General features: G+C 67.9%; 50 protein-coding genes and 1 pseudogene (2 of these 51 cut by a window edge). 28 read left to right on the forward strand and 23 right to left on the reverse strand.

The annotated features are described in order from the left end of the window. The 3 genes from ACI3KU_RS02430 to ACI3KU_RS02440 all read left to right on the forward strand — a co-directional run. Window positions 1-948 carry the 3' portion of a hypothetical protein gene (locus ACI3KU_RS02430; protein WP_404920693.1) on the forward strand. The gene continues 411 nt to the left of window position 1, outside the view, so only the last 948 of its 1,359 coding nucleotides appear in the window; the start codon falls outside the window, past its left edge; it ends in the stop codon at window positions 946-948. A gap of 20 nt (window positions 949-968) precedes the next feature. Further along, complete coding sequence (locus tag ACI3KU_RS02435) at window positions 969-3,311, forward strand: glycoside hydrolase family 3 C-terminal domain-containing protein (RefSeq protein WP_404920694.1); 2,343 nt, start codon at window positions 969-971, stop codon at window positions 3,309-3,311. A gap of 597 nt (window positions 3,312-3,908) precedes the next feature. Beyond that, the gene (locus ACI3KU_RS02440; RefSeq protein WP_404920695.1) at window positions 3,909-4,817 is read left to right on the forward strand and encodes a LysR family transcriptional regulator; all 909 of its coding nucleotides are present in this window, start codon (window positions 3,909-3,911) and stop codon (window positions 4,815-4,817) included. Window positions 4,818-5,090: 273 nt separating this feature from the next. On the opposite strand, the gene ACI3KU_RS02445 is transcribed toward ACI3KU_RS02440, so the two are convergent. Further along, window positions 5,091-5,456, reverse strand: coding sequence for a VOC family protein (locus ACI3KU_RS02445; RefSeq protein ID WP_404920696.1), 366 nt, complete (start codon window positions 5,454-5,456; stop codon window positions 5,091-5,093). A gap of 52 nt (window positions 5,457-5,508) precedes the next feature. On the opposite strand from ACI3KU_RS02445, the gene ACI3KU_RS02450 reads away from it, so the two are divergent. After that, window positions 5,509-5,988, forward strand: a complete 480-nt coding sequence (locus ACI3KU_RS02450) for a MarR family winged helix-turn-helix transcriptional regulator (protein WP_404920697.1) — start codon at window positions 5,509-5,511, stop codon at window positions 5,986-5,988. Window positions 5,989-6,111: 123 nt separating this feature from the next. Here ACI3KU_RS02450 and ACI3KU_RS02455 read toward each other — a convergent pair whose 3' ends face one another. The 3 genes from ACI3KU_RS02455 to ACI3KU_RS02465 form a co-directional block, all read right to left on the reverse strand. Further along, complete coding sequence (locus ACI3KU_RS02455) at window positions 6,112-6,633, reverse strand: NUDIX domain-containing protein (RefSeq protein ID WP_404920698.1); 522 nt, start codon at window positions 6,631-6,633, stop codon at window positions 6,112-6,114. 264 nt (window positions 6,634-6,897) lie between these two features. After that, window positions 6,898-8,205: an ABC transporter permease gene (locus tag ACI3KU_RS02460; RefSeq protein WP_404920699.1), complete on the reverse strand. Its 1,308-nt coding sequence runs from the start codon at window positions 8,203-8,205 to the stop codon at window positions 6,898-6,900. Beyond that, entirely contained in the window at window positions 8,202-8,894 is a 693-nt protein-coding gene (locus ACI3KU_RS02465) for an ABC transporter ATP-binding protein (protein ID WP_404920700.1), read from the reverse strand. The genes ACI3KU_RS02460 and ACI3KU_RS02465 overlap by 4 nt, the downstream gene beginning before the upstream one ends. 479 nt (window positions 8,895-9,373) lie before the next feature. On the opposite strand from ACI3KU_RS02465, the pseudogene ACI3KU_RS02470 reads away from it, so the two are divergent. Beyond that, window positions 9,374-9,826: pseudogene (locus ACI3KU_RS02470) on the forward strand (histidine kinase); the annotation flags it as partial. Window positions 9,827-10,245: 419 nt separating this feature from the next. Further along, the gene (locus ACI3KU_RS02475; protein ID WP_404920701.1) at window positions 10,246-10,932 is read left to right on the forward strand and encodes a response regulator; all 687 of its coding nucleotides are present in this window, start codon (window positions 10,246-10,248) and stop codon (window positions 10,930-10,932) included. Between the two features lie 50 nt (window positions 10,933-10,982). Here the strand turns inward: ACI3KU_RS02475 and ACI3KU_RS02480 are convergent, their stop codons facing one another. Continuing rightward, window positions 10,983-11,681, reverse strand: coding sequence for a potassium channel family protein (locus tag ACI3KU_RS02480; RefSeq protein ID WP_404920702.1), 699 nt, complete (start codon window positions 11,679-11,681; stop codon window positions 10,983-10,985). Further along, the gene (locus ACI3KU_RS02485; RefSeq protein WP_404920777.1) at window positions 11,674-13,029 is read right to left on the reverse strand and encodes a TrkH family potassium uptake protein; all 1,356 of its coding nucleotides are present in this window, start codon (window positions 13,027-13,029) and stop codon (window positions 11,674-11,676) included. The genes ACI3KU_RS02480 and ACI3KU_RS02485 overlap by 8 nt, the downstream gene beginning before the upstream one ends. A 199-nt stretch (window positions 13,030-13,228) precedes the next feature. On the opposite strand from ACI3KU_RS02485, the gene ACI3KU_RS02490 reads away from it, so the two are divergent. The 3 genes from ACI3KU_RS02490 to ACI3KU_RS02500 are packed head-to-tail and all read left to right on the forward strand — an operon-like array spanning window position 13,229 to window position 15,872. Beyond that, window positions 13,229-13,978 (forward strand): 3-hydroxybutyrate dehydrogenase, encoded by a 750-nt coding sequence (locus tag ACI3KU_RS02490; RefSeq protein ID WP_404920703.1) that lies wholly within the window; start codon window positions 13,229-13,231, stop codon window positions 13,976-13,978. Beyond that, window positions 13,975-14,799: an alpha/beta fold hydrolase gene (locus ACI3KU_RS02495; RefSeq protein WP_404920704.1), complete on the forward strand. Its 825-nt coding sequence runs from the start codon at window positions 13,975-13,977 to the stop codon at window positions 14,797-14,799. Before ACI3KU_RS02490 ends, ACI3KU_RS02495 begins: the two co-directional genes overlap by 4 nt. 11 nt (window positions 14,800-14,810) lie before the next feature. After that, window positions 14,811-15,872, forward strand: a complete 1,062-nt coding sequence (locus ACI3KU_RS02500) for an alpha/beta fold hydrolase (protein ID WP_404920705.1) — start codon at window positions 14,811-14,813, stop codon at window positions 15,870-15,872. A gap of 203 nt (window positions 15,873-16,075) precedes the next feature. Here the strand turns inward: ACI3KU_RS02500 and ACI3KU_RS02505 are convergent, their stop codons facing one another. Continuing rightward, entirely contained in the window at window positions 16,076-16,471 is a 396-nt protein-coding gene (locus ACI3KU_RS02505) for an ester cyclase (RefSeq protein ID WP_404920706.1), read from the reverse strand. A 169-nt stretch (window positions 16,472-16,640) separates the two neighbouring features. Here ACI3KU_RS02505 and ACI3KU_RS02510 point away from each other — a divergent pair, with 169 nt between their 5' ends. Beyond that, window positions 16,641-17,300, forward strand: a complete 660-nt coding sequence (locus tag ACI3KU_RS02510) for a TetR family transcriptional regulator (protein ID WP_404920707.1) — start codon at window positions 16,641-16,643, stop codon at window positions 17,298-17,300. Between the two features lie 103 nt (window positions 17,301-17,403). On the opposite strand, the gene ACI3KU_RS02515 is transcribed toward ACI3KU_RS02510, so the two are convergent. Next, complete coding sequence (locus ACI3KU_RS02515; RefSeq protein WP_404920708.1) at window positions 17,404-17,694, reverse strand: hypothetical protein; 291 nt, start codon at window positions 17,692-17,694, stop codon at window positions 17,404-17,406. 186 nt (window positions 17,695-17,880) lie between these two features. Then, window positions 17,881-18,387: a GNAT family N-acetyltransferase gene (locus ACI3KU_RS02520; RefSeq protein ID WP_404920709.1), complete on the reverse strand. Its 507-nt coding sequence runs from the start codon at window positions 18,385-18,387 to the stop codon at window positions 17,881-17,883. Between ACI3KU_RS02520 and ACI3KU_RS02525 the strand changes: the two genes are divergently transcribed. Beyond that, window positions 18,386-19,762: a PLP-dependent aminotransferase family protein gene (locus tag ACI3KU_RS02525; protein WP_404920710.1), complete on the forward strand. Its 1,377-nt coding sequence runs from the start codon at window positions 18,386-18,388 to the stop codon at window positions 19,760-19,762. The two genes, ACI3KU_RS02520 and ACI3KU_RS02525, sit on opposite strands and share 2 nt — an antisense overlap. Window positions 19,763-19,891: 129 nt before the next feature. Further along, window positions 19,892-20,830, forward strand: coding sequence for an endonuclease/exonuclease/phosphatase family protein (locus tag ACI3KU_RS02530; RefSeq protein ID WP_404920711.1), 939 nt, complete (start codon window positions 19,892-19,894; stop codon window positions 20,828-20,830). 5 nt (window positions 20,831-20,835) lie between these two features. Here ACI3KU_RS02530 and ACI3KU_RS02535 read toward each other — a convergent pair whose 3' ends face one another. Together ACI3KU_RS02535 and ACI3KU_RS02540 are read right to left on the reverse strand one after the other, a co-directional pair. Beyond that, complete coding sequence (locus ACI3KU_RS02535) at window positions 20,836-21,198, reverse strand: Fe-S protein (protein ID WP_404920712.1); 363 nt, start codon at window positions 21,196-21,198, stop codon at window positions 20,836-20,838. Further along, window positions 21,195-21,899, reverse strand: a complete 705-nt coding sequence (locus ACI3KU_RS02540; RefSeq protein WP_404920713.1) for a hypothetical protein — start codon at window positions 21,897-21,899, stop codon at window positions 21,195-21,197. Before ACI3KU_RS02540 ends, ACI3KU_RS02535 begins: the two co-directional genes overlap by 4 nt. Before the next feature lie 54 nt (window positions 21,900-21,953). Here ACI3KU_RS02540 and ACI3KU_RS02545 point away from each other — a divergent pair, with 54 nt between their 5' ends. Continuing rightward, window positions 21,954-22,430, forward strand: a complete 477-nt coding sequence (locus ACI3KU_RS02545) for a MarR family winged helix-turn-helix transcriptional regulator (RefSeq protein WP_404920714.1) — start codon at window positions 21,954-21,956, stop codon at window positions 22,428-22,430. 28 nt (window positions 22,431-22,458) lie between these two features. Here the strand turns inward: ACI3KU_RS02545 and ACI3KU_RS02550 are convergent, their stop codons facing one another. The 3 genes from ACI3KU_RS02550 to ACI3KU_RS02560 form a co-directional block, all read right to left on the reverse strand. Then, on the reverse strand, window positions 22,459-25,299 hold the full coding sequence (locus tag ACI3KU_RS02550; RefSeq protein WP_404920715.1) for an AAA family ATPase: 2,841 nt from the start codon (window positions 25,297-25,299) through the stop codon (window positions 22,459-22,461). Window positions 25,300-25,343: 44 nt separating this feature from the next. Then, entirely contained in the window at window positions 25,344-25,556 is a 213-nt protein-coding gene (locus ACI3KU_RS02555; protein WP_404920716.1) for a hypothetical protein, read from the reverse strand. A gap of 121 nt (window positions 25,557-25,677) precedes the next feature. Continuing rightward, entirely contained in the window at window positions 25,678-26,643 is a 966-nt protein-coding gene (locus tag ACI3KU_RS02560) for a LacI family DNA-binding transcriptional regulator (RefSeq protein WP_404920717.1), read from the reverse strand. A gap of 145 nt (window positions 26,644-26,788) precedes the next feature. Between ACI3KU_RS02560 and ACI3KU_RS02565 the strand changes: the two genes are divergently transcribed. The 4 genes from ACI3KU_RS02565 (at window position 26,789) to manD (ending at window position 32,037) form a co-directional block, all read left to right on the forward strand. Beyond that, a complete protein-coding gene (locus ACI3KU_RS02565; protein ID WP_404920718.1) occupies window positions 26,789-28,306 on the forward strand; it encodes a mannitol dehydrogenase family protein in 1,518 nt (505 codons plus the stop codon). Further along, window positions 28,303-29,307, forward strand: a complete 1,005-nt coding sequence (locus ACI3KU_RS02570; protein ID WP_404920719.1) for an L-idonate 5-dehydrogenase — start codon at window positions 28,303-28,305, stop codon at window positions 29,305-29,307. Before ACI3KU_RS02565 ends, ACI3KU_RS02570 begins: the two co-directional genes overlap by 4 nt. Window positions 29,308-29,345: 38 nt before the next feature. Further along, window positions 29,346-30,737 carry an MFS transporter gene (locus ACI3KU_RS02575; RefSeq protein WP_404920720.1) on the forward strand — a complete coding sequence of 464 codons (1,392 nt, stop codon included), beginning with the start codon at window positions 29,346-29,348 and terminating at the stop codon, window positions 30,735-30,737. A 70-nt stretch (window positions 30,738-30,807) separates the two neighbouring features. Continuing rightward, window positions 30,808-32,037 carry a D-mannonate dehydratase ManD gene (manD, locus tag ACI3KU_RS02580; RefSeq protein ID WP_404920721.1) on the forward strand — a complete coding sequence of 410 codons (1,230 nt, stop codon included), beginning with the start codon at window positions 30,808-30,810 and terminating at the stop codon, window positions 32,035-32,037. A 136-nt stretch (window positions 32,038-32,173) separates the two neighbouring features. Here the strand turns inward: manD and ACI3KU_RS02585 are convergent, their stop codons facing one another. Continuing rightward, window positions 32,174-33,472, reverse strand: coding sequence for a glycoside hydrolase family 125 protein (locus ACI3KU_RS02585; RefSeq protein ID WP_404920722.1), 1,299 nt, complete (start codon window positions 33,470-33,472; stop codon window positions 32,174-32,176). A gap of 279 nt (window positions 33,473-33,751) precedes the next feature. Between ACI3KU_RS02585 and ACI3KU_RS02590 the strand changes: the two genes are divergently transcribed. The 6 genes from ACI3KU_RS02590 (at window position 33,752) to ACI3KU_RS02615 (ending at window position 40,226) form a co-directional block, all read left to right on the forward strand. Next, on the forward strand, window positions 33,752-34,531 hold the full coding sequence (locus tag ACI3KU_RS02590) for a hypothetical protein (RefSeq protein WP_404920723.1): 780 nt from the start codon (window positions 33,752-33,754) through the stop codon (window positions 34,529-34,531). 222 nt (window positions 34,532-34,753) lie between these two features. Then, entirely contained in the window at window positions 34,754-34,966 is a 213-nt protein-coding gene (locus ACI3KU_RS02595; protein WP_404920724.1) for a heavy-metal-associated domain-containing protein, read from the forward strand. After that, window positions 34,966-35,898, forward strand: a complete 933-nt coding sequence (locus tag ACI3KU_RS02600; protein ID WP_404920725.1) for a heavy-metal-associated domain-containing protein — start codon at window positions 34,966-34,968, stop codon at window positions 35,896-35,898. Before ACI3KU_RS02595 ends, ACI3KU_RS02600 begins: the two co-directional genes overlap by 1 nt. A 36-nt stretch (window positions 35,899-35,934) precedes the next feature. Beyond that, on the forward strand, window positions 35,935-38,181 hold the full coding sequence (locus ACI3KU_RS02605; protein ID WP_404920726.1) for a heavy metal translocating P-type ATPase: 2,247 nt from the start codon (window positions 35,935-35,937) through the stop codon (window positions 38,179-38,181). 12 nt (window positions 38,182-38,193) lie between these two features. Further along, window positions 38,194-38,448 carry a YHS domain-containing protein gene (locus ACI3KU_RS02610; RefSeq protein WP_404920727.1) on the forward strand — a complete coding sequence of 85 codons (255 nt, stop codon included), beginning with the start codon at window positions 38,194-38,196 and terminating at the stop codon, window positions 38,446-38,448. A 365-nt stretch (window positions 38,449-38,813) separates the two neighbouring features. Beyond that, window positions 38,814-40,226, forward strand: a complete 1,413-nt coding sequence (locus ACI3KU_RS02615) for an MFS transporter (RefSeq protein ID WP_404920728.1) — start codon at window positions 38,814-38,816, stop codon at window positions 40,224-40,226. 166 nt (window positions 40,227-40,392) lie between these two features. On the opposite strand, the gene ACI3KU_RS02620 is transcribed toward ACI3KU_RS02615, so the two are convergent. Genes ACI3KU_RS02620 through ACI3KU_RS02640 form a run of 5 tightly spaced genes read right to left on the reverse strand, consistent with a single transcriptional unit; the run spans window position 40,393 to window position 44,248 of the window. Then, complete coding sequence (locus tag ACI3KU_RS02620) at window positions 40,393-41,292, reverse strand: hypothetical protein (protein WP_404920729.1); 900 nt, start codon at window positions 41,290-41,292, stop codon at window positions 40,393-40,395. Between the two features lie 59 nt (window positions 41,293-41,351). Continuing rightward, entirely contained in the window at window positions 41,352-42,119 is a 768-nt protein-coding gene (locus ACI3KU_RS02625) for a PoNe immunity protein domain-containing protein (protein WP_404920730.1), read from the reverse strand. Window positions 42,120-42,144: 25 nt separating this feature from the next. Continuing rightward, window positions 42,145-43,509, reverse strand: coding sequence for a hypothetical protein (locus ACI3KU_RS02630; RefSeq protein WP_404920731.1), 1,365 nt, complete (start codon window positions 43,507-43,509; stop codon window positions 42,145-42,147). Then, window positions 43,506-43,859, reverse strand: a complete 354-nt coding sequence (locus tag ACI3KU_RS02635; protein ID WP_404920732.1) for a type VII secretion target — start codon at window positions 43,857-43,859, stop codon at window positions 43,506-43,508. Before ACI3KU_RS02635 ends, ACI3KU_RS02630 begins: the two co-directional genes overlap by 4 nt. Next, complete coding sequence (locus tag ACI3KU_RS02640; protein WP_404920733.1) at window positions 43,853-44,248, reverse strand: YbaB/EbfC family nucleoid-associated protein; 396 nt, start codon at window positions 44,246-44,248, stop codon at window positions 43,853-43,855. Before ACI3KU_RS02640 ends, ACI3KU_RS02635 begins: the two co-directional genes overlap by 7 nt. A gap of 261 nt (window positions 44,249-44,509) precedes the next feature. On the opposite strand from ACI3KU_RS02640, the gene ACI3KU_RS02645 reads away from it, so the two are divergent. Beyond that, complete coding sequence (locus ACI3KU_RS02645; RefSeq protein ID WP_404920734.1) at window positions 44,510-52,033, forward strand: DUF5979 domain-containing protein; 7,524 nt, start codon at window positions 44,510-44,512, stop codon at window positions 52,031-52,033. 206 nt (window positions 52,034-52,239) lie between these two features. On the opposite strand, the gene ACI3KU_RS02650 is transcribed toward ACI3KU_RS02645, so the two are convergent. Both ACI3KU_RS02650 and ACI3KU_RS02655 read right to left on the reverse strand, forming a co-directional pair. Beyond that, on the reverse strand, window positions 52,240-52,464 hold the full coding sequence (locus ACI3KU_RS02650; protein ID WP_404920735.1) for a hypothetical protein: 225 nt from the start codon (window positions 52,462-52,464) through the stop codon (window positions 52,240-52,242). A 23-nt stretch (window positions 52,465-52,487) separates the two neighbouring features. Continuing rightward, complete coding sequence (locus ACI3KU_RS02655) at window positions 52,488-53,057, reverse strand: helix-turn-helix domain-containing protein (protein ID WP_404920736.1); 570 nt, start codon at window positions 53,055-53,057, stop codon at window positions 52,488-52,490. Window positions 53,058-53,152: 95 nt separating this feature from the next. Here ACI3KU_RS02655 and ACI3KU_RS02660 point away from each other — a divergent pair, with 95 nt between their 5' ends. From ACI3KU_RS02660 to ACI3KU_RS02670, 3 genes are all read left to right on the forward strand, one after another. After that, a complete protein-coding gene (locus ACI3KU_RS02660) occupies window positions 53,153-53,425 on the forward strand; it encodes a hypothetical protein (RefSeq protein ID WP_404920737.1) in 273 nt (90 codons plus the stop codon). Window positions 53,426-53,563: 138 nt separating this feature from the next. Beyond that, window positions 53,564-55,015, forward strand: a complete 1,452-nt coding sequence (locus ACI3KU_RS02665) for an MFS transporter (RefSeq protein WP_404920738.1) — start codon at window positions 53,564-53,566, stop codon at window positions 55,013-55,015. Between the two features lie 10 nt (window positions 55,016-55,025). Next, a complete protein-coding gene (locus tag ACI3KU_RS02670) occupies window positions 55,026-55,565 on the forward strand; it encodes a TetR/AcrR family transcriptional regulator (protein ID WP_404920739.1) in 540 nt (179 codons plus the stop codon). 292 nt (window positions 55,566-55,857) lie between these two features. On the opposite strand, the gene ACI3KU_RS02675 is transcribed toward ACI3KU_RS02670, so the two are convergent. Then, entirely contained in the window at window positions 55,858-56,559 is a 702-nt protein-coding gene (locus ACI3KU_RS02675; protein WP_404920740.1) for an NRDE family protein, read from the reverse strand. Between the two features lie 54 nt (window positions 56,560-56,613). Here ACI3KU_RS02675 and coaBC point away from each other — a divergent pair, with 54 nt between their 5' ends. After that, a protein-coding gene (gene coaBC, locus ACI3KU_RS02680) for a bifunctional phosphopantothenoylcysteine decarboxylase/phosphopantothenate--cysteine ligase CoaBC (protein ID WP_404920741.1) crosses the window boundary here: on the forward strand, window positions 56,614-57,269 show its 5' portion. It continues 562 nt past the right edge of the window; 656 of the gene's 1,218 nt are visible here — the first part of the coding sequence; its start codon is at window positions 56,614-56,616; the stop codon falls past the right edge of the window.

A 57,269-nucleotide genomic window follows, 5' to 3' on the forward strand; every position in this document is an offset into this window, starting at 1 on the left:
GCTCCGGACGCGCTCTTCCTGAACTTCTCCAACCCGGAGCACAAGGTGTGCGAGGCCATCTCCCGCCTCACATCGGTGAAGGTCGTGGGCCTCTGCCACGGCTACTTCATGGGCGCTCGTCAGATCTCCGCGCTGCTGGACCGCCCGCGCGAGGAGCTGTACCTGCCCGCGGCCGGGATCAACCATTTCCAGTGGTTCCAGGAGGTGCGCGATCGTGCCACCGGCGAGGACCTCTACCCGCGGCTGCGGGAGATCGAACGCGAGGCGAACTGGGTGTCTGACTGGCACGAGATCGCCCTCTCGCGCATCCTGTTCCGTCGCTTCGGCCTCTGGCCGTCCCCGAGCGCCAACCACATCGGCGAGTACATCTCCTGGGCGGAGGACTACGTGCCCGCGCAGCTGCAGTACTTCCACGATCCGGCGGAGGGCTCGCCGTGGCGCGAGGGTGCAGTGACGCCCGAGTGGCACTACCACATCGGCCAGGTCGACACCGATCGTCCGTTCCACGGCGCCCGCACCGACGAGACGCTGATGTCGCTGGAGGCATCGCTGGAAGACCGACCGCTGGCATCGTCCGAGGAGCTGGCGATCCCGATCATCGAGTGGGTCGGCTGTGGCGTGGAGCGCGAGCTTCCCGCGGTCAACGTGCCCAACCGCGGCGCCATTCCGGGGCTGCCCGACGAGATGGTGGTGGAGGTGCCCGCTCGTGTCGAGAACGGCGAGCTCGTTCCGATGCAGATGCAGCCGCTTCCGGAGGGCGTGCTCGCGATGATTCAGCGCCAGGGCTCGATCCATCGCCTGCTGGTGGAGGCCTACCAGGAGCAGTCCAAGGACAAGCTGCTGCAGGCGATCCTGCTCGACCCGATCGTCGACTCGCACAACCGCGCCGTCGCGATGCTCGACGAGTTCCTGGAGCGCCAGCACGACGCGCTGCCGCCCCTCCGCTGAACCCCGATCCGAAGGCACCGATGACTCCGCCGTTTGACGTCGATACCGCTCTGAGTGAGCTCACCCTGGAGGAGAAGGCATCCCTGCTCTCGGGCGTCGATGACTGGTACACCCAGACCATCGATCGCCCCGGGCTCACTCGGCCGGTCCCGGCCATCGAAGTGGGCGACGGGCCACACGGGCTCCGCAAGGAGACCGGGGTGGACATGGTGTGGGTGCCCGCGACCGGCTTTCCCACCGCGTCGGCGATGGGGGCGACCTGGGACCGAGCGCTGATGCGACGGGTCGCCGCGGCGATCGGCGAGGAGGCGCGGGCGGAGGGCGTGCAGGTGGTGCTGGGCCCGGGCGTGAACATGAAGCGCTCGCCGCTGTGCGGTCGCAACTTCGAGTATTTCTCCGAGGATCCGCTCCACTCCGGCGAACTGGGGGTCGCGTATGTCGAGGGCCTGCAGTCCGTCGGCGTGGGTGCGTCATTGAAGCACTTTGCCGCCAACAACCAGGAGGTCGAGCGCACACGGATCTCCGTGGTGGCCGATGAGCGGACCCTGCGAGAGACCTATCTCGCGGCGTTCGAACGCGTCGTGACCCGCGCTGAACCCTGGACGGTGATGTGCTCGTACAACCGACTTCTCGGTGTGCACGCGTCGCAGAACCGTTGGCTGCTCACGGAGGTGCTGCGGGAGGACTGGGGTTTCACGGGCGCGGTGGTGTCGGACTGGGATGCGGTGCACGATCGGGTCGCGGCGCTGCGAGCGGGGCTCGACATCGAGATGCCGGGCACGGGCGGCGTGACCGATGCGGAGATCGTGGATGCCGTGCGCGATGGTGTGCTGGACCTCACCGTTGTGGATGACGCGGCGCGTCGGGTGCTGCAGCTCGTCGCCCGCGCCTACCCGGGGGCAGAGCACGTGCACGGCGCGGTGATGGATCTCGGTCATGTCGCCGGTGATCGTCTCAGTGCGAGGCAGCTGGAGCTGCTGCGCGCCGCGGAGCACCACGAGCTGGCGCGTGAGGCGGCCATCGCGGGGATCACGCTGCTGCGCAATTCTGGAAAGGCCCTGCCGCTGGCGGAGGATTCCGATGCGCGGATTGCCGTGATCGGCGCCTTCGCGGAACACCCGCGGATCCAGGGTGGCGGGTCGTCGGGTGTGGATCCCACACGCGTCGATGTGCCGCTGGATGCGATTCGCGAGATCGCGGGCGACCGGGTGCGCTACGCGCCCGGGTACGTCGCCGCCGTGCGCAATGCGTACCAGGACGACAACCTCGCTGTTCTCGCCGCGCACGGCATCTCGTCGGAAGCCGACCGTCCGCAGGTCGCTCGCCGGTCCGTCACCCTCTCTGCCGAACTGCAGCTGGCGGAATCGGTGCAGCGGATCAGCGCGCTCCCGCTGTCGGATGCCGCGCGTCGGCTGATCGAGGAGGCAGCGGTGGTCGCCGCGGACGCCGGTACGGTGGTGGTCTTCGCCGGGCTGCCGCTGTCGTACGAGCAGGAGGCGAACGATCGTCACACCCTCGCCCTGCCGGCGGATCAGAACGCGCTGCTCGTGCGGATGGCGGAGGTGTGCTCCGACACCGGCGCCGCCCTCATCGTGGTCCTCGCGAACGGATCGCCGGTGGTGATGGACCCGTGGCACGATCGCGCCGATGCCATCGTGGAAACCGGACTCGGCGGTCAGGCGGTCGGATCCGCGGTGGCGGAAGTGCTGTTCGGCCGCCGCGTGCCGTCGGGCAAGACGGCGGAGACCTATCCGCTGGCGATCGAGGACACTCCGGGATACCCCACGTGGCAGGGCGAGCGGGGGACGGTGCTCTACGGCGAGGGCGTCTTCATCGGCTATCGCTGGTACGACGCGCTGCGGCGGGAGGTGCGGTACCCGTTCGGACACGGGTTGTCGTACACCGAGTTCGCCTACGACGATGTGGTCGTCGAGATCCTCGACGCCGCCGCAGGACTCGTGACGGTGGCGTGCACGATCGTGAACACCGGCTCGCGAGCGGGTGACGAGGTGGTGCAGTTGTATGTCGGTGATCCCGACGCGGAGGTCGCGCGTCCGGTCCGCGAGCTGCGCGGGTTCGAGAAGGTGCGACTTCAGCCCGGAGAGTCGGTGCGGGTTCAGTTCGAGCTCGGAAGTCGTGATTTCGCCTACTGGGACTCCGCTGCCGAACGCGGTGATGGCAAGCACGGACTGTGGCGGCGCGAGGGCGGTGAGTTCCGCATCGAGGTGGCGGCATCCTCGCGGGACATTCGTCTCGCCACGACGATCGAGCTGCCGGATGACCCCACCATCCCGCCGCTGGTGCGGGATGCGCAGCTGCTCGACACCGCCACATCGCGTTTCGTGCAGGGGCACGCCGGCTGAGTCTGTGGTGCTGGTGGTGCTGGCGTTGGCGTTGGTGCTGGTGCGAACTTCGTCCGGCCGGAGCGCGGTCATGTCCCCAAACGAGGACATTTCACCCAAAGGAGGACGACAACGGCCGGCTCGTCCTCCTTTGGCGACATTGTCCTCGTTTGACAACACCGTCTCTCAGTTCAGTGGACGCGGGCCTCGGCACCGGAGCGTCACCGGTCACCGTCGAGGTGCTCCGCACTGGGTGCGAACTTCGTCCGCCCGGAGCGCGGTCATGTCCCCAATCGAGGACATTTCATCCAAAGGAGGACCACAGCGGCCGGCTCGTCCTCCTTTGGCGACATTGTCCTCCTTTGGCGACACCGTCTCTCGGTTCAGTGGACGCGGGCCTCGGCGCCGGAGTGTCACCGGTCACCATTGAGGTGCTCCCCACTGGGTGCGAACTTCGTGCGTCCTGAGCGCGGTCATGTCCCCAAACGAGGACATTTCTCCCAAAGGAGGATGAGAGCGGCTGCATCGTCCTAGCTGAGCGACATCGTCCTCGTTTGGCGCCCTCGTTCAACGGCGCGTGCCTCGCGTTCGCGATGGCGGAGTGACAGGATCGCGAGGGTGAGCCTCTCTGAGCGGTCCCGCCCCAGCGCCGATGATCTGCTGGTGTTCCTCGCGGTCGCGCGTACCGGCCGCTTCACCACGGCGGCTGCGGTGCTCGGCGTGAATCACACGACGGTGGCGCGACGTATTGACGCACTCGAAGCTGCGCTCGGCGGCCGCGTACTGACGCGCGGCACTGCGGGGTGGATCCTCACGTCGCTGGGGGAAAGCGTGTTGGAGGCCGCCGAGAACGTCGAGAAGTCGATCGTGGGACTGGGTGAGCGACCGGCATCGCTGAGCGGAATCGTGCGCCTGTCGGCGACGGACGGCTTCAGCGGTTTCATCGCGGCTCCAGCGATCGTCGCGCTCCGGCGCCAACATCCCGGCGCATCGCTGGAGATGGTGGCAGCCACGCGCCGGGCGGCCCAACAGCGAGCCGGGGCTGATTTGGAGGTGGTCGTCGGCAAGCCGCAGGTCAACCGTGCCGAGGCGACCCATCTCGCCGACTATGCGCTGGGTCTGTACGCCAGCCGGTCCTATCTGGCAGCGCACGGTGCGCCGACATCGACGGCCGAGCTGGCGGGCCGTCCGCTGGTCTATTTCATCGAGTCGATCCTCCAGGTGGATGCGCTTGATGACGCCCGAAGTGTGGTTCCCGAGATGATCGACGCGGTCTCCAGCACCAACGTCTACGTGCACATCGAGGCGACGCGGGCGGGCGCCGGCATCGGGCTGCTTCCCGCGTTCCTCGCCGATCGACATGACGACCTGGTGCCGGTGCTGGCGGACGAGATCCGCGTGACGCTGCCGTACTGGCTCGTGGTACACCCCGAGGCTCTGCGTCAGCCGCTGGTTCTCGCGTACATCACGGCACTCCGCGCCCGCGTCGAGCACGTGCGCGGGGCCTTGCTCGGTCACCGCGCCTGACGTCGCCCCCTGTGGGTGGGGCGAGCGGCTGCCCGTCTCTGGTTCCCGAGCGGGCGAAGGGAGACGAAGTGCGCCCACCAACCGAGAACGGGGCAGCCGAGCGATGTCGGCCCCTCGTCACCCGGTCGTGATCACGCGAGTGAGAGGCCGAGCCTGAGCGTGATCGCCGGTTGTCGCGATTGCATCCACGGGCGCCCGATCAATGACCAATCGGCCGCTTCGGCCGTTCATGCACCGCGTCTTCACGTGTTGGCGCGTGCTCCGGGGATCGCGTCAGGCGCGGTCGTGAAGAGTGATGCGGTAGCCGTCGGGGTCGGCGAAGGCGAACGTGCGACCGAACGGGCCGTCGAACGGTTCCGTCACGATGGTGTGTCCGTCGGTGGCGAGCGCGTCGTGGATCACCTGGACCTCCGTTGCGTGCAGCCAGAGTGCCGTGCCGATCCCGGGGTGGGCCGCGCCCGTGAGATCTGTTTCCGGGAGCAGATCGCGGAGCGCGAACGTGGGTGTGGTGTCGAACACGACGGCATGCGGCGGTCCAGCAGGCGAGCGAACCAGGCCGAGATAGCGCTCGTAGAACGCCTGCGATGCGGCGAGGTCGCGCACCTGAAGGGAGATGAAGTCGGGTCCGGTGACGGGCATGATGCTCCTTGATGTCAGTTAGTTGACATGCAGGATATGTCAGAATACTGACATGAGTCAAGCGGGCATCACCTTGGAGACATCGCTGGGGTACCTCCTGAAGGAAGCCGCCAGCGCTCTGCGCGCGGCGATGGAGGAGGTGCTCAAGCCGCTGGGCATGACCATCACCCACTACTCCTGCCTCGAACTGCTCGCGCAGCGTCCCGGATTGTCGAACTCGGAGCTCGCACGGGGCGCATTCGTCACGCGCCAGTCGATGAACGTGTTGCTGCAGGCATTGGAACGGGACGGCTACGTGACGCGCCCCGAGCGAGCGGACACGGGTCGGGCGCTCCCCACCCGGCTCACGGCTTCGGGCAGACGCAGCTTGGACGAGGCATCTCGGGCGGTACGCGAGGTCGAGCTTCGAATGCTCTCCGGCATGACCGAGACGCAACAGGCCGCTGCGCTCCACGCGCTGCGCAGTATGGTCAGCTCACTCAACGGGGGAGCCACCGGATCGCGGCGGTTCACCCAGGATTCCGCTCGGTAGTCCTGACTCGCCCCGACCTGACGCGCTCGTCGCGAATCCATGAACATGCGCCGAATTGATGACCATTCCACCGAACGCGTCATCGATTCAGTGCAGGTTCATGCGGTCGCGAACGCCGATGTCTCAGCGAGCGGCGCGCATCGTCGCCGTCGCGCCGGGCCAGAGCGCGGCGAGCCGTGCGGTCCAAGGCGGCGCCATGAGGCGCGCGTTCAGTCGGCGTTCCACCTCGTCCGGGGCGACCCATTCGGCACTCACGACCTCGCTCGCTTGGAGGTGCAGGGCAACAGGTGATCGGGCTTCGGCGAGGTAGAAGTCGACCAGCGCGGATTCCTCGGCGAAGCGGTTGACGAACGTCAGATCGTCCGGTGGCACGAAGAGGCCAGTCTCCTCGTGCAGTTCTCTGCTCGCGGCGACCCGGCTCGTCTCGCCCGCCAGAGCGCTGCCGCCGGGGAACTCCCACGTGTGCTCGAACTCTTTGCCCGATGCTCGCTGCGTCACGAGCACGCATCCGCCGGCACGGAGTACGCAGGTCGCGACAACGAGGTGGAGTCCCCCGGCCGGCCATCCTTCCGCGTCGCGCCGGTGTGTCTCTCCCGTCGGTACCCCGTCGCGATCAACCACGTCCCACCACTCGTCTGCGCTCACCAGACAAACATGCACCCCCGGCCCCGCGTGGTGTCGTGAATTCATGAACATGCGCCGAATTGATGACCAATCCGCCGAATGCGTCATCGATTCAGCGCAGGTTCATGCGTTCGCGGCCAGTCGGTGCCCGACCCACGGCGCAGGCCCGCCGTCCCGAGCGCCCGCGCCCAGCACAAACCCCGCACGTGAATCCATGAAGGTGCGCCGGGCGCATGACCGAATCCGCGAATCGGTCATGCGTCCGGCGCATGTTCTGCGTTGGCGCTACTCGTAGCGCAGGGCGTCGACGGGGTCCTTGCCCGCGGCGCGGGCGGCCGGGATCGTGCCGGCGAGGAACGCGACGAACATGATCAGCACGATCGTGAGCGCCACCGTCACCGGGTCGAACGCGACGAGCGTGAGGCCCGGCAGGTCGGAGAGGAACGATCCGGCGAGCACCGAGCTGATCGCACTTCCGGCGATCATCGCGATCACCACGCCTATGGCGCTGCCGAGGAAGCCGATGAAGGCGGCTTCGATGCTGAACAGCGCGAAGATGCGGCCGCTGCCCATCCCCATCGCCTTCATGAGTCCGATCTCCCGGGTGCGCTCCTGCACGCTCATCAACAGAGTGTTCACGATCCCGAACCCCGCCGCCAGAAGTGCGATCACGGCGAAGCCGTTGAGGATGAGAACGATGGCGTCGATGACCGTCGTGAACGCGCCGAGCTGGTCGGCCGTGGTCACGCCGGTGAATCCCGCATCGGTGAGGCGTGACTTGAGCGCGTCGATCTCAGCATCGGTGGCGTCCGTCGCGAAGAACACCGTCGCCTGGCTCCACCGGTTCTGCTGTTCTGCCGGGAGTCCGTTCTGCTGCGCGGCATACAGGTCGTCCGTGAGTGCCGTGTTCGGGATCAGGCTGCTGCCGCCCGGGCCGGCCAGAGTGGCCTCGGCGACCCCCACGATCTCGGCCGTCACCGTGTGCTGCGTGAACGCCGCGTCCGTGATGGCGAGGGAGACGGTGGCCCCGAGCGCATCGGCATCATCGGCGAACCCGAGGGGCGAGACGTAGTCGACCGGAATCGCGACCTCGTAGCTGCCGCTGTTCGCATCAGGTGCCCGTCCCGCCGCGAGCTGCAGGGTCTGGCCCGGAACGAGGGTGCCGACACCGGCCACCAGGCGTTTTCCCTCGCCAACCTGGACGTAGTCCACCCTCACGGACTTCACCGGCTCCACGCTCAGGACGCCGTCCACGCCGCGAAGGGCGGTGAGGTCGGCATCCGTCATCGCCGCCACGGTGGAGCCGGGGATGCTGTTCGCCCCAGCACTGACCGCGTCGGGGTCGTATTCGCGGGGCTCGCTTGCCGCACCCGGACCGCTGCTGCTCTCATCGGATTTCGTCACCGACATCACGTCGCTCGCGCCGATCGCCGACACGGTGTCATCGATGTACCGGTTGATGCCGGTGCCGATGCCGCTGGTCAGGGTGAGCGTGAACGCGCCGACGAAGATCGCCAGCACCGTGAGCGTGGTGCGGGCTCGCGCACGGAAGGTGTTTCCGATGGCCGTCCGGATCAGGTCGGGAGTCTTCATGCCGCCACCTCCTCGGAGACGATGAGACCGTCGCGCACGTGGACGCGGCGATCGCACCGCGCGGCCAGATCGTCATCGTGGGTGACGATCACGAGGGTGATTCCCTGCTCGCGGTTGAGGGTGAACAGGATGTCCTCCACCACCCGACCGGTCGCGGTGTCGAGGTTGCCCGTGGGCTCGTCCGCGAAGATGATGCGTGGGTCGCCCACCAGAGCACGGGCGATCACGACCCGCTGCTTCTGACCGCCCGACAGGTCCACGGCACGGTTCTTCGCCTTGTCGGCGATCTCCAGCTGCTCGAGCGCGGCAAGAGCCCGCTCGGTGCGCGCCCGCCGCCCCACTCCGGCGATCTTCAACGGCAGCATCACGTTCTCCAGCACGGTCTGGTTGGCCGTCAGGAAGAACTGCTGGAACACGAACCCGAACGTCTTGTTGCGCGCCCGGTTCAGCTGCGACGATCGCATCGCGGTGGCTTCCTGCCCGTCGAGCAGGATGCTGCCCTGGGTGGGCTCGTCCAGGAGCGCCATCAGGTGCATGAGGGTGGACTTGCCCGATCCGCTTCGCCCCACGATCGCCAAGCTCTCTCCTTCGCGTACCTCCAGATTCACGCCGCGCAGCGCGTCGAATCGCCCGTCACCGCGCCCATAAGTCTTGCGGACATCCCGCACGGTCAGTACTGCCTCGCTCATGTCTTCACTTTCGTCGGCCCCTTCGTCGCGTATCGGCGACGAAGGGGCATGGTGGAACCCACCTCCAGCATTCGCGGTGACCGGATCCGGGGCGTCCACCCGAGGGATGCATCTGCATCGTCCGCGGCGACTACACCCGGGGGAGTACGCGCATCCACCCGAGGGAGGTGTGCCCGCGCGCACACGACTGGGAGACTGAGGACGTGGATCCGGAGACACGGCGACAACCGCGCATACCCGGCTGGGTGCCGAGCGTGGTGCTCAGCGCGCTGATTCTGGTGCCCGCGTTGCTCCCGATGCCCCAGAGCATGGGGGAGCGTACCCCGCTGGGCGTGGTCGCGACGGCGCTTCCGGCGCTCCTGATCTGGGGCCGGCATCGCTGGCCGTTGGCGGTGCTCGCCGGCTGCGTCGTCTGCTTCTGCGTCGCCGTCTTCACCGCCCCGCTGAGCCCGCTCGCCGTGCTGGCGACGGCCACAGCGATGTATGCGCTCGCGGTGCAGTCTGATCGGCGCCGCACGCTGGCGGTGACGATCGCCGTGCTCGTGGTGATCCTTCCCGTGTGTCTTGTGGCGGTGTCGAACGGTGTGTTGGAGCCGTTGCCGGTAGCGGTGTCCGTGACGGTCTGCTTCGCCGCCGCTCTCGGTGATGGTGTTCGAACCCGTCGTGCCTACATCGCAGAGATCACTGATCGAGCCGTCCGTGCTGAGGCCAGCCGCGAGAGCGAGGCGGCTCGGCGGGTGTCCGAAGAACGCCTGCGCATTGCGCGGGATCTGCATGATGTGGTGGCGCACCAGATCACCGTGATCAGCCTGAACACGAGCCTCGCCTCGGCACATCTTCGGACGGAGCCGGACGAGGCCGAAGCGGCGCTTGTCACGGTGCGCACGGCGTCGCGCCGAGTGCTGGGAGACATCGGCAACCTGCTCGCGCTGCTGCGGGCAGGGGAGGAGCCGACCGACGCTCCGCAACCGGGGTTCGCCGACCTCGACAGCCTGATCGATGAGTTCCGCGCCTCCGGTCTCGACGTCACGGTGCGCCGGGAGCGCGCGACGATCGAGCTCTCCCCCGGCGCGCAGAACGTCATGCATCGCGTGATCCAGGAGTCATTGACCAACGCGCTACGGCACGGCAGCGAACCCCGTGCCCACGTCCTCATCACCGGCGATGACGACGCGATGCGGGTGATCGTGACCAACCCGGTCGATGTGGCGGCACTGCGTCCCGCGACTCCGGGAGGGTACGGGCTGCAAGGCCTGCGAGAGCGGGTGGCGTCGGTGGGAGGAGCGTTCTCCGCTGAACTTCGGGGCGGCCTGTTCCGCGTGGAAGCGACGTTCCCCGGGAAGGAGGAGACATGATCTCCCTGCTCATCGTCGATGACCAACCGCTCATTCGCACCGCCGTGCGCGGTCTGCTGCGGGTGAGCGGAGACATCGAGGTCGTCGCGGAGGGAGCCGATGGCGTCGAGGCGGTCAACCTCGCGCACGAGCATCGGCCGAACGTCGTCCTGATGGACATCCGAATGCCGCACCTGGGCGGGATCGAGGCCACCGAGCAGATCTGCGCCGACCCGGAGCTTGCCGCCACGCGTGTTCTCATCCTCACCACGTTCGAGGAGGACGAATACGTCCTCGCCGCGTTGCGCGCCGGGGCCAGCGGATTCATCGGGAAGGCGGCGGAACCTGATGAGATCGTCCGCGCGGTGCGGGCTATCAGCGCTGGAGAATCCTTGCTCTCGCCGGCTGCCACGCGAGCGCTGATCGAGCGTCACCTCCGCGTCGACTCGATCGCCACCCTCCCCGCAACGGAGACCGCGGATCTGCGGATCCTCACGCTGCGGGAACGAGAGGTGCTGCAGCTCATCGGGCATGGTCTGAGCAACCAGCAGATCGCCGATCGGTTCGTGATCTCCCCGCTCACCGTGAAGACCCACATCAATCGCATCATGTCGAAACTCGACGCCCGCGATCGTGCGCAGCTGGTGATTCGCGCCTACGAGTCCGGGCTCGTGGTGCCCGGAAGCGATGGCCTGCACCGATAGCGCATCCGAGCGTGACGAGGGGTGTTCGGGATGGACTCGTGAGGACCGCCTCAGCGCAGAAGAGCGAACTGCTCCGCCTTGTGCGTCGGCCCGACGATGAGCACGGTGTCGCCCGCGGTCAGCACCGTCGCGTTGTCCGCGTTCTGCCAGGGTGCGTCGCCGTGCTGGAAGGCGGCGATGGTGATCCCGTGGGACGTGCGGATCCCCGTGGTGCCGAGCGGCTTGTCATGCAGGACCGCGGGCGCAGGGGTCTTCACGAGCGCGTATCCGGGGGCCACCTCGATGAAATCAAGGGCGGCACCGCGCACCAGGTGAGCCACACGACGCCCCATGTCCTTCTCGGGATAGATCACGTGGTGCACGCCGAGCTGCTCGAGGATGAGCCCATGACGGTCGTCCATTGCCTTCGCCCAGATGACAGGGGTGCCCATGCTGAGGAGGATCGAGCACGCGAGAATAGAGGCGGAGACGTCGTCGCCGATCGCGACCACAACGCGGTCGAACTCGTTGATGGCGAGTTGACGCAGCGCTTCCTCTCGAGTGGCATCCGCGCGCACCACTTGCGTGAGCTCACCATTGTGGATCTGGACGAGGTCTTCCGACACGTCGATGCCGAGCACTTCGGTGCCGCCGGTCATGAGCTCCATCGCGAGGGCGCTGCCGAAGCGACCGAGGCCGATGACGGCGACGGAGTCGGCTTCGGCCAACCGGCGAGAAGCGCTGGCGGCGAAGAGGGAGAACTTACCCAATGGCGGGCCTTTCCTTCGGGAACTGATACAGCATGCGGCGCTCGCGCAAGGCGATGGCGCTGCCGAGCGTCAGGGGGCCGAGACGGCCGAGGAACATGAGGAGGATGAGGACGATCTTGCCCGCAGCAGGCAGATCCGCGGTGATGCCGGTGGAGAGCCCGACGGTGCCGAACGCTGACACGGCTTCGAACAGCACCCGATCGAGGGCATGATCGGTCAGCATCAGGAGGGCGACGGTTCCCGCGATCACGGCGCCGACGGCGACGAGGACAACTGTGATGGCTTGGCGGTGTACGGCTCGGCTCAGGCGCTTGCCGAAGACGTTCACCTCGGGGTCGCCACGCAGCTCGGCGATCATGACGAAGAACAGCACCGCGAAGGTGGTGATCTTGATGCCTCCCGCGGTTCCCGCGGGACCACCGCCGATGAACATCAGCACGTCCATGCCGAGCCAACTCGCATCATGCATCCCACCGATGTCGATCGAGTTGAACCCGGCGGTGCGAGTCTGCACAGACTGGAAGAACGCCGCGAGGATCCTCGACCCCGGATCGAGGCCACCGAGCGTCTTCGGGTTGTCCCACTCGATGACTGCCAGATAGAGCGTTCCGATCGCCAGCAGGGTCATGGTCCCCGTGAGCACGAGCTTGGTGTTCATCGTCCAGTGCAGGGGGCGGCCGAACTCTTTTCGCAACTGCATGATGACCGGGAACCCGATCCCGCCGAGGATGATGGCGGCCGCGATCGGAAGACAGATGAAGGGATCGGAGACGAACCCCATCAGATTGTCGGTGAACAGGGCGAATCCGGCGTTGTTGAACGATGACACGGCAAGAAAGCCCGCGTGTGCGAACGCCTCTCCGAGACCGTATCCGTAACCGAAGACGAAACGCGGCCACAGCAGCAGCGCCACGATGACCTCGATGATCACCGTGATGCCCAGAATGCCGCGGACCAGCCCGCGGATATCCGCGAACCCCACGGCCTTGGTCTCCGCGGCTGTGTTCACCCGCGCGCGGACGGAGAGCTTACGGGCGAGCACCATGCCGATGAGCGAGGCGCAGATCATGATCCCGAGGCCACCGAACTGAATCAGCGCCAGAATCACGACCTGGCCGAACGGCGTCCAGTAGGTCGCCGTGTCGACGGTGGCTAGACCCGTCACGCACACCGCGGAGGTAGCGGTGAACAGCGCGTCGACGAAGCTGGCCTCACCGGGCCCCTGCCGAGCGATGGGGAGCATGAGCAGAGCAGTTCCCACGGCGATGGCCGCTGCGAAGCCGATGACGACGATCTGCGCGGGGTGGAGAGTGCGGTGGCGGTGTTGCCGCCGAGTGCCGGCTCGCATGAGCGGGGTGTGATCCACCGCGCCAATATAGCGGCTTCGGCTGGTGACCTCGCCGCGAGTCGCCGCACGGCCCGGACGGACTGCGCGCGGGCACCGGGTTCCTCCTGACCGGCACCCGACAGAAACGCGCCGCCAGATGTGCGCAATTGCATATTCCAACCTCTGTTCGGGGCTGAATCGGTGAACTAGCCTGCACAGCATGACGATGGAGTTGACCGGCCGGCGCGCGTTGATCACCGGCGGGGCGAGCGGGATCGGGCGGGCATGTGCACAGGCGCTGGCGCGCGCCGGCGCCGACGTGATCGTCGCGGATCGAGATGAGTCCGCTGCGCGTGCCGTCGGCGCCGAGGTGGGAGGGGAGGTGATGGTCGTCGACCTGTCGGATCTGGAGAGCGTCGCATCGCTCGCCGTCGATGTCGACATCCTCGTCAACAACGCGGGAACTCAGACCATCGCTCCCGTGGAGGAGTTCGACCCCGCCACCTTCCGCCGCATGATCGACCTCATGGTGACGGCCCCGTTCCTTCTCACTCGCGCCGCGCTGCCGCAGATGTATGAGCGCGGGTGGGGGCGGATCGTGAACATCAGTTCCGTCCATGGGGTACGTGCCAGTGCGTACAAGGTGGCGTACGTCACCGCGAAGCACGCGCTGGAGGGCATGTCCAAGGTCGTGGCGCTGGAGGGGGGAGCGCGCGGCGTCACCAGCAATTGCGTCAATCCCGGCTACGTGCGCACTCCGCTTGTAGAGAAGCAGATCGCCGATCAGGCGCGGGTGCACGGGATCGCACCGAGCGAGGTGGTGGAGCGGATCATGCTGACCGAATCCGCCATCAAGCGACTGCTCGAACCTGACGAAGTGGCGGCTCTCGTGCTGTGGCTGTGCGGAGCCAGCGCGGGCATGGTGACCGGCACCTCGCACCTCATGGACGGCGGATGGAGCGCGCGGTGAGGCTGCACGTGCGCGAATACGGCACCGCCGGTGGGCCGGAGGTGCTGGCGATCCATGGCATCACCGCCCACGGCGGCTCATGGGCGGCCGTTTCGGCGCTGTTGCCGCAGCACCGCGTCATCGCGCCGGACCTGCGTGGCCGAGCGGGAAGTCGTGATCTGCCGGGTCCGTTCGGGCTGCGACGGCACGCGGACGATCTCGCCGCTCTGCTTCGCGCTCGCGGCGGAGCGCCTCGAGTGGTGACCGGGCATTCGATGGGCGCGTTCGTCGCCGTCGCGCTTGCGTCTGCGTACCCCGAGCTGGTCGAGCGCCTCGTGCTCGTTGACGGCGGACTTCCGCTCGAACTGCCGGAGGGAGCGACGCCCACCGACACCGCACGTCTTCTCGGCCCGGCGGCCGAGCGCCTGCAGCGCACGTTCGCCCACGCCGACGAGTATCTCGACTTCTGGCGTGCGCATCCCGCGATCGGACCGTACTGGCCGGCGACGTGGGACGCCTACGCGCGAGACGATCTCATCGGCGCCGAGCCGGAGCTGCGCGCCTCCGCGTCCGCCGCCGCGATGATCGCCGACGGTACGGAGCTGTACGGTCCGGACTGGTATCTCGCGGCTCTCCGTTCGCTGCGGATGCCCGTGTCGGTGCTGCGCGCGCCGCGCGGGCTGCTGGACGCCGATCCGCTCTACCCGTGCGGTGCCATCGAGGCGTTCCGCTCGCTTATCCCGCAGCTTCACCTCATCGAGGTGGACGACGTGAACCACTACACGGTGCTGTTCTCCGATCGCGGCGCCGCCGTGGTCGCCCAGGCCATCGAACATCCCTGACAGGAGCAGTCATGAGCGATCTCTTCCCCGGAATCACCACGCACCGCGTCGCATCGTCGCGCTACGCCGCCAACGTGCTGGAACGGCCTGGTGAGGGTGAGGTCGTGGTGTTCATCCACGGCAATGTCTCGTCGGCCGCCTTCTACCAGCCGACGATGCTGGCGCTGCCTCGCGAGTATCGCGCGCTCGCGATCGACCTGCGTGGATTCGGTGCGAGCGAGACGCTGCCGGTGGACGCGACCCGCGGTCTCCGCGATTTCTCGGACGACGTGATCTCGGTGCTGGACGCACTCGACGTGGAGCGGGCCCACGTGGTCGGCTGGAGCATGGGCGGCGGTGTGGCCATGCAGCTGCTGCTGGATGCGCCGGACCGTGTCTCCTCGCTCTCGCTGGAGGCACCCGTCTCGCCGTACGGCTTCGGAGGCACCCACGGTGCGGACGGCCTCCGCAACGACGATGACGGCGCAGGCACCGGAGGCGGCGGCGCGAATCCCGATTTCGTCGCCCGCCTGCGTGCCGGGGACCTGACCGCGGACGCCCCCACGTCGCCGCGGTCCGTGCTGCGCAGCGCCTACGTGGCGCATCCCGATGCACAGGCTGAGCACGAGGATGTCTGGGTGAGGTCGATGCTCACCACGTCCACCGGCGAGGGCAACTACCCGGGCGACAGCGTTCCCTCGTCGAACTGGCCGGGCTTTGCCGCCGGGAATCGGGGAGTGCTCAACACGATGGCGCCGCAGCACTTCGACGTGTCTGGCATCGCCGATGCCCCGCACCGGCCGCCGATTCTGTGGGTGCACGGCGCTGGTGACGTGATCGTGTCCGACACGTCGCTCTTTGATCTGAACCACCTCGGCGCACTGGGCGTGATTCCGGGTTGGCCGGGTGCGGAGGTGGCGCCGGCGCAGCCGATGAAGCAGCAGACCCGCGCCATGCTGGCTCGGTACGCGGCGGCGGGCGGTGTGGTGCGCGAGGTCGAGATCACCGGTGCCGGCCATGCGCCGCACCTGGATGACGCTCCACGCTTCGACGCGGAACTCGCCGCGCACCTCGCGGCGGTCGACGTCGCCTAGACTGCATCAGAAGCGGGTTCATCGGTTGCTGTTTCGGCCCACTCGTCCGGAGGACGGTTGAGGTGTGCGCCCTGGTGAACGGACTCGCCTCCACTCGCCGTGGCTGCCCGCTTCGTCGCCCCGCGCCCGGGGTGCGCCCTCGACGCCGATCGCGTCGCTTCGACCACGGGCGCACCCCGCTGCCTCACGGGGATGACTCTCGGTCAGCCCAGCTGCGCCGCGATGGCCGCCGAGTCGATGAAGATGCGTTCCGAGATGACGCGGTCGTCACCGTTGAACGTGATGACGGCGATCATCTCCAAAGAGATGGTGCGACCGCTGGGTGCCAGCCCCGCGTAGGTGCCATCGTGTGTTCCGTCGAAACGCACGTGCATCGCTCCGGTGTCGCCTTCTTGTCCGAGCGGCGTGATCGTCGCGCGGAGGTCGCTGAATCCCTCGAAGAGTGCCAACTCCCGCGTGCGCAGAGCCTCCAGGCCGCTCTGCGGGCCGGTGAGGGGCGAGTCGTAGTTCGCGGGTTCTGCCCACAGAGTGAGGATCGTGTCGGCGTCGTGCGCGTTGACGGCCGCAGCTGCGCGCTGGGCGAAGTCGTGAATCTGCATGGCGTGATCTCCTTCGATCAATGGGTCAATGTGTCGCCGTTGCCGAGCAGCAGGCCCGGGGCCTTCTGAGCACCTGTCTCGCCGCGCGCGGGTGCTGAGTGTGGTGTGACACGGTAGCCATTAGTTAAACAAACCGGTCGGTCTATTAAAAGGGGACTATACTGCCCCTGTGTCACCACGTCCACCTTCCCTCGGATCCGGCCGGCGTGTCGGACGGCCGGCAGGCCCCACCGCACAGGGCGCTGCCTCGCGTGAGGTGATCGTCGACGCGGCGGCGGGCGTCTTCGCGCGAATGGGGTATGACCGGGCCCGCATGGCCGACATCGTCGAGGCGAGCGGGCTGTCGAAGGGCTCGGTGTACTTCCACTTCGACAGCAAGGAGGCGCTTGCCGTCGCGGTCTTGGAAATCCGCCAGGCGCGCTGGCTTCATGACGTCGAGCTGCTGCTGGATGCGGGCGCGCAGGGCACCCCGCGGCTGCGACGACTGCTGCCGGCGATGATCGAGCTCCACCAGAACGACCCCGAGGCGTGGGTGATCTCGCGGCTCACCCAGAGCCTGTCCGCGGTCGAATCGACCCGCGAGCTGGCCGCGGAGATGACTCAGCGGTGGATCGATCTCGTGGCCGGTCTGATCAACGATGCCGCCGGCTCGGAACGGCCGGACGCGGAACTCCTCGCGACCGTCTTCGTCGGTGCGTTCGACGGGTTGAAAGTCACCGTCGACATCACCCGAGCACCGGACCGGGAAGCGGCGGCACGCGCGCTCGCGGACGGCGGGGCGGTGCTCGAGCGGATGCTGCTGTCCGCTGCCGGTGTCGCCGCAGAGTAGGCGCGACGACAGGGGCTCTCGGGCGGCCGGCGACGTCGCGTGAGGGTCGAGTGATCAGTCCTCGTCGAGGGGGTGCCGCACAGGGGATCGCGGCGGTCGCGCGTTATTCGTCGCCGTCAGCTTCAGCTTCAGCTTCAACCCTGCGAGGTTTGCGCCCCGTGAGCTGCCAGGCGAGGACCAAGCCGATGCCGAGGAGCGCCGCGCTGCCACCCAGCCACATCCCGACGCTGGTCTCCACGCCCATGACGGATGTGTGCCAGTCGCGGCAGTATGAGCGGGCGCTGTCCTGCGCGTCAACGCACATGCCCGCCGGGAACAGGGGCGCGAACAGCACGAACGCGACGAACAGCGCACCGGCCCCGGTCCAGAGCAGAGCTTTCGTGCGTGCCGACATGCTTCATTCCTACACCGGAGGAGAGCGCGTGGGGTGGACGGCTTCGGTGGCACGCACATTGCCGGTGGGTTGCCACGGCGACCGGGGTTCGCCAAGACGGCGGCGGTTTGCCAGGACGGCGATGTATCACTCGGCGACCCTGGGGGCGGGCCCGGGGCATCCACGCGCGGCCCCGAGCCCGCCGGTTCACGCAGTCGTGGCCGACGTCTCGTAGGTGACCCAGCGCGTTCGCGTGGCGAGCGTGTCGTACAGCGCCTGTGCCTGGTGGTTGTCGTCCGCCGTCACCCACTGCACGAAGCCGCGTCCCTGGCTCGCGGCGAGGTGGCGCAGGTCCTGGATGAGCGCACGCCCGACGCCACGGCCACGCGCGGACGGAGCCGTGAACAGGTCGTCGAGGAAGACGCCCGTGGTGCCCGTGTAGGGAGAAGAGATCGGGCGGTGATGTGCGAACCCCACCAGCTCGCCGTCGATCTCTGCCACCAGCGCAGAGCATTCATGGGTGGGATCGGTGAGCCACGCCCACGCACGCGAGACGACATCCTCCGATTCCGTCAGCTGGTAGAACTCGCGGTACTGCCGGAACAGCTCTCGCCACGACGACTCGTCATTCGCGCGGAGAGGGCGAACGGTCGGCCGTGGGTGAGACAGTAACGGCTGGGTCAAACCGGGAGAAACGATACTCTGTTCATTCATGGGGCAAGATAACAGATCGCGCGAGATCGCCGATCACCTCCGCGGGCAGATTCTCGGAATGAGCGCGGGGACGCGGCTGCCCGGCGTGCGTGAGCTGTCGGCGCGATTCCACGCGAGTGCTGCGACGATATCCAGCGCGCTCGCGGAGCTCACGGCGCGTGGGCTCGTTCGGGCTGAACCCGGCCGCGGAACCTTCGTCATCGGTCGCGGGCACAGCTCACGACCCGACTACGCCTGGCAGTCGCAGGCTCTCGGTCCCGTGCGCGTCGATGCCGATCGCGCCTCGCGTTTGGGAGCCCATGGCCAGCCGGAACAGCTCCCGCTCTCGTGGGGCTATCTGGCCGACGAGTTGCAGCCGACCGAGCACCTGCGCCGCATCAGCGCCCGCGTCGCGCGATCGGCGCGGGGATGGGGCCTCACTCCGCCCGCCGGTTCTGCGGAACTGCGTCGACTGATCGCGGCCGAGTATCGGGCGCAGCCCGAGGATGTGCAGATCGTGCCGGGTGGCCAGCAGGGTCTGGTGTTTGCATTCCGCACCCTCGCGGAGCCCGGTGAGACGATCGTGATGGAGAGTCCCACCTACCCCGGCGCCATCCTCGCTGCGCAGAGCGCCGGATTGCGGATCGCGGCAGTACCCGCCGATGCCGAAGGCATCCGAATCGACCTGCTCGCGGATGAACTGGAACGAACCCGAGCGCGGGTCGTATACCTCCAACCGGCGTTCGCGAACCCGACCGGAGCGGTGATGAGCGAACACCGTCGCCGCGAAGCCCTCGCGCTCGCCGCCGCCCGCGGTGCGTTCATCGTCGAGGATGACTGGGCTCGCCACCTCGGACTGGAGCGTCCCGCTCCGGCGCCGCTGTTCACTGCGGACACCGACGGACACGTGGTGAGCATCACGACGCTCGCGAAGCCGGTATCGCCCGGACTGCGGGTGGGCGCGATCATCGCGCGGGGGCCCGCCGGGGCGCGGCTGCGCGCATCACGGATCGCCGATGACCTCGGGGTCTCGCCCCTGATGCAGGAGATCGCGTTCGAGTTCCTGTCCTCCAGCGAATGGGGGCGGCATCGCAAACGCCTGCGCATCGCGCTGAGCGATCGGCGCGATGCTCTGCTTGCGGCCGTCGCCACGAACGATGACCTGCAGGTGCCGCATGTGCCACAGGGTGGCCTGCACCTGTGGGTGCGGTTGCCGGGCGATGTCGACACCCGTGCTCTCAGCCGGGCGGCGCACACGGCGGGAGTGCTGGTGGGGGATGGCAGCCACTACTTCGTCGACGAGCCCCCGGCACCCTTCGTGCGGCTGTCGTTCGGTGCGGCATCTCCGCCGCAGATGGCCGAGGGCGTGCGCCGACTGGAGGGCGTGCTGCACTGATGCGGTGCTGCGTTGGCGTCGTGCTGCGGTCGCGTCGTGGTGCCTACATCCTGCTGCGCTGACGTCGTGCTGAGCTGACGTCGTGCTGCACGCAGGCTCTTTCGAGCGGGCACGGCATAGGCTCGCGGGGTGTCGCAGCCTCACCCCCACCGCCGTCCCGTCGGGCGTGCCCGGGTGTGGGCCGCCGCCGTCACGGCGCTCATGGTTCTGCTGCTCGCGGTGATGGCGGGAATAGCCGTCCCGGGGTTGATCGGCACCCTTTCCGCTGTCGCATTGCCGTGGCTCTGGCTACCCGCTGCGCTCGTCATCGTGGGCGGGTTCTGGTGGTGGCGACGGCGTTGGATCGCCCTGCTGCCGGCGCTGGTCTGGATCGTCGCGACGGCATCATCGCTGACCTGGTTCCCGCCCGCGGCCCTCGATGGCGATGGTGTCATCGTCGCGGCCAGCCAGAACGTCGAGGCGGGCTCAGGAACCGCCGCGGAGTCGGCGGCGGCGCTCATCGATCGAGGGGCCGACCTCATCGCGCTGACCGAGCTGGATGCACAGTCCCGTGACGACGCGATCGGCGCGCTCGAGGACTCGCATCCCTACCGGTACGTCGTCGGCACGGTGGGTCTGTGGAGTACGTCCCCGATCATCGACGCGGAGGCGCTGGATCTCGGTCTCGGGTGGCAGCGTGCACTGCGGGCGGAGATCGAGAGTCCCGCGGGCCCGATCAGCGTCTACGTGGTGCACGCCGCCTCCTTCCGTCCCGGCGTGCAGGACGAGCGGGATGCCATGCTCACCGCGCTCGGGGATCTGATCGCGGCGGACGATCATGACCGGATCCTGGCCCTCGGCGACTTCAATGCTGCCGGTGCAGACCCGGTCCTCGCGGGCATTCGCTCGCGCCTGGCGGAACCGGGCCAGTCCTCGTTCGGCTTCGGGTTCACCTGGCCGGCGAACCTGCCGTCCGCGCGCATCGACCACATCTTCCAGCGTGGCTTCGATGCCGGTGGTGCCGAGACGCTTCGCGCCGGAGCCAGCGATCATCTCGCCGTCCTCGTCGCTCTCCGTTTCCGCTCGTAGCGTGCTCAGGCCCGCCAGAAGATGGCGACGCCGGCGTTGATCACGGCCAGGGCTCCGATACTCCAGAACGCCACGTTCGTGGGGCGCCCGGCCTTCTCCCGCGTGATCACGACGCCGAACGCCCCGCCGATGGCGAATGCCAGCACCAGCTTCACGGCGAGCTTGATGTAATTGAGGTGGACGTCCGCGGGGAACGGGATCGCGAGGATCAGTCCAGAGACGATCATCACACCGAGTCCGGTGCGAAACAGGGTGGTGGTGACGTACTGACGACGTGCGGCCTGGACGGCCCACCCACCGAGGAGGAGCGCGAAGCCGACGAGGTGGATCAGCACGAGCAGTTCGCGCAGCAGAAGCAGGATGTTCATGAGTCTCCGAGGTGAGGTGTAGAGGTGCGACGGGCTCGCGCCCGGGGGAGCAGGAATGCGCCGGCGATCAGCCAGATCCCACCGCCGAAGCGAACGATCGGCAGCAGGAACTGCAGCGGATCGATCGCCAGGGCGAGGAAGGAGATCTCGCCGAGGAGTGCGATGAGCAGGCCAGCGAGAGCGAACCAGCGCGGGACGAATCTCAGGATGAGTGCAGGCACCGCGATGCCGGCGATGAGCAGGCCGACCCCCACCGCGTAGCCGATGCCACCGAGCGCGAACGCGAAGCGGGCGAGGGCTGCGGCGATGCCGGCGTCGGCAGCCTCGGGGCCGGCGACGATGGACCAGCTCGCGAGAGCCGAGAGCATCAGCATCACCGAGGCGGCGATTCCGCCGTACAGTCCGATCGCCGGGCCCGGCACGCGTACTCCGAGTCGGAGCTGGCGAGCGTACGCGGAGGCCGCGAGGATTCCGAGCGGCACCGCGGCGCCGAGCTGGAGCGTGGCGGCGACCCGTACCGCAAGGGCGTGCGCCGTGTACCACTCGGACAGCTGTGACGCCGGCGCGAACGGTGCCGGGGCAGAGCCGCTCCCGAGAACCAGGACGAGAACGCCGGCAACGGTGAGAGCGAACGTCACGATCGCGAGCGGGCCGAGCGGTGGCCCGCCGCTGCGTGATGGGTGTGAAGATGAATCGGTCATAGAGGAAATCATGCACAGTGTGAATCATTCTGTCAACTAAGGTATGCTGAATTCATGAACGCGCCACGTCAACCGCAGCGCACCGGGTTTCTGCTCTCGCAACTCGGTGCCTTCGCGTCGTCGCGCTTTGCCGAGCTGATCAAGCCGATGGGACTCACACCCGCCACTGCCGGGGTGCTGCGCATCCTGGCGCGCACTCCGGGTCTCAGCCAGCGCACGCTCGCCGATCGGCTGGGGTCTGTGCCGAGTCGGGTGGTGGTTCTCGTGGACTCGCTGGAGAGTGCGGGGCTGGTGTCTCGCACGCGGGACCCTGACGACCGGCGTCATCACCGGCTGGATCTCACCGAGGAAGGACGTGCGGTTCTCGGGCAGCTGCGTGGCGCGGCGGAGCAGCAGAACGCCGACATCCTTGACGTGCTGTCGGAGGAGGATCGCGCCGCGTTCGCCGAGCTGATTGCGCGCCTGGCGGGGGCGCACGGCCTGGATCCGGACGTGCACCGCGGATACGGATCGGCTGCTGCGACGCCCTGAGGCCCGCGGGGGCGATCGCGATGTCCGCTCAGCGGCGGGAGGCGACGGCAGCCTCGGTGCGGCTCGCCACGCCGAGCTTTCGCAGGATGGCGGAGACGTGCACGCTTGCGGTCTTGGCGCTGATGAACAGGCGTTCGCCGATCTGCCGGTTGGTGAGACCTTCGGCGACGAGATCGAGTACCTGCTGCTCGCGTGCGGTCAGCGCGTCGGAGGCGGGGGCAAGCACCGCGTCGTGACGCGTGACACGTGCGAGCCCGGCGTCACGGATGAATGAGGCCGCGCGCTGCTGTACCTGCTGATGGCCCAGCGCGTTCGCCAGCTCTGACGCGGTCGCCGCCTGTTCTGCCGCACTCACACGATCGCCCGCGGTCAGCTGCAGGCGCGCGAGTTCGAGTCGGAGGACGGGACGGAAGATCGCGGGTACGTCGTCGTTCTCGGCGACCGGAAGGGCCGCACGGAGCGTGGCGATGTCACCGCTCAACACGGCGGTGAGCACGGTGTCCCAGTGCGGGATCCGCAGCGCGGGCGGTCGAGCGTTCCATGCGGTGCTGAGCGCGTGCGCGGTGGCATCGGCGACGGTGTGGTGTCCGTCCGCGCGGAGATCGGTGACCACCCGCGCGCCCTCCAGTAGGAGCCGCGAGACCTGCGCCAGCGGGGGTCCGGGATCGTCGATGACCGTGGTGAGGACACCCGCAGCGCCCATCGAGTCGCCGGCGCCCAGGTTGACCAGCAGCTCCACGCTGCGCAGCGAGAACCAGACCTGGCGCTCGACGTCGGAGATGGCGGCCGCGATGGGACGCCATTCGTTGAGCAGCTGCGTCGCCTCCGCTATGCGCCCGCGCCACACCAGGATGCGGATGCGGGACATGGTGGCGTACACGCGGAAGATCTGCAGCGTGCGCAGCGCGAGGTCGCGGGACATCGCCTCCTCGGCACGATCGATCTCGCCCAGTTCGATCAGCGGTTCGACCAGGTTGTGGGCGAGCACCGAGCCGGTCGCGCGCTCCACCCCGAGGCGGCGAGAGTGCGTCACGCCGAGCTGTGCGACCTCCACGGCCTCGCGGAAGCGACCGAGGTTGTGAAGGGCGTCGGCGTAATTGACGCGGTATCGCAGCTGAGCGTCGTGGTCGGAGGCGTGTTGCCAGGACACACGCAGGTCGGCGAGGCCGGCATCGACGTCGCCGAGGTGAATGCGACTGCAGCCGCGCAGATTAGCCGCGACCGACATGGCATTGTCGAAGCCGGAGGCCTCGGCGATGCGAAACGCCTCGTCGGTGGTCTCGATGGCTTCAGCGAGCCGCGCGCTGGTGAGGTAGCGCCCGCTGAGGTAGTTGAGCAGCGACGCGCGTAACTGATCTTCGTCGAGATGTCCGTCGAGGATTGTGAGGGCCTCGCCGAGCAGCTCCACCGTGCCGGGCTTGCCGAGGTTCTGGAGATACAGGGCGCGGTCGCGCAGCAGCCGTGCATGCAGGGCTGGGTCGGCCGTGCGCGGATGCAGCTCGTCCAGGGCCAGCGTGACCACGGTGAGCGCACGTTCGGCATCGCCGCCGTTGCGCAGGATCGACCCGAGTCGGGCGAGGAACGGGATGCGCCCGATGCCCGCCACCGCGTCGGCATCGGGCACCTGATCCCAGAGCTCCAGCGCCAGTTCGCCGAACCGTGCCGCGGTGGAGAACGCGTAGCTGTCTTTTGCCTGCTGCATGGCGCGCACCGCTGCCTCGAGCGCTCGTTCCGGGTCGTGCGCCTGGTGCCAGTGGAAGGCGAGGCTGGATGCCGCACCGCCGGCCGCCTGGATCGCCTTCGCGTAGGAGCGATGCAGGCGTGCCCGTTCGCCGGGCAGCAGGTCGTCGTGGATGGCCTCGCGCAGCAGCGCGTGCCGGAACGCATACGAATCGTCGTCGCGCACCGTGAGGATGCCTGCCACGACCGCTTCCCGCAGGGCTTCGTCGAGACTTTCACCGGTGCGGCCGGACACCGCCGCCAGGAGGTCGTGAGCGATGGCGCCATCGCACGCGGATGCCAGCCGGACCGTGCGGCGAGCGTCATCGCCAAGGGCGTCGAAGCGGGCGAGGAGGACGTCGCGCAGGGTCTCTGGTAGCGGCCCTTCCGCGTTGCACACCAGCTCCTCGACGAAGAACGGCACACCCTCGCTGCGCTGCAGCAGGCGCGCGATCGTGGCGTCGTCCATCGGTCCGCGCAGCCCCACCACCAGCTCTCGCACCGCGCTTGCATCGAGGCGGGGGAGCGTGATCCGCTCGAGCAGCCGCGCGCGCTCGGACTCGGCGAGGAAGGTGCGGACGGCACCACCACGGCGCACTTCATCCGTGCGGCAGGTGAGCACGAACAACACCCGCCGCCCCGCGAGAGCGCGCAGCAGGAACGACAGCATCGACAGCGTGGCGGCGTCGGCCCAGTGCAGATCCTCGACGATCACCACCACGGGCCGTGCCGCAGATGCTGCCTCGAGCAGATTGGCGATGGTTTCGCCGAGCGCCTCCGGGCGGACGCTGGACCGGTCGAGCGGAGTGGCGGCAGGGTCGGGGAGCAGGAGTTGAAGCGCGTTACGGCTGGGACCTGCGGCGGCATCGGCGCGCTCTCCGAGTTCATCGAGAAGGCCTCGCAGGATCGCGGGAAGCGGACCGAAGGGCGCGGGGGTGGAGCCGTAGTCGAGACACCAGCCGGTGAGCACGGTGGCCTCGTCGACAAGCTGCCGACGAAACTCGCTGGTCAGCCGGGACTTGCCGATGCCGGCTTCGCCGGCGATGAGCGCGGAGGCCGGTTCGCCCCGCTCCGCAGCACGCAGCGCCTCGTGGAGGAGCGCGAGCTCTGCGTCGCGCCCCACCATCTCCGGCGCTGTGGTGGCTGACATGGCTTCATCATGCCAGCCACCTCGGACATTGGAACGGCGGTCGATCACGCCGTGTGCGGGGCGCACTCCGCGCGCTCGCGCGGTGCTCGGCGGGCGGTCGTCGCGCCTGCCGCAGTCATCTGATCAACCAGCCGACGCAGCAGGCTCGGGCGGGGCACGATGCGCTCGGCGGCGATGCGTGCGCGCTCGGCGTTGATCACCGCCTGCTCCAGCTCGACAGCCGCGAGATACTCGTTCACGTAGGTGTTGAGGTCCATGACACTCTCCTTCTTCGGTACCCCTACGCTCCTCTCTGAGGTGGGTGCGACCCATCCGGCAGATGCCTAATATCTGAGCCCGAGGGGCCTCAGATCTGGGGGTACCTGGAGACCCCTCGGCTCACACCGCCGGTGCGGCGGTGGAGGCGCGGACGATGAGCTGTGAGTCCAGCGGAGGAAGGCTGCTCACCCGCTCGCCGGCGATGGCCGTGAGTAGCAGCTCGACGGCAAGCGTGCCGCTGCGTGCGATCGGCATCCGCACGGTGGTGAGCGCCGGGGCGACCGCGCTCGCGAGGTCGATGTCGTCGATTCCCACGATGCTGATGTCGGTGGGGCAGCGTCGTCCGAGTTCCAGCAGACCGGCCTCCAGGCCGAGCGCGACGAGGTCGTTGTAGGCGACCACCGCGGTGGCGCCGCTGGCTGCCGTGGGTGCTGCCGCGGCGCGTCCGCCCTGAATGGATGCGGCCTGATGGCTGAGGCGGGTGAGGCGAATGCCGTATCGCTCGCAGGCCCGCGCCACCGTGTCCGCGCGTCGGGCGTCCGCCCAGGAGCCGTGCGGTCCTGAGGCGTAGGCGATGTGCGTGTGACCGAGCGCTGCGAGGTGCTCGATCGCCTGCGTCGGGCCGTGCTCGGTGTCCATCACGATGCTGGGCACGCCGGTGATGAGTCGGTTGATCACGACACAGGGGGCGGAGCCCACCAGGTCGATCACCTCGTCCTCAGGAAGGCGTGGGGAGCACAGGAGCATGCCGTCGAGTCTGCGCGCCTGCTCGATCTGCTTGCGCTCGCGGCGGAGATCCTCGTCGGCATCGAACACCACCGTGTGGTGACGGCCGTGCCAGGCCTGCCCCTGGATCGCTTTCAGCAGTGTTCCGTATACCGGGTTGGCGACGTCTGGGAGGATGACGCCGAAGGTGCGGGTGGCGGTCGAGGGCGATGTCCCGGTCACGTACCCGAGGTCGTTCGCAGCTTCGAGCACGCGATCAAGGGTGCCTTTTGCGAGTCGATCCGGCTCTCCGAAGGCGCGAGACGCGGTCGCGACGGACACGCCGGCCTTGCGCGCCACATCGGTCAGCTTCGCCGCCATGCCTCACCTCTCCCGTTGGAGTCATCCTATGTTCTCGCATTTCTGCAAACGATGTTGACAAAGTTGTACAAACCGTTGCAGACTCGGTTTCACCACGATCAGCGCCGCTCTCACCACGACTGCGGCTCGAGCAAAGGAGCCCAGCGTGACGAACGCCGCACCCGCCCTCCGCCGAGGAGAAGCCGCACTCGCGGCCGCGCCGACAGCGAACCCCGCGGGCGCCGGGATCCTCCACCTCGGACTGGGCAGCTTCCACCGCGCACACCAGGCGGTCTACACGGCGGCAGCACTCGCGGCCGAGGGCGGCGAGTGGGGAATCATCGGTGTGGCGTCACGCTCGCGCACGGTCGTGGACGGTCTTCGCGCGCAGGACTTCCTCTACTCGGTCGCGACGATCTCCCCGGACGCGGCATCGCTGAGCATCCCCGGCGTGCACACCGACGCTTTCGTGGGCGCGGATGAGCCGGCCCGCGTGGTCTCGCACATCGCCGATGCACGCACGCGGATCGTTACGCTCACGGTCACGGAGAACGGCTACAGCTACTCGCCCGCGACGCAGCACCTCGACGTGGAGGACGCCGGCATCCGGCGTGATCTGCAGGGCGGCGCGCCGCTCACCACGATCGGACAGCTCGCGCGCGGCCTTCAGGCTCGCGCGCTCGCCGGTGGTGCCCCGATGGCCGTCCTCAGCTGCGACAACCTCGCCGCCAATGGCAAGCACACCGAGAAGCTGGTCCGTGAGTTCCTGCAGGAGCTCCCCGCTGGAGAGGGCGCGGACACCCTCGCCTATCTCGACGCCGCGGTGTCGTTCCCGTCCAGCATGGTCGACCGCATCGTCCCGGCGACCACTCCCGCGCTGCGTGATCGTGTCGGTCTCCTGCTCGGCGCCTCGGATGCCGTACCCGTGCCCGCTGAACCCTTCAGCATGTGGGCCATCGAAGACGCCTTCCCCGGCGGACGACCCGCCTGGCAGGTGGGCGGAGCGGTGTTCACGGATGAGGTCGCCCGATACGAGCAGGTCAAGGTGCGTCTGCTCAACGGCACGCACTCTCTGATCGCCTATCTCGGTGCGCTCAGCGGCGTCGACACCATTCCCGAGGCCATCGGTCGCGCATCGATCGAGGAGGCGGCGCGCGCTGTGATCCGCGGCGAGTACGAGCCCTCGGTCGAGGCGCCCACGGGCCTCGATCTGCGTGACTACGAGGGCCAGCTGTTCGAGCGGTGGGCCAACAGCGCTCTCGGACATCGCACCAGTCAGGTCGGCAGCGACGGATCGGTGAAGCTGCGTCAGCGCATCCCGGAGCCCGCCCTGCTCGCTCTCGGCAACGGGCATCTGCCGCACCTGATCGCACTGACCGTGGCCGGGTACCTCTCCTGCATCGCGCCGCTTCCGGGATTCGATCCGGGTGCCCAAGCCGCCGCGATGACCGATCCGGCGCGCGACAGCCTGAGCGCGTTCGCCGCCACCGCGCGCAACGGCCGCGATCTCGCGCGGCACGTCATCGCCGATCTCCGCCTGTTCGGGGCGGAGCTGGCTTCGCAGGACGCATTCATCGAGCGCGTCGGCGATCTGGCCACCATGATCCAGCGACACGGCGTCGATGGCGCGATCGCGGACGCCGTCGACGCGGCGTCGAGCCCGACGAAGGGACAGCACTCATGAAGACTCTGGCCATCCACGGTGCCGAGGACATCCGCTGGGAAGACCGCGAGGTGCCGCAGCCGGGCCCCGGCGAGGTGCGCCTGCGGGTGTCGTTCGTCGGCATCTGCGGCTCCGATCTGCACTACTACTTCCACGGCGCCAACGGCGAGTACACCATCCGCGAGCCGCTGACCCCGGGTCACGAGCTCTCCGGCGTGGTGGACCTCGATCCCTCTGGACGGCTCGCACCCGGCACTCCCGTCACCGTCCACCCGGCCCGCTATGGAGCAGATGTCGCGGGGCTTGAGGATCGCCCGCACCTGCGCCCGGGTGGTGACTACCTCGGCAGCGCTGCGGCGGATCCACATCGGCAGGGGGGCGCGTCGGAGTACCTCCTGGTCGAAGACCACATGATCCGGGTGCTCCCGTCGTCGCTGCCGCTGGAGCGTGCCGCGCTGGCCGAGCCGCTTGCGGTGGCGCTGCACGCGGTGAATCTTGCCGGATCGATCGCCGACAAGCGCGTCCTCGTGATCGGCGCGGGTCCGATCGGACTCCTCGTGGTCGCGGCCGCGCGCCACGCGGGTGCCGATGTCATCGGCGCCAGCGACGTCCTGTTCGAGCCGCTGGAACGCGCTCGCAGCCTGGGCGCCACCGAGTTGTTCACGGTGGGGACGGACGCGATCGACGACGAGTCGTTTGACGTCGTCCTCGAATGCTCCGGTGTCGCGCCGGCGCTCACCCAGGCCGTCCGTGCCGCCCGCCGAGCGGGCACCGTCGTCCAAGTCGGCATGCTGCGAAACGCCGATATCCCGGTGAATCTCGCCCCGCTGCTCGCCAAGGAGCTCACCATTCGCGGTGCGTTCCGCTTCTCGACGGAGATCGACGACGCCGTCGCGCTGCTTGCTGCTTCCGACGAACTCGACCCCGTCATCTCACACGTCATTCCCGCCGCCGATGCGGTAGCGGCTTTCGAACTGGCCCGCGATTCCTCGGCGTCCGCGAAGGTCCTGCTGGCTCTCTGATCACCCCTGCACGCACATCACTACAAAGGAGTACCCCGATGAGCAGTTCCCCCGGTTCCGGAACCGCGACGTCCGCCCCCGCCCAGCGCTCGATGGGCGACCTCGTCCGCGCAGCCGTCTCTGGCTGGCTCGGCACGGCGCTGGAGTTCATGGACTTCCAGCTGTATTCGCTTGCAGCAGCACTGGTTTTCAGCCAGCTCTTCTTCGCCGGTGACGATCCCGGCATGGCGGTCGTCCTCGCGATGGCCACCTACGGTGTCGGATACATCGCCCGACCCATCGGCGCGTTCGTGTTCGCCCGGATCGGCGACCGCATCGGCCGCAAGAAGGTGCTGTTCTACACGATCCTGCTGATGGGTGCGGCGACCACCCTCATCGGTGTGCTGCCCACATACGACCAGGTGGGCCTCACGGCTCCGATCCTCCTCGTCCTGCTTCGGCTCGCACAGGGCTTCGGTGCGGGCGCGGAGATCTCCGGTGCCGGCGTCATGCTCTCCGAGTACGCCCCCAGTAACCGCCGCGGACTCGTGGCATCCCTCGTGGCGCTCGGCACCAACTGCGGCACCCTGTTCGCCTCGGCGATCTGGGCGATCCTGCTGGCCGTCATGATGGAGGCCGACGTGATCGCGTGGGGATGGCGCATCCCGTTCATCGCCAGCGCGATCATCATGCTCTTCGCCCTCTGGGTGCGATTCAACCTCAAAGAGAGCCCGGTGTTCGAAGAGCGCACCGACGTGGTCGACGGAAAGGCGTTGTCGCGCACGGACCTGGTGCAGCTCGCCACGCAGACCAACGACATCCGCACGCTCGAGTCGCTGCAGCGCAAGCCGATCAAGGCCATCATCGTGTCGTTCTTGCTGCGCTTCGGTCAGGCCGGCAACTCGGGTCTGGTGCAGACGTACCTCATCTCCTTCATCACGGTCACGCTCGCGATGTCGAAGGAGATCGGCCCCGAGGTCGTCATCGTGTCCTCCCTCATCGGCTTCATCACCATTCCGCTCATGGGTCTGCTGGGTGACCGGTTCGGTCGTCGTCGCATGTACATCATCATGTCCACGCTCTCGCTGCTGGTGATCGTTCCCGCGCTGCTGCTGGTGAACACGGCGGAGGCGACCCCGGTCTTCGTCGGGTACGCGCTCATTCACAACATCTCGGTGCTGGGTCTGGCGTCGATGGAGAACATCTCGATCCCCGAGATCTTCGGCGCCCGCAACCGCTACACCCTCACGGCCGTGGTGCGCGAGATCGCGGCGATCATCGCGACCGGTGTCGGCCCGATCGTCGCGGCCGCGTGGGTGGCTGCTGCCACCGGCAGCATCGTCCCGATCATGGTGCTCATGGGCATCTTCACCGCCTCGGCACTGGTCGCGGCGATCTGGGCCCCCGAATGGACCGGGCGCGATCTCACCGATCCGCGCGCGGCCATGTGACGACACCTCAGCACATCAACCCGGGTGCGGCGACCGCACGGTCGCCGCACCCCTTCCTCGAGGACCTGACATGACCATCGAACTCGTCGACGTCTCCATCACCAGCCCCGGACGCAACTTCGTCACGCTCAAGATCACCACCGCCGACGGCGTCGTTGGCTGGGGCGATGCCACCCTCAACGGACGTGAGCTTGCCGTGGCGTCCTATCTCTCCGACCACGTCGCGTCGATGCTCATCGGCCGCGACGAGGACCGCATCGAGGACACCTGGCAGTACCTGTACCGCAGCCCCTACTGGCGGCGCGGACCGGTGACGATGGCGGCGATCGCCGCGGTGGACATGGCGCTGTGGGACATCAAGGCCAAGAAGGCCGGGATGCCGCTGTACCAGCTGCTGGGCGGCGCGAGCCGGGAGGGCGTCCGCGTCTATGCGCACGCATCGGGCACCGACTACGCAGCGCTGAAGAACGCGATCACCGGATATCAGGAGCTCGGCTACACCGCCGTCCGCGTGCAGACCGGTGTCCCCGGCCTCGGCCAGATCTACGGCGTCTCGGCCAGTGGCCCCGGTGTGCGGTACGACTACGAGCCGGCGAAGCGGGTGCAGAACGGTCGACCCAGCGAGGAGACCTGGGACACCCGCAAGTACCTCAGCCACATGCCGGGCGTGTTCGCTCAGATCCGCGAGGATTTCGGCACCGACCTGCGGGTTCTGCACGATGGGCACCACCGGATGTCGCCCATTGAAGCAGCACGCTTCGCGAAGGACATCGAGCCGTACGACCTGTTCTGGCTGGAGGACTGCACGCCGGGGGAGGACCAGAGCGCACTGCGACTGGTGCGCCAGCACTCCACCACGCCGCTGGCCATCGGCGAGGTCTTCAACACCGTCTTCGACTACCAGACGCTCATCACCGAGCGCCTCATCGACTACGTGCGTTCCGCTGTGACGCACACCGGCGGCATCACCGCGATGAAGAAGCTGCTCGACTTCGCTGCCGTCTACGGCATCAAGTCCGGGATCCACGGACCGACGGACATCTCTCCGATCGGCATGGCCGCGGCGCTGCACCTGGACCTGGCGATCCACAACTTCGGCATCCAGGAGTACATGCCCCACAACGAGCAGACGCTCGAGGTGTTCCAGACGTCGTTCACGTTCGACCGCGGCTTCCTGCACCCGGGCGAACAGCCCGGTCTCGGCGTGGAGCTGGATGAGGCGGCCGCCGCAGGCTTCGACTACACGAAGGCGTACCTCCCGGTGAACCGCCTCGAGGACGGCACCGTCCACGACTGGTGAGCCGAACGCTCTCACTATCTGCGCTTCGCTGCTGCTATCCGAGCACATTCTGAGACCGGTCGGTGGTGTGGTCTCAGGAGGTGCTCCGAAGGGGCGGGCGTAGTGCGCAACGTGAGACCAACGCGGCGTGGGCGGCTCACACTGGCCGGGCGTCGGCCGCGACTTGCAGCGCCAGTTCGCAGAACATCGAATCGGCCCACGAGAACCACGCCCGCGAAAACTGCGTCGGATCGTCGACGTCAACGCTCTCGTGAATGTGTCCGGTGCCGCCATCGGTGGTGGCGATCAGCTCCAGCAGTCGGATGCGTTCGTCGGGCGTGCCAACGAGACCCTGGACGGCGAGCGCGATCGGCCACACCCGCTGGGGGAGGGAGTGCGGGCTGCCGATACCGCGCAACATACTCCCGCTGTACCAGTACGGGTTCGATGAGCTGAGGATCACGTCGCGCGTGGCTTGCCAGACCTCGCGGTCGATGACGTCGGGCGCGATGAGCGGCAGTGACAGCAATGACGGGGTGTTCGCATCGTCCATCACCAGCACGCCGCCGCGGCCGTCGACCTCGTAGGCGTAGATGTGCGCACCTTCGGGGCCCGCAACGATGCCGTGCCCCCGCACTCCGGTGGTGAGTTCGTCGGAGAGGTTCTCGGCGTCGTCGGCCAATGCCGCGTCGGCCAGCACCTCGCGGGCGATCTCGGCGATGGCCCGCAGTGCCTGCGCCGCGAACAGGTTCGCCGGGATGTTGTAGCCGTAGGTGCACGCGTCATCCGAGGGGCGGAACCCACCCCAGGTCATGCCGGTGCGGGCGACCTCGGAGCCCCGGCCCTCGCGGGCCAGGGTCTCGGTGGGGATCGTGGTCGCGCGCTCGAATCGGTACGGCGAGCGGTCATGATCCTGTTCGAGGCGGAGTTGAGCGACGATCATGCGCAGCACCTCGTGTCCGTCGGCATCGAGGAACGCCGTGCGTCCGGTGCGACGCCAGAGTGTGTGCGCCAAGGTGACGGGGTAGCAGAGGCTGTCGATCTCGTACTTCTGCTCCCAGACGTGTGGATCGTCGCAGACGTCCTCGGGGTCGTAGTGCGCACCGGTCGGGCCGTCGTTGAAGGCGTTCGCGTAGGGATCGTGGGCGATGAAGCCGAACTGGCGACGGACGACTGCCTCCACCAGATCGGCGAGCTGTGCGCTGCGGTCGAGAAACCGCAGGTAGGGGGTGAGCTGCGTGGTGGAATCGCGCAGCCACATCGCCGGGATGTCGCCGGTGATGATGAAGACTCGGCCGGCATCGTCGAAGCCGACGGTGTCAGTGAGCGTGCGCAGCAGCGCCGCCTCGACGAGATCTCCGATGCTCGCTCCACTCACCCGCCGCACGTCGTCTGCGGCGCTGCGGACGATCGCGCGGGTGTCGGCATCCGGAGCGAACGGGGTCGCGGTGTTCATCGAGTTCATCCTCCACGGTCTGTCATCGCATTATCCCCGTGATCCATCGCCACCTCCGCCTCGCGCCCGTGACGTGAGTCGTCTCCGCTGTGATTGCGTCATCCGCGCCCCGGCGTCTGCATGCTCACATCTGCGCCACCGAACCCCACGCCCCTCGTCCGCGTCACCGAAGCCCGCGAGGCTTCCGGCTGTGGGTGAGAATCCCCGCAACGCGGCAATTGTCGCCCACAGACAGAAGTCTCGCGGGCACATGGGCGGGGACGTCCGTAGGATTCACGCATGTCCTCCGCTGCCCGCACGATCGATCTTCCCGACCCGCACGACGGCGGCATCGACCGCTACAGCGTGGCGATTGTCAGAGAACCCGCTTCGCTGACGGATCTTCTCGCCGCGGTGCTCCGCATCGCCGCGCGAGGGGAGGGGCGCAGCTTCGTCATTCTCGACGACGCCGGTCAGTGCCTCTACACCAGCGGGCACGCGATCAATGGGCACGATCTCGATGACGGGGTGGAGTATCCGGACGACGATTCCCCGGAGGCGATCGACCGGTACGAAGCCGACCTCTTCACCACCGTGCTGGCGGCGTTGCGCGCGTCAGACCCGGCGGTGAACTGGGCGAGTGTTCCGGAGGAGTTCGCGACCAACGCCGAGGACATCGACGCGCTCGTCTCACTCAACCGCGATCCGTCCGTGCTGCTGGAGTCGACGCATGTGGTGCAGCGAGTGCCGGAGCAGAGCGTTGACGGGCTGCTCGCCGATGTCCCCAACGGGTACTTCAGTGGCGATTGGACACCGTTCCAGAGTCTCGCCGTGACGCGGAGGCTGCATGATCGCTACGGCTACGAGCCGTGGGGGATCGGCGCGCGCAGCTTGGCCTTTCATCGTCCGGCCGGAGTTCTGCCGTCCGATCTGTCCGGGCCGTTGATGGCGGATCTGCAGCATCTCTACGGGCAGCCGAACTCCCCGGCCTGGAGTGACCTCGCGAAGCTCGTCGAGAGCACGACGATCCTCGTGCTCGGCTACACCGAGGATTTCGCCGAGCTGGTGACCGAGGCCTGACCCGCGAGACTTCCGTCTGTGGGTGAGAACCCGCGCAACGCGGCGATTGTCGCCCACAGACGGAAGTCTCGCGGGTTGTGGTTCGCCCGGATCGGGCTGCGGGGACCGCGCGTGGGTGGGGTGCGCAAGAGCATCGCAGGCTTGAGGGAATACCCCCCTAGGGTATACGGTTGAAGCAGAAGTACCCCGGTGGGGTACGTCCCCCAGACGAAGGAGAACGACATGAGCACCACGACCGAATTCCAGGTGACCGGCATGACCTGCGGGCACTGCGAGATGGCGATCCGGTCTGAAGTGGGCCAGATTGCCGGTGTCGACGGCATCGACGTGAGCGCCCAAACCGGCAAGCTCGTAGTGTCGAGCACCGCCCCGGTCGACGACGCAGCGATCCTCGCCGCCGTCGACGAGGCCGGGTATGCGGCGGTTCGCATCTGATGAACACTCCGGGACGCCTGGGGCTGTACGGAGCCGGACTCCTCGTCGTGTTCGGCGCCGCATTCGCGGCCGGAGGAGTCCTGGTGCCGGATGCCACCGTCGCCACCTGGCAGCAGAGCGCCGCACACGGCGAAACTCACACCCCGAATCCTTCGGCAAGCAACACACAGGAGGCAGACGTGAACGGCACGTCCATCGCTCAGGCGGGCTTCACCCTCACTGAGATCCAGGCCCCGACCGCGGTCGGCGACGAGGGCACGCTCGCGTTCGCGATCGTGAACCGGGACGGCACCGCGGTCACCGACTACGAGACCGCGCACGGCAAGGACCTGCACCTCATCGTTGTGCGCAGCGACGGTGCCGCCTACCGTCACGTGCACCCGGTCCTCGACACCGCGACCGGCACCTGGTCGCTGCCGTGGACGTGGGATCGCGCCGGCACCTATCGTGTCTACGCCGACTTCACGAGCGGGGCCAGCAGCGTGACCCTCTCGCGATTCGTGACGGTGGGTGGGCAGTTCACTCCCGAGCCACGCACAAGCGTCGTCACCGAGGCTCAGGTCGACGGCTTCGACGTCTCCGTGAGCGGAGAGCTCGCCGCCGGAGCGGCTAGCGACCTCACTGTCAGCATCACTCGCGACGGCGAACCCGTCACCGAGCTCGAACCCTACCTGGGTGCGTTCGGTCATCTCGTCGCACTGCGGGACGGCGATCTGGCCTACCTGCACGTCCACGCGCACGGTGAGGAGCCCCAGCCGGGGCAGACATCGGGCCCGACGATCACGTTCACCGCACAGGCCCCCACGGCCGGGCGATACCTCCTCTACCTGGACTTCCAGGTTGACGGGATCGTGCACACGGCCGAACTCGTGCTGGACGCGGCGGCGGGAACCACGGATGACAGCACGGGCGGCGGCCATGAAGGTCACTGATCTAAACGTGGGCAACGCGTCCGAGGAGAAGGAGTCATGACGGATCTGCAGCAGGCCGGATCCAGCGTCGAGCTGGAGATCGGCGGCATGACGTGCGCATCGTGCGCGATGCGCATCGAGAAAAAGCTCAACAAACTCGATGGCGTGAGCGCCACGGTGAACTACGCCACCGAGAAGGCGAAAGTCACGGCGCCGGTCGGGTACGACCCCGCGCTGCTCATCGCCGAGGTGGAGAAGACCGGCTACACCGCGGTGCTGCCGTCGCCGCCGCGCGCTGACGAGCCCGTCGAGGAAGCGCCCGACACCGAGCTCATGTCGCTGCGTCACCGCCTGATCGGCTCCGTGATCCTCGCGGTGCCGGTGATCGCGATGGCGATGATCCCCGCGCTGCAGTTCACGTATTGGCAGTGGTTGTCTCTCGCGCTCGCGGCCCCGGTCATCGTCTGGGCGGCGTGGCCGTTCCACAAGGCGGCGTGGACCAACCTGCGCCACGGCGCCGCGACGATGGACACGCTGATCTCCATGGGCACCCTGTCGGCCCTGCTGTGGTCGATCTACGCGCTGTTCTTCGGTACGGCCGGAGTGGCCGGGATGACCCACGCGTTCGAGCTGACCGTCGCACCGAGCGACGGGGCGGCGAACATCTACCTCGAGGTGGGTGCCGGCGTCACGATGTTCATCCTGGCCGGGCGCTACTTCGAGAAGCGGTCCAAGCGCCAGGCGGGAGCGGCCCTTCGGGCGCTGCTCGAACTCGGGGCGAAGGACGTCGCCGTCATCCGCGGTGGAGTCGAGGTCCGCATCCCGACTGCCGATCTCGCCGTCGGCGACGAATTCGTCGTGCGACCCGGAGAGAAGATCGCCACGGACGGCGTGATCGTGTCGGGCACGTCCGCCGTCGATGCGTCCATGCTCACGGGGGAGTCCGTACCGGTCGAGGTCGCCGAGGGCGACCAGGTCACGGGGGCGACGGTGAACGCGGGCGGCCGGCTCGTGGTCCGTGCCACGCGCGTCGGATCCGACACGCAGCTGTCGCAGATGGCGCGCCTGGTGGAGGACGCGCAGTCCGGCAAGGCCGAGGTTCAGCGCCTCGCCGATCGGGTGTCGGGAATCTTCGTGCCGATCGTGATCGCGATCGCCGTCGGCACGTTGGCCGCCTGGCTGGGCGCCGGCTTCCCCACGTCGGCGGCGTTCACGGCCGCAGTGGCCGTGCTGATCATCGCCTGCCCCTGCGCGCTCGGGCTTGCCACCCCGACAGCACTGCTGGTCGGCACCGGTCGTGGCGCGCAGATGGGGATCATCATCAAGGGACCCGAGGTGCTGGAATCCACCCGGAAGGTCGACACGATCGTGCTCGACAAGACGGGAACGGTGACAAGCGGCAAGATGACGCTCACGGACGTGCTCCTCGAGGACGGCGTGGACCGCGCCCAGCTGCTGCGACTGGCCGGCGCGCTGGAAGACGCGTCCGAGCATCCGATCGCGCAGGCGGTTGCGAAGGCGGCCACACAAGAGATCGGCATGCTGCCGGTCGTCGAAGGTTTCCAGAACATCGAGGGCACGGGCGTGCAGGGCGTCGTCGATGGTCACGCGGTGATCGTGGGTCGGGAATCCCTGCTCGCCGACTGGGCGCAGTACCTGTCCCCGGAGCTTTCCGCGGCGAAGGCCGCAGCCGAGAAACAGGGTAAGACCGCGATCGCCGTGGGGTGGGACGGTGAGGCGCGCGGTGTGCTCGTGATCGCTGACACCCTCAAGCCCACCAGCGCCGAGGCTATCGCGCAGTTCCGCGCTCTCGGTCTGACGCCGGTGCTGCTCACCGGCGACAACGCCGCCGTCGCCGCGCAGATCGCCAGTGAGGTCGGAATCACCGAGGTGATCGCCGAGGTGCTGCCGCAGGACAAGGTCGACGTCATCACCCGACTCCAGGGCGAGGGGAAGGTCGTGGCCATGGTGGGCGACGGTGTCAATGACGCCGCTGCCCTCGCGCAGGCCGACCTCGGTCTCGCGATGGGAACGGGAACGGACGTGGCGATCGAGGCATCGGACCTCACGCTGGTGCGCGGTGACCTGCGCAGCGCTGCCGACGCGATTCGGTTGTCCCGCCGCACTCTCGGAACCATCAAGGTCAACCTGTTCTGGGCGTTCGCGTACAACGTCGCGGCTATCCCGCTCGCTGCCCTCGGCCTGCTCAACCCGATGCTCGCCGGTGCCGCCATGGCGTTCTCCAGCGTGTTCGTCGTCGGCAACAGCCTGCGTCTGCGCTCCTTCCGCAGCCGCGCCCTCTGAGAAAGGAACCTCATGTCCGATACCCCCGCAGCCTCCTGCTGCAGCATGCCCGCGCAGACCTCCGTCTCGGCCGAGGGACGCACCGATCTGCTGGCGACATCCGGCGATCAGGTCGAGTGTCCCGTGATGGGTGGCAGCGTGATCCCGGCGCAGGCGGAAGCCGCCGGCCTGTTCCGCGACTACGACGGCACGCGGTACTACTTCTGCTGTGCGGGCTGCGCCCCGCGTTTCGACGCGGACCCCGCGCGCTACGCCACGGCCGCGTAGTCACGTCCGCGAGGCCCCTGTCCGACACCGTTCGGTCAGGGGCCTTTCGCGTTGGTGGCGGCGGTGGGAGGTGGATTTCGCACCACTGAGCGACGTGGGGATGTGTTTTGTATCTCCCACCGCGGGCGTCGTGTCTCCCACTGCGGGCGTCGTGTCTCGCACTGCGGGGGAGGAAGTCGCACCCGCGACGGGAGTGCTCGCCGATCGGTGGTGCGGGATCGAAAACGCGTGCTCCGGTGACGCGCGCGATGCGTTTTGCATCCCTGCTCCGCGCTATCGAAGAAGAGGTTGGTTTGCGTGGGAATACTATACCCCCCTAGGGTATTGAACGAAGCGAATACCAGCCACAACGAATGGAGCATCCGATGACCACGTCATCCTCAACAAGTACCGCGCGGTGGTGGGGGCTGACCCTCATCGCGCTCGCCCAGTTCATGGTCATCATGGATTCGTCCATCATCGGGGTGGCGCTGCCGCGCATGCAGGCCGACCTCGGCTTCACGCCCCACACGCTGTCGTGGGTCTTCAACGCCTACGTGATCGCGCTCGGTGGTCTGCTGCTGCTCGGTGGACGACTGTCGGATCTGTATGGCCCGCGTCGCATGTTCGCCGTCGGCTGGGTCGTCCTGGGCGTCGGATCCCTCGTGGCCGGATTCGCCGGCGACGTCACAGTCGAGCTTCTCGGGCGGGTGCTGCAGGGCATGGGCTCTGCGCTCATCGCTCCGGCGGCGCTGACGCTGTTGATGATGCTGTTCGGCTCGAACCCGAAGGAGCTCACGAAGGCGATGGCCTTCTACGGCGCCGCGGCTCCGGCCGGCGGCACGGCGGGAGTCTTCCTGGGCGGTGTGATCACCGAGTTCGCCTCGTGGCCCTGGGTGTTCTTCATCAATGTGCCGATCGCGATCCTGGTTCTCCTCGTCATGTGGAAGGCCCTGCCCGGCGGCAAGCTGGGCGCGCGCGGATCGGTCGATGTGGTGGGTGCCCTCACCGTGACCCTTGGCCTCGCAGCGCTCGTCTACGGCATCGTGCGCGCTGAGGTGGCGGGGTGGGGATCGGGGGAGACCTGGATCGCCATCGGCGGCGGCATCGTGCTGCTCGTCGTGTTCATCCTCGTCCAGCGCGTGCGTCGCGAGCCGCTCATGCGTCTGTCGATCTTCCGCGCGACGAACCTCGGTGCCGCCAACCTCGCCCAGGTGATGCTGGGTGCGGCATGGATTCCGATGTGGTTCTTCCTGAACCTCTACCTGCAGCAGGTGCTGGGCTTCTCGGCGTTCCCCGCCGGTGCCGCGCTGCTGCCGATGACCGTGCTGATCATGATCGGCATGATCGCGCTCGCGCCCCGCATCATGTCGGCCTTCGGTCCGAAGGTGCCGATCGTGCTCGGCCTGATCATCCTGGCCGCCGGCCTCGGATGGATGGCGTTCATCCGTCCGGAGGGAAACTACTGGGTGGACGCGTTCGGTCCCTCGCTGGTGGTGGCGTTCGGTCAGGCGCTCGCGTTCATCCCATCGCTGCAGATCGCGATCTCTGCAGCTCCGCCGCAGGACGGCGGCCTGGCATCGGGCATCGTCAACACCAGCTACCAGGTGGGCTCCGCGCTGGGCCTCGCCCTGGTCTCGGCCATCGCCGCGGGATTCGGTGCGGGTGAACTTGGCGATCCGGTTGCCCTCACGGGCGGGTACTCGGCCGCGTTCATCGCCGCGGGCGTGATCGCCCTGCTCGGCGCGGTGGCGGTGGCAATCCTCTTCCGGGGGAAGAAAGCGGTCAGCGGGGTGTGACCGGCGGGCGCGGCATGCGGGCTCCGACCCGCATGCCGCGCCCCGCGGTAGGGGGCGATACCGCCGCTGGAAGATGGAAAGCGCATCGGCGACGCGCCTCCGGGGTGCGAATTCCATCCGGCACGCATCTCGCGCCACTGTCTGGAACTGCGGATGGATGGTGCGCTTACTGAGCGAGCCAGCGCGGCGGCCGCGTGTTCAAGCCCTGCAGCGGTGGCTGAGCGTGGACGCGGAGGTCATCCCAACTGAGCTGGCGAGTGCTGCCATCGGCCTGGACCTCGAGCACCGTGTCGACGTCAGGAACCGCATTCGAGATCCCCGCAACGTACGCGCATGCCGAGACGACGCGACCCTCCGGAGACTTCATCACGCGGTACTCGGGAACGTTCATGTCCACGCCCTGCTGCTCATAGAACGTGCGCAGCGGCCCGCGCTGACGTTCGTACCAGTGCCGAGCAAACAATCGCTCGGCCTCGTGGAGCGAACCGGCGGGCGTGGTGGACGGCCACGCGATCGGGGTCCAGGCGGCGCCCTCGGCTCGATGCGGCGTCAGCGTCTCCAACTCCACACCCGAGCCGAGCTGTTCGTTCAGGACGCCGAGCGCCGCCTGAAAGCCGCGGGGAGACTGATCGCCCGTCACGAGCGTGAGCGTCCGTCCTGCGTTCCAGATGACGGGATGGCCGTGCACGCCCAGCCCGCTGACGAGTTGAGGCGCGGCCCACACCGCGCCGGAGAACGCCTCGCCGTGCACGAGAAACGCCCCCTCGCCCACTGGGCGGACATCGATCGGGAGGCCGCTCGCGCCACTCAGCGCATCGCTGAGCACCTGTTGGGCGTCGATTCCCCACCCGGCGAGGGTCGCCTCTGTCAGCCACGCGGTACCGGCCTCCACCGTCACCACCGGTGCGACGCCGATCTCGCTGCTGGCGGAGACCACAGCGGGGAAGGCTTCCGCACGGTCTCCGACCGAGAGCTCCAAGTAGCGAACGGCAGCGGGCATGGTGCCGAACGGCCGCAGCAGGATCCGCCCGCGCGCTGCCTCGTAGCTGCCGGGGAAATCGAACATTGTAGGACTAGACATTCGAAGCACCCTCTCTTGATTGCGCTCTCACGATGGACACGGCGTCACCCACGAACGGCGGCAAGGTCGCGCGGGTAGTACTCGTTGTCGCGATAGGACGCATCGTCAATGCCCAGCAGTTGTGTCACCGCGGCCGCCTCGAAACACCAATAGCCGTCGTAGGAGACGGGCTTTGCGTACTTCGGACCGCGGAGGTGCTCGCCCCACCAGTAGGCCTGACGGGAATCCTTGTACCAGTGCTGCACGAACTCGTTCATGAGTTTCGGCCGCTCCTCGGGGCGTGCCTGCACGACCTTCACCAACCTCGCATACGGTCGCGGCTGCGAGAGGACGACATCAACGCCCTCCAGCGAGTCACCATGCAGGCCCGCGAGGAACTCGAGGGCCGTGTCCGGTCCCCGCAATCCGACGACAGCACCGATGCGGGCCCGCTGTTCGCTGGTGCCGAGCAGGATCGTCATACTGAGGAGCTGTGCCGCATCGATGACACGGATGGGGGTCTCCGACCATGGCACGTTCGGCTCCCCCGCCTCGGCGGATTTGCGATGGAAGAGCTGCTCATACTCCACGAACCATTCGACGGCCTCGTCGAGGAAACCTCGAAGTTCGTCGGCTCCGGCTCCCAGCGAGTAGGAGATCGAGACCAGTTCGACGTAGGTCCTCGACAGCTCCCGCAACGTGGTCAGGTCACGGGGATTCTCGTCGCGCTCGCTCTCGATGCGCTCACGCTGGTGGGGAATCGAGCGCAGCTTGCTCTGTTGGCGAGCCTCGAGTGGACCAAATTCTGCGCGGGGGTCACGGAATGTGCTCATGTATCGAATCCGATCGGGCGATGTTTCACGTCAGCGGCCTGGTGGTGATGGTGCCATCCGGCCTCACGATGGAGAGAACCTTGTCGACGTTGCCGCCCTTCAGAGCGGCGAGGATGTCGTTCGCGAGCTCTCTGTCTCCGCCCACGGCTTCGAGCACACGGTTGAAGTCCGACCTGTCGCCTCTCAGCCAGCTGTCACTCATCTGGACACCGTCTTGCGTGTGGCCGAGACTCGGATTGCCGTTCGTCGAGTATTTCGCTTCGACGATAACGTACTTGCCGTCCGGGGTCTGATAGATCGCGTCGATGCCGGGGGCGTTGACGTCCTTCGGTACGTCGATTCGCTCATAGTTCAGGTCCTGGAAGTGCTGGTCGCTGATGTACTCGCCGTACGCACCCTTCTCCCGGGTGCTCGCGCCCGCCCCCGGCGGATCCATCTCAGGATCCTGCGGCGGGTCTCCGGCCGGGTGATTGCCGGCGTCGCCGGGAGGCGCGTCGTCGTCGGGCGGCCGCTGAGTCGCCCCGGTGTCGGGATGGTGCGGTGTCGGCGCATTCGGCGGGTGGCCCGGCGGCGTGGGAACATCCGGCAACCGGGGCGTGGGAACGTCCGGAAGCCGGGGCGTGGACGGCCCGCGATGTGCGAGCTGAGTGATCTTCTGGATCGCGCTCTCGATGGCGGGGCCCAGCTTGCGAAGAAGTCGCTGGAGTTCGGCGAGCGCGTCGAGGACTTTGGGGATGATGCGGCCGACTTTGGCAACGAGGGCGGAGACCTTCACGCCGAATTGCGCCATGGCTGCGGGAGCGCCGAAGCCGATGGTCGCGGCGGTGGTCGCAGCGGCGGAGATGGCGGAGCCGACGAGTTGGCTGATGACGTCTCGGACGATGTCGTGCACCATCTGCACCAGGGTGGACGCGATCTGCAGGCCGGTGGCCATCGCGCTAGACCAGTCGCTCGCGCCGCGCAGGTGTGCGATGACGGTGTTCGCATGAGCGAGGTACGCGTCGATGGTCTCGCCGGCCATACCGTCCAGCTGCGGCAGCAGCCCGTGATACCCGTCCGCGAGTTGCGCGAGGTACCCGCCGGTGTTCGCCCACGTGCCGGAGAAGGAAGCGACTTCAGCGGCATCTCCCGTGAAGTCGTTGAACCAGCTCTTGAGGGGTTCGATGTGATCCAGCACCCACCCGAGGCCGTTGGCGATGAGGGTCCCGATGGGATCGATGATCGCCCCGGCGGTGTCGAGCGCGGTCGAAGCGACGGCGAGCGCTCCGGCACCCCAGTCGCCGGAGGAGATCGCGTTCGCGATGTCCTCCGCGTCCTGAAGGAGGAACGCGCCCGCAAACGCGGATGTGTTGTCCTGCGGCGCCGCGACGAGCGGGTTGCCCTCGCTCATCCCGTCGCTCCGGCACTCGCGCCGGGTGCGGTGTCGATCTTGTTCATCAATCCCGTGAGAGCGGCGTGGATGCCGTCTTCGACGCTTCGGAAGTCGGCGGCGGTCGCGACGAGTTCATCGCTCGTGCGCTGAAGGACGTTCTGAGCTTGCTGGATGTGACTGATCACGATGTTGCTCGTGGCAAGTGCGGGTGGCACCATCCAGGCACACATCACCCCGAACGCCCCACCACCAAGATTGATCCCACGGACCGCGTCCAAGGCGACGGAGACATCCGTGGCGAGCTGTTCCACCTGTTGCGCGTGCGCGGTCAGTGCGGATGGGCTGATCGCGATGCGGTCGGCTACCACCGCAGGTCCCCGCTCTGGTCCGTGCCCTCCAGGTCGGCGGTGAGCTGGTCCGCGGTGAGCTTCACGATCGGATCGTCCGCACCCAGCAGCTCGGTCGTGATCGCGAGAGACTGCTCCCGCACGCGGATCGTCGCGGCACGGATCAGGTCGAGAACATCACGAGACACGGCCCGTCCACCACGACCCAGAGCCTCGTCGGAGATGTCCAACGCTGCGACCTGCCCGGACGCATCCACCTCGACCGTGATGTCCCGCTGACGGGACTGCGCCCGCCCGCGCACTTGTGCGATCTGCTCCTGCATCAATGGCAACGCCTTCGCGCGAGCTTCCGCCCGTGCGACATCCTCCTGGATTCGCGCTAACGATTCCTCAGGATTGTTGAAAACCATCACGCCCCCTCGTGGTCAGGTCTTTTGGAAGCCTATGTCGCGGGTGCGCGAACAGACCATCCACCGATGCCTTCGCGCCGATGAGAATCGTCTCATCGGCGAGACGAGAGACCTCCTCGGACGAGGTCCTTGCCATGACCCCAACGGTTTGGCACCCGTCGAAAGTGTGCGTCAGGATGGAACAACCTCTGTGGTCTGACGGCACCCCGGCCTCGACCTATTCAAGATGGGAAAATCACTGTGCGGCATCCCCACCCACTGTTGAAGCGAACGCGCGGTCCGATCGCCGTGCTCGCTTCGCTCCTACTGGCTCTCGGCGTTCTGGTCTCGCCGTCCGCGGCATACGCCGCTGTCACCTCGAGTCTGACAATCGACAAATCCGTCAACCAGGCGACTGTCAAGCCCGGTGAGACGTTCACGTACACCATCCGCATGCAGTGCTCCGTGCTGAGTGACGCGTCCGGATGCGTGAACGCGCAGATGACCGACCCGATCCCGGCCGGATTCGAGGTCGTGTCTGCGACGACGACTCCGCAGCAGGGCAGCACCACCACGATTCAGGGACAGAACGTCCTCGTCGACTTCAAGCGCGCCCTGGACGACGGGTCGGTCGGCCTGGAGGATGGCGCCACTGCGGAGACGAAGATCACGGTGCGCCTGCCACTGGACGCCTCGGCAGACCTCGACGGCGTGATGGTGACCAACGAGGCCACCATCGTGGCTGACAATGCGGACCCGAAGAAGGACACGGCAGACATCACGCCGGAGATCCCGACCACCCTGGACGCCGAGGCCGCGAAGGCTTTCGAGCCGAGCATCGACCACGGCAAGCCGGGAAACCAGACCACGCTCACCCTCTCGGGCAGGAACACTTCCAATGGCGGCGTGGACTCGCTGACCCTCACCGACCCGGCAGCACCGGACGCCGGCGGTGTGAACCCGTTCACGTACCTGGAGATCACCGAGGTCGCCGCCATCACGTGGCCGGACGGTGCTACCGCCGCCACCCTGCAGTACTGGGACGGCGCCGCATGGGTGGACGACGACGTCGTCACCAAGCCCGGTGCCGCCAATGCGCCGCCGAGCTCCGCGCTCGGTATCCGCGTGACCTTCACCGGCGCGAACGGCGATCGCATCGCCGCGAACGCGGAGGGCGGGCTCGAGCTCACCCTCACCCAGCGTGACAACGTCTCCGACCTGGACGCCACCACGGTACTCACCAACACGGTCACCGCCACCGTCGCCGCGGGCGACGACACGAAGGTGTCCCCGCCCGCGGACGCCGATTACACCATCCTCAACGAAGACCTCGTCGTCGAGCCGAGCAAGACGTTCGCCGATGACGTCATCCTGCCGGGCGGCGAGACCACCGTCACCGTCGGGATCAAGAACTCGAACCCGCTCGCCGTCGACAGCCTCACGCTGCAGGAGCCGGCCGCTGGCGTCTTCGATGCGCGCCTGGAGTTCACCGGCTTCACCTCGAAGGTGCAGTTTCCCGCCGGAGCCACGAGCGGCACCCTGTCGTTCACATACACCGATACGTCGGGAGCGTCGCACACCGTCGAGACCACGCTGACCGACGGCGGCGACTTCCCCGCGCTGCCCGCCGACTTCGGTGCGCTGGAGAACTTCAGCGTCGCCTTCGTGTCCGACACCGGCGCGATCGTGCCCGGCGGAGAGAGCCCCGTCACCTTCGGTGTGCGCGCCGTGGAGGGTCTTGCGAAGGACACCGTCATCGACAACGTGGTCTCGGCCGCCGCGACGGACGGAGATCTGACCGCCACCCAGACCGCCACCGACTCGATTACCACCGATGTCTTCCGCCTCGATCTGGAGACGCGCAAGTCGATCGCCCCCGGCACCATCTGGGGCTACGAGGGCGAGCAGGCCACGCTCCAGCTGCCCACGACGCTGCTGAACACGTCCACCACCAAGGCGAAGACCATCACGGTGAACGACCCGCAGCTGACGGCTGCCGGCGTTCCCGCGGCTTCCGACTGGTGGACGACCTTCCGCCCCACGCAGATCACGAAGACGGACGTCCCGGCCAGCTCCACGCTGACCGTGCGCTACTTCGACACCGTCGACCAGGAGTGGAAGGACCTCGTCACCGACGTCTCCGGACCCACCACTCTCACGGAGGTCATCGACGAGACGCTGCGTGACCGCATCGGCGGTCTGCAGTTCGAGTTCACCCACACCGGTGCGGGCTTCGCGCCGGGCTCCACGGTGAAGCCCAACATCACCACGGAGCTGAAGGAGTCGGTACCCGCAAAGCCTGCCGGCGCGGACTTCACCGTGCAGAACTGCTCCGCGGCCACCGCTACGGCCCCCGGCGCGGAGGCCGGTGCCGCGACCGTGAACCCGTGCCCCGAGATTGAGGTGCTCGCACCGACTCCGGGCGAGTACGACTTCCTCGATAAGAACTGGACCTCCCCGAGCCCCGCGCTGGTCTCGGCGCGTTCCGGTGAGCACGCCGTGTCCCGCCTGTCCTGGTCCACCAACGGACTGGGCGGTGTGCGCGAGTTCCGCCTCGCCGACACCCGCACCGGTTCGGGCGCGAACGACGGACCGTCCGATGCCGTCCAGAACACCGTGTACGAGGCGTTCAACCTGGTGGCCGTGAACGCCATCACGCCCGCGATGGACCCGAACCTGAAGTGGGATCGCATCACCGACGTGCAGCTGTGGAACGGCAGCACCTGGGTGCGGGCCACGAACGCGACCGGCCTTCCGTACTCCGGCTCGATGCCGCGCATCGCACTGACCGCAGCGGAGCAGCAGTCCACCACCGCCGTGCGCCTGCTCTACGCGGAGAACCCCGACGCCCGTAACGCATCGACCGACCCGCTGGCTCCGGCCGCGGGCAGCGGTGTGGCGCGCTCGTTCGAGGCTCGCAATGTCGACCTCGAGTGGGTGATTCGCGACACCCGTCGCAGCAACAACGCGCCGGTGCTGCAGAGCGAGATGTACAACCAGTCCGTCGCCGGTGACGTCCTCAACATCGCGAGCGGCATCGCCCAGCGCGACAACGACACGCTGCGCACCGACGACTCGGACATCATCTCCATCCTGGATCGCCCGCTGTTGGTGGGGCTGAACAAGGAGTGGACCGGCGGTCCGCTGGGTCTGCCCGAGGCCGGAACGGACGCGGCGAGCTACCCGAGCGGTCGCGTCTCGCTGACGGCGACGAACGAGACGGCCGCGAAGGTCGACAAGCTCACCGTCACCGATGCGAAGGCCGGCGGGCCGAGCCCGTTCGAGGCATTCAACCTGAAGAAGATCGTCTCGGTGCCTGGCATCGGCGGCGCGGACGCCAGCAAGACCCGTGTGGTCCTCACGCTCGCCGACGGCAGCACGCTGTCGAAGACGCCGTCGGAGGCCACCGCGATGACCCGCGACGAGCTGCTCGACGTGGTCGGCATCGAGGTCCGGTACGAGGGCCGCATCAACGCGGGCGCCTCCACGAAGATCGTCTTCGATCTGCAGCTGCGCGAGACGCTGCGCACCAGCGGCGATCCTGTCACGCTCACCGATTCCCCGGTGGACAACCAGGCCGGAGCCGTGGTGGAGGATGCCGGCGGGGAGAACGGCGTGCACGTCGTCGCGACCGACGACAGCGCGAACATGACCCTCGTCGAGCAGAACATCGACGTGGTCACCGAGAAGTCCTTCAACCCGGGACTGGAGTGGGCGACCATCCTTCCCGACGAGGATGGCTACGCCGACGAGCCGTGGGACGCCATCACGATGACTCTGCACGCCCAGCCGGCAGGGTCTGCACGCCCCGTGCAGATGGTCGTGACTGATGACACCGCCACCTTCTGGAACGCGTACCACTTCGTGGACTTCGCCTCCGGATTCTCGCTGGCCTCCCCGATCGACCGCGTCCAGGTGGACGCGCTCGTCGGTGGAACCTTCGAGGCGGCTGCGGACGGCTCGGCCGTGACCCTGACCGGCGCGCACTGGGAGACCGGAACCGCCGCGGCGTCGCCGGCGCTGCCCGCGGGCGTGTCTGCCGCCGACGTGCAGGGTCTGCGCTTCACCTTCACGCGTGCCGACGGCGCGCAGTGGGAGAACCCCGCGAACCCGATCCAGCAGATCCCGCTGCAGATGCAGCGTCGCGCGTACCTCGCCTCCAGCGACGGCACCATCCCGGTGCCCAGCAACAAGGACGCCGCCGCCGCACCGGGCGAGACCGCACCCGGTGTGTTCAGCAACATCGTCGAGAGCACCGTCACCTCTGCGCCGGTCGGCACGGACGGAGATCCGCTGACCGCGACGAAGAGCGCCGACGCCCACATGGAGTACAAGGCCGGTGAGACCGAGATCGCCGTCACCAAGACGCCGAACCTCGAGACCAAGGCGCCGGGGGAGATCATCCCGTTCCAGCTCACGATGGAGAACACCGCGCCGAACACCGCGGGCATGGAGGCATCGATCCTCGACCCCGTGGTGGTGGACACCATCCCCGTTGATGCCGACGGCCACCCGTGGCTGATCTTCGACACGCAGCGTGAGGCTGACGACGACCCGGCGACGCATATCGACCGGTACTCGTACCAGTACGTTGCCGGCCCCACCGATCCGGCCGCGCCCAACACGCGCATGCCGATCGACCCGGCGCTGATCACCGTGACGGAGAACACCAACGCCGACGGCGAGGTGACCTCGATCCGCTTCGCCTTCCCGACCGGAACCGTGCTGATGCCGGGTGAGAAGTACACCGTCACCATCAACCTGATGTTCCGTCCGGGCGTGTCCGCGGGCCAGGCCGTCGAGAACGCGATGTCGGTCTCGGCTGCCGAGGACTTCGTGCTGTGCAACCGCGAGCGCCACCCCGACGACATCGACGTTCCCACGTGTGACGCCACCGGAACCGTCACGGTGATCGACACCGGCGCCCTGCGCGGTCAGAAGACCGTGAAGAGCGATGACGGACTGGGAGTCACCAACGTGGCGAACCCGGCGCTGTCGGACCAGTGCCGCGCGACGCGCACGCTGGCCGGCGACGACTACTTCGCCTACAACTGCGCGCCGGTCACGAAGCCGCTGACCACGGAGACCTGGTTCGAGTGGATCCAGAACACCGGAACCCAGCCGATGGACCAGGTGATCACCATCGACCGCCTGCCCACCCCGGGTGACGTGGGTGTTCTGCTGACCGGTCAGCAGCGCGGTTCGCAGTGGCAGCCGGTGTACGTCGCCGACAGCATCGCCGCCGTGACCGAGCCGGGATACCGGGTGCCGGACACGCAGGAGTACTTCTACTCCTCGTCCGCCGACATCTGCACGGACGATCTGCAGCCCGTCACCAACCCGAATGCACCGTGTGCGGACGGTTCGTGGCTGCCCCTCACCGCCGACGTTCCGGTCGAGGATGTGAGGGCCATCAAGACGGTCTATCACTTCTCGGAGAACCACTTCCTGCCCGGTGAGGTGCTCGGCTACACGCTGAAGACGCGTACCCCGGCATCCGCTCCGAACGCGGGACGCGACACCGTGGCGTGGAACTCCATCGCCACTGGCGCGCGCACCATCTCGCTCGACGGCAGCCATCACGACGTTCTCGCTTCCGAGGCGCGCAAGGTGGGTGTGGCGCTGGCCACCGGCCCCCTTGCGGTGCAGAAGACGGTGACCGGGCCAGGGACGGCATTCGCCCCCGACACGTTCGACGTTCTGGTGACCTGCACCGTGACCGGTGACGGCATCACGGCGGAGCTCGATCCGATCCGGTTCACGGTCACGGCGGGAGATCCCGATCCGCTGGGCGACTACCAGTTCCCGTACGGTGCTTCGTGCGCGGTTACTGAGGCGCCGGGAGTCAACGGCGAGACCACGTCCACGCCGGGCGACCCCGTGACGGTCGGTCGCGAGGCGGTGGTCGATGCACTGCAGCTCGCCAACGACTACCAGCTCAGTGCGCTGCGCGTCACCAAGACGGTGCAGGGAGCGACCGACGCTGATGGCACTGCCATCGACTACGGCACCTTCCCGTTCACCGCAGCGTGCACGTTCCTCGGCGAGACGGTGCTGGCCGATGGCTTCGCCGAGTCGCCGATGACCACCACGCTGGGGGCGGGCGCGGAGTGGATCCTCACCGGTCTGCCCGTCGGCACCGAGTGCGACATCACCGAGACCGACTCGCTGGGTGCCTCGACGGCGATCGCCGTGAACCCCGTGGTGGGACCGCCGACGGGTGAAGCCGTCGAGGGCGCGTCGCAGCACGTCGTGCTCACATCCCCCTCGGTGGATGATGCGCCGGTGGTGTCGGTGGACGTGACCAACACGTTCGAGCTGGCTGCGATCGAGATCGCGAAGGTGGTCGATGGTGAGGCTGCCGACGCTGTTCCCACGGACACGCTGTTCACGTTCGCCGTGGAGTGCACGTGGAACGAGCGGTCGGTGTACAGCGGGTCGGCGAAGATCACCCGCGCGGACATCGCCGTGATCGACACGCTCCCCGCCGGTGCCGAGTGCTCGGTGACGGAGACGGACAACGCCCACGCCACCACGTCCGAGGTGACGCCCGCCGGCGTCACGGCGGCAGGTTCGATCGCGGAGCCGGTTCGTTTCACTGCGGTGAACACGTACGAGGCCGGTGGCCTGCACGTCACCAAGGAGATCGTCGGTGACGGTGCTGAGCTGTGGGGCACGGGCACGTTCGATGTGACCCTGGCGTGCACCCTGGCGGGCACGAACGTCGAGATCCCGGGCGGTGCGGTACGCACCCTCTCCGCTCCCGACGCGCTCGTCGCGGACTATACCGGGCTTCCGGTGGGTGCCGATTGCGCGCTGACGGAGACGGCCACCGGCGGTGCGACCACGTCGCAGATCGTCGCGGCTGATGGCGGCGAGTCGGACGGTACCTTCACGGTGGTGGGCGGCGAGCAGGCCGAGCTGCGTGTGGTGAACACGTTCGAGGTCGGCGCGCTGGCGCTCACCAAGGAAGTCGTCGGCGACCGCGCGGCCGAGCTGGAGGAGACCACCTTCACGTTCGCACTCGTCTGCACCGACGAGGTCAACGGCGAGGACGTCGAGATCGTGATCCCGGAGGGTGCCGAGCGCACGCTCACCTACCCGAACGCGCTCACCGCCCGCTACGAGAACCTCCCCGTGGGGGCCTCCTGCGAGCTGCGCGAGACGGACAACGGCGGCGCCGATGTCACCGCGATCACGCCGAACAGTGGCGATGACCAGGTGGGCACGGCCGTCGTGTCGGCGGACGAGGAGATCGCCTTCACGGTGACGAACGAGTTCGTGAAGGTGACGCCGTCGCCGACCCCGACGCCGACCGACACGGAGACGTCGACTCCGAGCCCGACGCCGACCTCGACGGAAACGCCGGAGCCGACGCCGACCTCGACGGAAACGCCGGAGCCGACGCCAACGCCGACTCCGACGACCACGCCGACCCCGACGGAGACTTCGACGCCGGAGCCGACCCCGACGCAGACGCCGACGCCGACGGAGACCTCCACGCCGGAGCCGACGCCGACCGAGACGACGACGCCGGAGCCGACCCCGACCGTGACGCCGGAGCCCACGCCGACGGAAACCGAGACGCCGGAGCCCACGCCGACCGAGACGACGACGCCGCAGCCGACCCCGACGGACACCACAGTCCCGACGGCAGCGCCGGAGCCGACCGGATCGGCGACCACACCGGCACCGCTGCCCTCCACGGGTGCAGCGCTTCCGACGGGTGGCATCCTCGCGGGTCTGCTGGCCCTCGTGCTGGGTGGGATGGTCCTGGTGGCGCGACGCCGGAGCTCGATGAGCTGAGCGTGAGGCATCGGTCGGCTTCGATGGAGCCGGCTGGTGCACACGCCAGAGCGGGAGGCGCTTGACGAGAGTCGGGCACCTCCCGCTTTGTCCGCTCCCCTGTGCGCTCGGATGCGCCGCAGGTGCAGGTGGTCGCGAACCAGGCCCGCCGTGGCAGTCGACATCACCCGCCGAAGGATCCGCAACCGCGATGCGGCGGCTGACGATCAAATCGTTTCGCGGTGTCCCGTGGGGAGCAGGATGTCTGCGGTGTACTCCCAGAGCTGGCGCTGCAGATCGACGTCGTCGGCGGGCGGGGTGGGCTGGATCTGGCGGGGACCGCGCACGGTCCAATACTCGCCGTTGCGGTTCGCGAACGCGGGATCGGTGGCGAGGCGCACGATGAGGTCGGCGCCGCGCCGGGGGTCCCCGATCCGCAGCGTCCGCAGCACGCGTTCGATGATCGCCGCTCTGCCTAAGCGCTCACGTGGGCACGCTCGGCCTGCCGTCCGAAGATGCTCAGGACCTCCGCGGGGTTGCCGTCGGAGCTGCCGAACCAGTGCGGGACGTGCGTGTCGAACTCGGCCACCTCGCCCGCTTCGAGGGTGTAGTCGCGACCACCGAGGATCAGTCGCATGCGGCCGCTGAGGACGTAGAGCCATTCGTAACCTTCGTGCCGACGCGGTGCTGGCGTTACCTCGCTGCCGGGGATCAGGATCTTCCACGCTTGGACGGAGCCAGGGTGCGGCGTGAGCGGGATGACGATACGCCCCTTCACGCGCCGGGGTTTCAACCGCACCCGGGGGTCGGCGACCTCCGGGGCTCCGACAAGGTCGTCCAGCGGCACATGGTAGGCCTGGGCGAGAGGCAGTAGCAGTTCCAGACTCGGGCGACGCTGCCCGTTCTCCAAGCGCGACAACGTGCTCTTCGAGATTCCGGTCGCTGTGGCCAATGCGGTCAGCGTCAATCCTCGTTGACCTCTCAGCCAACGTAGCCGCGGCCCGACAGCGTCCAGAGCCGATTCGATCGTCGCTGCATTCTCCATCGTGCCAGTGTGGTCAGGATTCCCGGAACTGGCAACTAATTTTGCCGTTGCGACAGTGCGACGTGCAGTATCGGTCCATGACCCAAGAATCACGAATGAAGCACGCCACACGCCCCGCAGCGCCGAACGGAACAACGGTAGGACCGCCCACTCAACACCAGCTCGCCCTCATGATCTGGATTGCCGTCTTCCCCACGCTCACGATCCTCAATCTGCTGATCGGCGACCTCCTGGCACCGCTCCCCATGATCGTTCGAACGCTCATTCTGGCCACACTTGCGGTGCCCATCGTGATCTACGGCCTCATGCCGCTCCTCCACCGCGCACGCCGGGCGCTGCTCACCCGAGCCAAGAAGGCAGCCGGCTGATCGGGAGCGGTATCGCCGACCATGTGACCGGACCTGAGAGAACCCGACCAATATGGTCGGTTTAGCGTCCGGCACGGTTGGTAGGTGCGTAGTCTTCGATGGCGAGGAATTCCTCGCGGTGGGGTGAGGAGACTCGATATGGCAGCTGCGAAAAGTTCTTCGCGTCGGTGGTGGGTGCTGGGCATCCTGACGTTGAGTCAGCTGATGGTGGTGCTCGATGTGACGATCGTGAACATCGCTCTTCCGGCTGCTCAAGCCGAGCTCGGGTTCGCGGATGAGGGGCGCCATTGGCTCGTCACCGGGTACGCGCTGGCGTTCGGAAGTCTGCTGCTCATCGGCGGGCGTCTGAGCGATGCGTTGGGGCGTCGTCGCATGCTGGTGATCGGTCTCATCGGGTTCGCCGCGGCATCGGCCATCGGCGGGTTCGCGCAGAGTTTCGAGGTGCTGCTGGCGGCACGGCTGCTGCAGGGGGCATTCGGTGCCGTGCTCGCCCCGGCGGCGCTCTCGCTCGTCTCGACCACGTTCGAGGATCGGGTGAGCCGCATCCGCGCGTTCTCGATCTTCGGTGCTGTGTCATCGGCGGGCGGCGCGGTTGGTCTGCTCCTCGGCGGATTGCTCACGCAGTACCTGTCCTGGCACTGGAGCATGTTCGTCAACGTTCCGATCGCGGTGGTCGCGCTGGCGGGAGTCGGGCTCATCACCCAGCAGGCAGCGGTCGATCGCACGAAGCTGGACCTCCCCGGTGCCGCGACGTCGGTCGCGGGGATGGTCGCGCTGGTCTTCGGCCTCGGCAATGCTGAGCAGGGCGGCTGGCTGGACATCTGGACGCTGGGTCCGATCGGAATCGGCCTCGCGCTGCTGTTCGTCTTCGTGCTCATCGAGCGTCGTGCTCCGCACCCGTTGCTTCCCCTTCGCGTCGTGCTCGATCGCAACCGCAGCGCCGCGAACATCGTGGGCCTGCTGGTCAATGGCGGACTGTTCGGCGTCTTCCTGTTCGCCACCTTCTACCTCACCGAAGCCCTCGGGTACTCGCCGCTGCAGACCGGCCTCAGCTTCGTTCCGGTCGTGCTGGGGATCATCGTCACGTCCTCGCTCGCCGGTTCACAGCTCGCGGCGCGACTGGGGCCACGATCCGTGATCACCGTCGGCGCGGTGGTTGCCGGTGTCGGATTGCTGATGCTCACCGAGGCAGGCAGCGACAGCGATTTCGTCGTGAACATCCTGCCGGGGATGATCGTCTACGGCCTCGGTCTGGGTCTCGTGTTCGGCCGGCTCCAGGAGGCCGCCACCGCTCGCGCCGAGCGACGAGACATCGGCGTCGCTTCCGCCCTGATCAACGCCAGCCAGGAGGTGGGAGGGGCGATCGGGATCGCGTTGACCAGCTCTCTCGCCGCCGGGGCCGCGGCCGCGTTGATCGCGACCGCGCCTGCCTCCGAGGGACTCGCCCTCGCCGCCACGGTCGAGAGCTATCGAGCGGCTCTGTGGGTCGCGATAGGCTTGTACGCCCTGGCAGCCGCAGTCTCGCTGGTCGTTTTTCGACGTGGCGTGGTCGAGCTTGACCCCGACGCGGAGCCGGTACCCGGCCACTAGGAGCCATTGCATGAGCCTCGCATCTCCCACCGCGATCATCGATGCTGCGTCGTCGCTGTTCGCTCGGCACGGCTTCGCACGAACGTCCGTGCAGGCGGTGGCCGAGGCGTCCGGATACTCGAAAGCCGGACTGTTGCATCACTACCCGACCAAGGTGGCGCTCTACACGGCAGCCATCGACGAGTGCGAGGCGCAGATCAGCGCCGTACATGATCGAGTCGCGGCACTGCCTGTCGGGCGCGATCGAGACGAGCGCACCGTCGAGCTTCTCGTCGATCTCTCGCTGGCGCGGCCTGGGCTCGCGAGCCTGCTGCTGAGTACGATCCTGCCGAACGGAGACGAGGAAGCGCCGGAGCTTGACCGCCTCGCCGACATCCTCTTCAGCGCGTTCGGGAGCGACGGAGACGCCGACTCCCGACGCCTGCGCGTGACGGGTGCGCTCGTCGCACTCGGCGTGCTTTCGCTCGAGGCTCGACGCTGTGATCGCGCATCGCAGTGGCGCAACGAGATCATCGGAACGAGCATCGACGCCCTGGGGCAGCGGCAGTAGCTCGAGTGAAGTGGCGCACGACTCCGGTGCGGTGATGACCCGCACCTTCAGCTTCGCCTGACCGTCCGCCGCACCAGATCCGCGACACCAGATCCGCGCCACGAGATCCGCGACACCACCTCCCGCGAGACTTCCGTCTGTGGGTGACAATCGGTGCAACGCGGGGATTCTCGCCCACAGACGGAAGTCTCGCGGACTATGGGGTACCCATACGCGTGCGCGCTTTGGGTGCCCATGCGCATGCGGGCTATGTCCGGGGCCGCGTACACGCGTGGGTGCCGATGACGCGGCGTCAGTCGGTCCAGTGAGCGGGTCGCGGCAGCGAGTGGTCGGCGATCACCACGCCGTCGGGTGTGACGGATGCCGTCGCATAGAGCAGCGACTGCGTGGGGTATCCGTGCGGGCGGTTGTCGCGGATGATCGCCCGGTCATCCGCGGGGTCGAGCTGCGCCGAGGTCGCGAGCAGCGCGACCCACTCACCGACCCAGTCGGAACTCTGCGCCGTGGGGCCGAGCGCCCGGAACTCGGGGAGCCAGGTCGCGATCCGCGGAGTGTCCTCGTCGTCGAGATCGTCGTGCGCGATCATGTGGGTGCCGGACTCGATCAGGGTCTCCCGCAGCGAGATGCCGTCCCAGCTCAGCACCCGCGCGCCCTCCGGACGCACCTCGAGCAGGTTGAAGCCGTGCATCGACAGCGGTGCGACGGGGGAGCGGCCGAGCACTGACTCGAGCGCGAGCGTTCCGCGCGTGAGGGCGAGTTCGTCGGGGAGGTCGACGACATCCGCACGGTTGAGGAGCACGGCGAGACGCCGCTCCTCGGGGTTCACCGCGAGCCACGCGCCGCCGGCTCGTCGGTCGCGGATGCCGAGCACGGCGGGGTGCGTCTCCGGCCACCATTCGCCGAGAGCATCCCAAGCACGTAGCGGGTCCTCGTCGCGCACGGCGAGAAGTCGAGCCGTCGCAGCATCCGTCACATCGATCACGACCGTGCACACCCGGGTAAGTCTACGGCGGCCCCTGCGGGCGTCGGCTGCGGCAGAATCGGAGGTGTGAACATCGTCGTCGGAGTCACGGGCGGCATCGCCGCATACAAAGCGGTGCACCTGGTGCGGCTGCTCATCAAAGCCGGTCATGAGGTCACCGTCATTCCCACCGAGGACGCGTTGCGCTTCGTGGGCCTGCCGACGTGGGAGGCCATCAGCCGGCATCCGGTGACCACCAGCGTGCACGATGACGTCGCCCGCGTGCGGCATGTCGCGCTCGGCCAGAACGCCGATCTCGTCATCGTCGCACCGGCGACCGCGAACACGATCGCCCGGATGACAGCCGGAATCGCCGACGACCTGCTCGGCACCACGCTGCTCGCGACGGAGGCGCCCGTCGTCATCGCCCCGGCGATGCACGCCGAGATGTGGCGGCACCCGGCGACGCAGGCGAACATGGCGATGCTCCGTTCCCGCGGCGTGCACATCGTCGGCCCCGCCGACGGAGAGCTCGCCGGCGGCGACAGCGGACCGGGCCGGATGGTCGAACCTGACGACATCGCCGAGGCGGCACTCGCCCTTTTCGCCACGGGAGATCTCGCCGGTCTGCGCGTGGTCATCTCGGCAGGAGGAACGCGCGAGCCGATCGATCCGGTGCGGTATCTCGGCAACCGGTCCAGCGGGCGGCAGGGTGTCGCGCTAGCCGCAGAGGCGGCGAGGCG

It is taken from the genome of Microbacterium sp. ZW T5_56 (genome assembly GCF_044987425.1).
In the GTDB taxonomy this organism is placed as follows: domain Bacteria; phylum Actinomycetota; class Actinomycetes; order Actinomycetales; family Microbacteriaceae; genus Microbacterium.

Excerpts from the sequence above, each read along its gene's own strand:
- ACI3KU_RS02600 (WP_404920725.1), top strand. The coding sequence starts at position 34,966 with ATGAACACTCCGGGACGCCTGGGGCTGTACGGAGCCGGACTCCTCGTC.
- ACI3KU_RS02575 (WP_404920720.1), top strand. The coding sequence starts at position 29,346 with ATGAGCAGTTCCCCCGGTTCCGGAACCGCGACGTCCGCCCCCGCCCAG.
- ACI3KU_RS02550 (WP_404920715.1), bottom strand. The coding sequence starts at position 25,299 with ATGTCAGCCACCACAGCGCCGGAGATGGTGGGGCGCGACGCAGAGCTC.
- ACI3KU_RS02540 (WP_404920713.1), bottom strand. The coding sequence starts at position 21,899 with ATGACCGATTCATCTTCACACCCATCACGCAGCGGCGGGCCACCGCTC.
- ACI3KU_RS02450 (WP_404920697.1), top strand. The coding sequence starts at position 5,509 with ATGAGTCAAGCGGGCATCACCTTGGAGACATCGCTGGGGTACCTCCTG.
- ACI3KU_RS02485 (WP_404920777.1), bottom strand. The coding sequence starts at position 13,029 with ATGCGAGCCGGCACTCGGCGGCAACACCGCCACCGCACTCTCCACCCC.
- ACI3KU_RS02610 (WP_404920727.1), top strand. The coding sequence starts at position 38,194 with ATGTCCGATACCCCCGCAGCCTCCTGCTGCAGCATGCCCGCGCAGACC.
- ACI3KU_RS02655 (WP_404920736.1), bottom strand. The coding sequence starts at position 53,057 with ATGGAGAATGCAGCGACGATCGAATCGGCTCTGGACGCTGTCGGGCCG.
- ACI3KU_RS02435 (WP_404920694.1), top strand. The coding sequence starts at position 969 with ATGACTCCGCCGTTTGACGTCGATACCGCTCTGAGTGAGCTCACCCTG.
- ACI3KU_RS02490 (WP_404920703.1), top strand. The coding sequence starts at position 13,229 with ATGACGATGGAGTTGACCGGCCGGCGCGCGTTGATCACCGGCGGGGCG.
- ACI3KU_RS02625 (WP_404920730.1), bottom strand. The coding sequence starts at position 42,119 with ATGAGCACATTCCGTGACCCCCGCGCAGAATTTGGTCCACTCGAGGCT.
- ACI3KU_RS02555 (WP_404920716.1), bottom strand. The coding sequence starts at position 25,556 with ATGGACCTCAACACCTACGTGAACGAGTATCTCGCGGCTGTCGAGCTG.
- ACI3KU_RS02605 (WP_404920726.1), top strand. The coding sequence starts at position 35,935 with ATGACGGATCTGCAGCAGGCCGGATCCAGCGTCGAGCTGGAGATCGGC.
- ACI3KU_RS02560 (WP_404920717.1), bottom strand. The coding sequence starts at position 26,643 with ATGGCGGCGAAGCTGACCGATGTGGCGCGCAAGGCCGGCGTGTCCGTC.
- ACI3KU_RS02500 (WP_404920705.1), top strand. The coding sequence starts at position 14,811 with ATGAGCGATCTCTTCCCCGGAATCACCACGCACCGCGTCGCATCGTCG.
- ACI3KU_RS02615 (WP_404920728.1), top strand. The coding sequence starts at position 38,814 with ATGACCACGTCATCCTCAACAAGTACCGCGCGGTGGTGGGGGCTGACC.
- ACI3KU_RS02545 (WP_404920714.1), top strand. The coding sequence starts at position 21,954 with ATGAACGCGCCACGTCAACCGCAGCGCACCGGGTTTCTGCTCTCGCAA.
- ACI3KU_RS02445 (WP_404920696.1), bottom strand. The coding sequence starts at position 5,456 with ATGCCCGTCACCGGACCCGACTTCATCTCCCTTCAGGTGCGCGACCTC.
- ACI3KU_RS02670 (WP_404920739.1), top strand. The coding sequence starts at position 55,026 with ATGAGCCTCGCATCTCCCACCGCGATCATCGATGCTGCGTCGTCGCTG.
- ACI3KU_RS02535 (WP_404920712.1), bottom strand. The coding sequence starts at position 21,198 with ATGAACATCCTGCTTCTGCTGCGCGAACTGCTCGTGCTGATCCACCTC.
- ACI3KU_RS02595 (WP_404920724.1), top strand. The coding sequence starts at position 34,754 with ATGAGCACCACGACCGAATTCCAGGTGACCGGCATGACCTGCGGGCAC.
- ACI3KU_RS02505 (WP_404920706.1), bottom strand. The coding sequence starts at position 16,471 with ATGCAGATTCACGACTTCGCCCAGCGCGCAGCTGCGGCCGTCAACGCG.
- ACI3KU_RS02585 (WP_404920722.1), bottom strand. The coding sequence starts at position 33,472 with ATGAACACCGCGACCCCGTTCGCTCCGGATGCCGACACCCGCGCGATC.
- ACI3KU_RS02570 (WP_404920719.1), top strand. The coding sequence starts at position 28,303 with ATGAAGACTCTGGCCATCCACGGTGCCGAGGACATCCGCTGGGAAGAC.
- ACI3KU_RS02640 (WP_404920733.1), bottom strand. The coding sequence starts at position 44,248 with ATGGTTTTCAACAATCCTGAGGAATCGTTAGCGCGAATCCAGGAGGAT.
- ACI3KU_RS02665 (WP_404920738.1), top strand. The coding sequence starts at position 53,564 with ATGGCAGCTGCGAAAAGTTCTTCGCGTCGGTGGTGGGTGCTGGGCATC.
- ACI3KU_RS02515 (WP_404920708.1), bottom strand. The coding sequence starts at position 17,694 with ATGTCGGCACGCACGAAAGCTCTGCTCTGGACCGGGGCCGGTGCGCTG.
- ACI3KU_RS02620 (WP_404920729.1), bottom strand. The coding sequence starts at position 41,292 with ATGTTCGATTTCCCCGGCAGCTACGAGGCAGCGCGCGGGCGGATCCTG.
- ACI3KU_RS02465 (WP_404920700.1), bottom strand. The coding sequence starts at position 8,894 with ATGAGCGAGGCAGTACTGACCGTGCGGGATGTCCGCAAGACTTATGGG.
- ACI3KU_RS02590 (WP_404920723.1), top strand. The coding sequence starts at position 33,752 with ATGTCCTCCGCTGCCCGCACGATCGATCTTCCCGACCCGCACGACGGC.
- ACI3KU_RS02660 (WP_404920737.1), top strand. The coding sequence starts at position 53,153 with ATGAAGCACGCCACACGCCCCGCAGCGCCGAACGGAACAACGGTAGGA.
- manD (WP_404920721.1), top strand. The coding sequence starts at position 30,808 with ATGACCATCGAACTCGTCGACGTCTCCATCACCAGCCCCGGACGCAAC.
- ACI3KU_RS02630 (WP_404920731.1), bottom strand. The coding sequence starts at position 43,509 with ATGAGCGAGGGCAACCCGCTCGTCGCGGCGCCGCAGGACAACACATCC.
- ACI3KU_RS02460 (WP_404920699.1), bottom strand. The coding sequence starts at position 8,205 with ATGAAGACTCCCGACCTGATCCGGACGGCCATCGGAAACACCTTCCGT.
- ACI3KU_RS02520 (WP_404920709.1), bottom strand. The coding sequence starts at position 18,387 with ATGAATGAACAGAGTATCGTTTCTCCCGGTTTGACCCAGCCGTTACTG.
- ACI3KU_RS02475 (WP_404920701.1), top strand. The coding sequence starts at position 10,246 with ATGATCTCCCTGCTCATCGTCGATGACCAACCGCTCATTCGCACCGCC.
- ACI3KU_RS02525 (WP_404920710.1), top strand. The coding sequence starts at position 18,386 with ATGGGGCAAGATAACAGATCGCGCGAGATCGCCGATCACCTCCGCGGG.